The sequence below is a fragment of the Gemmobacter sp. genome (genome assembly GCF_046292685.1).
GTDB lineage: Bacteria > Pseudomonadota > Alphaproteobacteria > Rhodobacterales > Rhodobacteraceae > Wagnerdoeblera.
Genome location: NZ_JBKBQM010000026.1, coordinates 1 through 42,645, shown reverse-complemented (window position 1 = coordinate 42,645; position 42,645 = coordinate 1). Strand labels below are relative to the sequence as shown.

Genomic DNA, 42,645 nt, shown 5'->3' with positions numbered 1-42,645 from the left:
TCGACCCGGGCGATTTCGGAGCTGCGGCTGTCGTTCCGGTTGCGGCCTTCGGGGTTTCTGGGCCTGACGGGCGCGCGGCGCGTGCATCTGGACATCATCGACTACCCCGGCGAATGGCTGCTGGACCTGAGCCTGATGGACCTGTCGTATCAGACCTGGGCCGAAGGGGTGCTGGCCCGGGTGGCGGCGCGGCCCGAGGCGGCAGGCTATCTGGCCGGGTTGCAGGGGCTGGCGGATGCCGGGTGGGACGAGCCGCTGGCGCGACGGCTGGCGGATGGCTGGCGCGACCTGCTGGGCGCGCTGCGCCGGGCGGGGCTTTCGGACGTGACGCCGGGGCGGTTCCTGATGCCGGGCGAGCTGGAGGGGTCGCCCGCGTTGACCTTTGCGCCGGTGCCGCGCCCCGAAAGCCCGGCGCGCGGCGGCCTGTGGCGCGAGATGGAGCGGCGGTTCGACGCCTACAAGGCCCGGGTGGTGCGCCCGTTCTTTCGCGACCATTTCGCGCGCATCGACCGGCAGGTGGTGCTGGTGGATGCGCTGGAGGCGATTCATGCCGGGCCTGCGGCGCTGGAGGACATGCGCCGGGCGATGGCAGGTGTGCTGGCCGCGTTCCGGCCCGGACGCGGCGGGATGCTGGCCGAGCTGTTGCGCGGCAAGCGGGTGGAGCGCATCCTGTTTGCCGCGACGCGTGCCGACCACCTGCACCACACCCAGCATCCTCGCCTGACCGCCATTCTGGCCGCCATGCTGCGCGAGGCGCGCGACCGGGCGGATTATGCCGGGGCGGGCACCGCGGCGATGGCGATCGCGGCGTTGCGCGCCACCACCGAGGTGGAACTGGCGCGCGGCGGGCAGACGATTGCGGCGGTGCAGGGGGTGCTGCTGGGCACGGGTCGGCCGGCGGCGATGTATGCGGGCGACCTGCCGGCCGACCCTGCGCGGTTGCTGGACCCGGCCCGCCAGGGCGCCGAGACCTGGCTGGGCGGCGATTATGCGGTGATGCGCTTTGCCCCTGCGCCGCTGGACCTGGCGCCGGGCCAGGGGTTGCCGCATATCCGGCTGGACCGGGCGGCAGAGTTCCTGCTGGGCGACCGGCTGTAACGGTCAGTGAAAATCGCGGCTCGGGAACAGCACCCGGGCCTGATCGCGCGGGTGGCGGGCGCTGCGCGGGGCCGCGCGGGCGGCCACCGGGCGGCGCGCCTCGTCGCCGCGGCCGGCGGTCGGGTCGATGGTGGTGGCCTGCGGGTGTGCAAGACCGGCCAGCGACGGCGACAGATCCTCGACCCGTTCGGCGATGACGTGGATCACGGCGCCTTCCTGCTGCACGCGCCCGGTCACGCGCACCAGCCGCCCGCCGATCACCGCGCGGCGGAAGGCGGCATAGAGATTGGGCCAGACGATGACGTTGGCGGTGCCGGTTTCATCCTCCAGCGTCATGAAGATCACGCCCGAGGCGGTGCCGGGCCGCTGGCGGGTGATGACCAGCCCGCAGACCTGCACCCGGCCGCGGGCGCCGCCCAGGCCGGCATGGGCCGTCAGGCCCGGGATCGCGGGGCGCAGCAGCTCCATCGGGTGGGCGCGCAGCGACAGGCGCAAGGCGAGGTAATCCTCGATCATCTCCTCGCCCAGGGTCATGCGCGGCAGGTTGGCCACCGGCTCGGCCATGCCTTCGCCATCGGCGCCGAACAGCGGCAAGGGCCGCGGCCCCTGCAAGCCGCGCACTTGCCAGAGCGCATCGCGCCGGCCAAGCCCGAGGCAGGTGAAGCCGTCGGCCTCGGCCAGCCGTTCCAGCGCGGGCGGCGCCACCCCGGCCCGGCGCCAGACGCTTTCGATGTCGGGGTAGCCGTTGGCGCGGGCGGCGACGATCCATTCGGCATCCTCGGCGCGCAGGCCCTTGACCTGCCGGAACCCCAGCCGCAGCGCCAGCCGCCCGTCGCCGCGCCGTTCCAGTGTGCAGTCCCAGGCGGAATGCGTCACCGAGACGGGGCGCACCTCGACCCCGTGTTCGCGCAGGTCGCGCACGATCTGGGCCGGGGCGTAGAAGCCCATCGGCTGGCTGTTCAGCAGCGCGCAGGCGAAGGCCGCCGGGTGGTGGCATTTCAGCCAGGCCGAGGCATAGACCAGCAGCGCAAAGCTGGCAGCATGGCTTTCGGGAAAGCCGTATTCGCCGAAGCCCTCGATCTGGGCAAAGCAGCGCTCGGCGAAATCGGCGTCGTAGCCGCGGGCGCGCATGCCTTCCATGAAACGGTCGCGGAAGGTGCCGATGGTGCCCATGCGCTTGAAGGTGGCAAGGCTGCGCCGCAGGCGGTCGGCCTCCTCGGGGGTGAAGCCCGCGCCCACGATGGCGATCTGCATCGCCTGTTCCTGGAACAGCGGCACGCCCAGGGTCCGTTCCAGCACCGGGCGCAGGTCGCTGGAGGGCAGGTGCACCGGCTCCTTGCCCTGGCGGCGGTTGATGTAGGGGTGCACCATGCCGCCCTGGATCGGGCCGGGGCGCACGATGGCCACTTCGATCACCAGATCGTAGAACTTGCGCGGGCGCATGCGCGGCAGAAAGTTCAGCTGCGCCCGGCTTTCGACCTGGAACACCCCGATGGCATCGGCGCGGCACAGCATGTCGTAGGTGGCGGGGTCTTCCCTGGGCAGGTTTTCAAGGCTCAGGCGCGGGCCGCCATGCTGCGCGACCAGCTCGAACGACTTGCGGATGCAGGTCAGCATCCCGAGGCTGAGGATATCGACCTTGAGGATGCCCAGCGTGTCGATATCGTCCTTGTCCCATTCGATCACCGTGCGCCCTTCCATCGCGGCATTCTCGATCGGGCACAGCTCGTCCAGCCGGCCGCGGGTGATGACGAAACCGCCGACATGCTGCGACAGGTGGCGCGGAAAGCCGATGATCTCGGCGATCAGCTGCAAGGTCAGCGCCAACCGGGTATCGCGGGCATCCAACCCGATTTCGCCCAGCCGCGCCGGGTCGGGCGGGCTGGCCGACCAGCCCCAGCTTTGCCCGGCCAGTGCGGCCACGATATCGTCGGACAGGCCCATGACCTTGCCCACCTCGCGGATCGCGGCACGGGCGCGAAAATGGATCACGGTGGCGACCAGCCCGGCGCGGTGGCGGCCGTAACGGTCGTAGATCCACTGGATTACCTCCTCGCGGCGCTCGTGCTCGAAATCCACGTCGATGTCGGGCGGCTCGCCGCGCGCCTCGGACATGAACCGCTCGAACACCATCGAAATCACGTCGGGCGCCACTTCGGTGATGCCCAGCGCATAGCAGATCACCGAATTGGCCGCCGAGCCGCGCCCCTGACACAGGATGCCGCGGCTGCGGGCGAAATCGACGATGTCGTGGACGGTCAGGAAATAGGCGGCAAAGCCGAGCGTGCGGATAATGCGCAGCTCCTTGGCGACCTTGTCGGCCACGTCGGCCGGCACGCCGCCCGGAAAGCGGCGGTGCAGCCCCTGCCCGGTCAGCCGTTCCAGCCGGGCCTGGGGGGCCTCGTCGCCCGACACCTCGTCGGGGTATTCGTAGCTCAGGTCGTCCAGCGAAAAGCCGCAGCGCCCGGCGATGTCCAGCGTGCGGCGCAGCGCGGCCGGATGGTCGCGGAACAGGCGGGCCATCTCGGCCGGGGTCTTCAGGCGGCGCTCGGCATTGGGCAAGGCATGGCGACCGATGCGGTCGATGGTCAGGCCAAGGCGCAGGCAGGTCAGCACATCGGCCAGGCGGCGGCGGCGCCCGTGGTGCATCAGCACATCGCCCACCGCCACCATCGGCAAGCCCGCCTGCTGGCCCAGCGCCAGGATGGCATCGAAGCGGCGCCGGTCGCGCCCGTCATAGCGCGGGGCGGCGCCGATGAAACAGGCGCCCGGATAGCGCCGTGCCATGGCGCCCAGTTCCGACAGGTCCGCCCGGGGCAGGCGTCGGCTGCCTCCGGCGGGGATATTTGCATCAAGGTGAAGCAGGGGGTCGGGGACAAGGGCGATCAGCACCATCCCCTCGCAGGCCTCCTGCAGATCGGCGCGGGTCAGGTGGCACTGGCCCTTTTCCGCCCGCCCCTTGCCCAGAGAGAGCAGCCGCGACAACCGGGCATAGGCCGCGCGGTCGGCGGGCAGCGCCAGCCATTCGATCGCGCTGTCGGTCAGGGCCAGCCGCGCGCCCACGATCAGCCGCGGCAAGGGGCCGGGGGGCACCGCCAGCGGGGTGTGGCGGCCGAAATCCTGCCGGCTCGACGGGTCGGGGCGCGCCTGCGAGCGGATCGCCAGCGCGCCGTCGGCCCGGGCGCGGGCCAGTTCCTTCAGCGCCGCATGGGCACGCACCACCCCGGCCAGCGAGTTGCGGTCGGTGATCGCAATGGCCGCCAGCCCCAGATCGGCCGCGCGCGTCACCAGTTCCTCGGGGTGCGAGGCGCCCGTCAGAAAGGTGAAGTTCGAGGTGACGCACAGTTCGGCATAGGCGGGGGCTTCGGCCATGACGATCACCTTGGCGTGAACAGGCCGCAGAGCGGAAACTCGGGCGCCGTCGGGCCGTAGCTGCGGGCATGCCGGAACCGTTCCGGCGCCCACCAAGGAGATGCAAGATGCGCAAGACCCTGGCCGCGCTCATGGCCCTGACCGCCCTGTCGCTGACCGCCGCCCCCCGGCCTGCCCTGGCCGAAAACCCGATGGTCGGCGGCGCCCCGATGTTCGCCGACCGCACCATCGTCGAAAACGCGGTGAACTCTGCCGACCACACCACGCTGGTGGCGGCGGTGCAGGCCGCGGGCCTGGTCGAGGCGCTGCAAGGCCCCGGGCCCTTTACCGTCTTCGCCCCGGTGAATGCCGCCTTTGCCGCGCTGCCTGCGGGCACGGTGGAAACGCTGCTCAAGCCCGAAAACAAGCCCGCCCTGACCAAGGTGCTGACCGCGCATGTGGTGGCCGGCAAGCTGTCGGGGGCCGATCTGATGGCGCAGGCCCGCCGCGCCCGGGACGGTTACGTTCACCTTTCCACGCTGTCGGGCGATGCGCTGTCGGTCACCCTGCGCGGCAAGCGGCTTTATGTGGTGGACGAATCCGGCAACGCCGCCGAGGTGACCATCGCCGATGTGAACCAGTCGAACGGGGTCATCCATGTGGTGAACCGCGTGCTGCTGCCGAAGTGACGCAGGCCCGGGGGCAGGCGCAGGGCCTGCCCCTTTCACCTTGACCCAAATATCCCCGCCGGAGGCATCCGACGGGGCAACCGGCGCCCCGGGGGCGGACCTGGTGCTCATGCCGCTTCGCCTTGCACCGCCCAGGCGCCGTTCGCCGGGGTGTGAAAGGCCCAGAGCCGCGGGCCCTCGGCGGTTTCCACCTGCCAGTAGTCGCGCGGGCCGGCTGCCCAGGCCGGGTCGTCGAACCACCATTCGGGGGCGATGCGTTCGGGCCCCTGCGCGGCCTGCCCCGTCAGCCAGACCCCGCGCCAGCGGAAGCGGCACCCGGGCAAGGGCGGCCCGGCCAGCGGTTCGGGCGCGAACAGCGTGACGGGGCGGCCGGGCTGGGCATGCCAGGGCGCCGGCGGCGGCGGGGCAAAGGCGGCCGACACCACGCTGACAGCGCGTTCGGGAATGTGGCTTTCGGCCGGGTCCAGCCGTTCCAGCGCCTCGAAGCCCAAGCGGTTGGCCAGCCGCGTCACCAGGTCGGCCAGCCGGTCGGCGGCCGCCTCCTGCCCGGCGGAGGCAATCTGGCGCGGCGGCAGCGGGTCGGTGTCCAGCGCCACCAGCCGCATCGCGTCGATCCCGAAACCGGCATCCAGCCCGTCGAGCCGCGGCGCATAAAGCGCGGCGATTGCGGCCGCATCGCGCAAGGGGCGCGCCAGGCGCAGATCCACCGTCAGGGTGCTGCGGTCGACCCGCGCCAGTTCCAGCCGCAAGGCCCGGGCGCCGCGATGCGCCGCCTCCAGCCGCTGGAACAACCGCGCCAGCAGACGATCCAGCCCCGCCTGCACATCGGCCAGCAGCCCGATGGGTTCGGGCAGCGTCAGGCGCACCGCGGGCGCCACCGCAGGCGCTTCGGGCGCCAGCGGCTCGGGTGCAGCCCCCAGCGCCTGATCCAGCCGCAAGGTCGTCTCGGCGCCGAAGCGGCGCGCCAGCGTGGCGCGCGGCATCCCGACCAGGTCGCGGATGCGCCGCAACCCCAGCCGCGCCAGCGCCGCCGCCGTATCGGGCGCCAGCCGCAGCGCCGCCGGCGGCAGGTCGCCGATGGCCGCCAGCGTGCCCCCCGGTGCCGCCCGCCCGCCGCCGGCATGATGCGCCAGCGCCCAGGCGGCGCCCCGGGTATCGGCCAGCCCGGGCACCACGCCAAGCCCGGCGCGCTCCAGCCGGCCGGCGACCTCGGCCACCAGCGCGGCCTCGCCGCCGAACAGATGCGCAACCCCGGCGATGTCCAGCATCAGCCCGTCGGCCCCGTCGCGCGCCACCAGAGGCGAAAACCGCCCCGCCCAGCGGTGGAGCGCGCCCAGCAGCGCGGCATCGCGTTCGGGGGCGGCCGGCTGGCTGCGCAAGGCCGGGCACAGCGCCCGCGCATCGGCCAGCGTCATGCCCCGCGCCAGGCCCTGCGCCTCGGCCGCGGGGTTCAGGCAGGCCAGCCGGTCGGCATTGCCGGTGCGCGCCACAATGGCAAAGGGCCCCGGCTCGGCCCCGTGCCCGCGCAAGGCACGGTCCGAGGCAAGGCGCGGAAACCACAGGCAAAGCAGGCGGCGCTGACGCATGACACCCTTTTGGCGACTCGGCTTTTGTTCGCTTTATGTTCTAGCCACCTGTCGGCAAAAGTCCAGCGCGCCGCGGCGCGTCAGCCTCCGGCCTGACGCAAGGCGGCAGCCCGGGCGCGCAAATCCGCCGCCCGCGCCGCCAGTTCCGCCTCCGCCGGCTTGGCACGGCTCGGGGCGTCCGCCCCGGCCAGCAATTCGGGCAAGGGCGCCAGCTGCGGCCAGGGCGCCGCCTGGGCGGCCGCACTTTCCCGCGCCGCCACCTCGGGCACGCTGGCGCAGGCCGCCAGCACCGGCAGGCAGGCGGCAAGGCAAAGGGCGGCAGGCAGGCGCATCGGGCGGGCTCCGGTTCGGGTCGCGCGCAGCATAGGCCGGGGCCGCCATGCTGGGCAAGCCGCTCCGCCGCCAACCGGGCGCCCGGGGTTGAAATGAACGACCGTTCAGATAACATGTCGGCATGGCACGCAAGACCGGCTCGCATTCCGACATCACCGGCCCGCGCATCCGGGCCGCCGCCTTGCGGCTGTTTGCCCGCCACGGCTATGCCGCCGTGTCGATGCGCCAGATCGCGGCCGAGGTCGGGGTGCAGGCGGGGGCGCTTTACCTCTACACCCCCGACAAGCAGACCCTGCTGGCCGACCTGATGGCCGAACACCTGGAACAGGTGCTGGCGGCGCTGGCGGCCGAACCCCTGGCCGGCACCCCGGCCGACCGTCTGGCCGGCTTCGCCCGCTTTCACGTGGGCTTTCACCTCGAACGGCCCGAAGCGGTGTTCGTGGCCTACATGGAACTGCGCAACCTCGACCCGGACAATTTCGCCCGCATCGAAACCTTACGCCGCGCCTACGAGGCGCAGCTCGAAGCCATCCTGCGCGATGGCGTGGCCGCCGGCCTGTTCCGCATCCCCGATACCAAGCTGGCCACCCTGGCGCTGATCGCCATGCTCACCGGGGTGACGACCTGGTATCGCGAAGGCGGGCGGCTTTCGCGTGCCGATGTGGCCGAGATCTACGCCGACATGGCGCGCAAGGCGGTCGGCGCCTGAGCTTCACCTTGAAGCAAATATCCCCGGGCGGGGTCCGGGGCGGGCAGGCGGCCCGCCCCGGCGCGTCGGGGGCGCCCCCCGGGCGGCGGGCGGCCCCTCGATGGGGGCCCCGCCGCCGCCCCCTGCCGCCCCTTGCCCGACCGATCAGCCGATCAGCGGCGACGAGCCGCCATAGGTTTCCAGGTAATGCCGCCGCAGCCGGTCCAGCGCGATGCGCAGCACGATCTTGCCCGACCGCGCCGACCAGCCCAGCCGCTTTTCCGCCGCCTCCAGCCCCTCGAGGTGGCAGCAGCAGCGCAGCACCATGTCGCCCAGACCGGGGCCAAGGTCGCGCAAGGCCGCGGCCACCCGGTCGCGCGCGTCGCGCGGGCCCTCGGCCGGCCCGCGCCCGCCGGCAAAGTCGCCGCGCGCCCCCCCGGTCAGGAACCTGTCCCAGTTCTGCGCCACCCGCGGGCCCATCTGCGCCAGCTCGAAATCCTCGCGCAGCCGCTCGCCGGCGGCCACCTGCTCGGGGGTCAGGAACGGCTGGCCGTCCTTGTCGCGGCGCCGGCCCAGCAGCACCACCGGGCTTTCGGCCATGTTGCAGCGCACGCGACGCGGGCCGTCCTCCTCGGCCACGGCGCGTTCGCCCCAGACGCGGTGCTGCCCGGCGAAAACCTGCGGCGCCTCGGCCAGCCCCTGCGCCTGGGCGGCATCCTCCTCCAGCATCCGCTTCAGCGCGGCGCGGCCCACGGCCGTCACCTCGTAGGTGGAAATGCGCCCCGGCCGGCGGCAGGCGATCCAGTCCTTCAGCACGAAGGCCTGCGCCACTGCGCGATCGACCACCGCGGTGCGCGCCGACCGCCCGTCGGGAAATTCGCGCAGCACCGCGGCCTTTTCCATGTCGGGGGCAATCGCCAGCACCGCGCCCGGTTCGGCCAGACGGCGCAGGATGCGGCGGCCTTCGCGGGCCAGGGTGGCGGCATCGGTCAGCAAGGCTTGGGAACGCAACGGGGCGGTCATCGGCGGGGCTTCCTCTGGTTGGGCAAGGGTGCGGGCCTCGGCGGCCCGCACAAGGGTTTCCAGCGCCTCGTCCAGCAAGGGATCGTCGCGCCGGTTCTCGATACGCCGCACCTGGCGCAGCACCGTCGAGGCGCTCAGGCCCTCGCGCCGCGCGATTTCGCGCAGGCTCAGCCCGTCGCGGGCATGATCGAGATAGTGTCGCACCACGTCCGGCAGCCAGCCCGGCACCCGCACATCCGACGTCACGTTCCCCATCATCTTCCGTTCCAGTCCTCGACAGCCCCAAGCGGGCAACGGCAGCAACCTGACCCCCAGCCTGCGGCAACCCTGAGTTGAATTGGTTACGCACAGGTTAAGATCGGCTGATAACGCGATATTTGTTTCCAAAACCTAAACAATACCGAACACAGCGCGCGCCCGAACGGCAAAAAACGCAACGCCAGGTTGTTCGCGCTTATGGTTCTCCGACATCGGAAGGAGACTGCCATGACCGAACCGCTCAGCCTTTTCGCCTCGCTGCGCCGCCCGCGCCTGATGATCCGCGCGGCCCGTGCCGGGCTTGCCGAGTATCGGCGCGACCGCGATCTCAAGCGCCTGCTGGGGGCGACCCCGGCTCCGGAACGGGCGCTGCCCGCCTTGCTCGATGCCGAGGCGCGCGCCGAACAGACACGGCAAACGGGCGATGCCGCCTACAGCATCGCCCGCCATGTCGAATTGCTGATTGCCCTGATGGCCGAGGCGCGGCTGGCCGCGCGCACCCCGGCCTGAAGCGGCTTACAGGAAGGCGTCGGGCATCGACGCCTTCTTGCGCGCGACATAGTCGGTCAGACTGTCGCGGATGCCTTCGTCCAGCGCGGGTTGCTGGTAATCGCCCAGCATCTTCTGCACCCGGATCGTGGCCAACGCCTGCGTATCGCGGGCGCCTTCCTCGTCCCAGGTCTCGAAGGGCTTGTAATCCAGCAGGTCGCTGCGCCAGAAGGCATCCTTGAAATTGGCGCGCGTGTGGTCGCAGCCAAGGTAATGCCCGCCGGGGCCCACCTCGCGGATGGCGCTCATGGCCTGGCCGTTTTCCGAAACGTCCACCCCCCGCGCCAAGCCGTGCAGGATGCCCAGCTGGTCGGCATCCATCACGAACTTTTCGTAGGACGCGACCAGCCCGCCTTCCAGCCAGCCGCAGGCGTGCAGCATGAAGTTCACGCCGGACAGCAGGCCCATGTTCAGGCTGTTGGCCGATTCGTAAGCCGCCTGCGCATCGGGCAGCTTCGATCCGCAGAACGCACCCGCACTGCGGTAGGGTAGCCCCAGCCGCCGTGCCAGTTGCCCTGCGCCATAGGTAATCAGGCTGGCTTCCGGCGTGCCGAAGGTGGGCGCGCCGCTGTTCATGTCGATCGAGGTGACGAAGGCGCCGAAGATTACCGGCGCGCCGGGGCGCACCAGCTGGGAATAGGCCACGCCGGCCAGCACCTCGGCCAGCACCTGGGTCAGCGTGCCCGCCACCGTCACCGGCGCCATCGCGCCACCCACGATGAAGGGCGAGATGATCGCCGCCTGATTCGCCGCCGCATAAACCTCCAGCGCGCCCATCATGATGCCGTCGAAGGTGAGCGGGCTGTTGATGTTGATGAGGCTGGTCATCACCGTGTGCGAATCGACGAAATCCGCGCCGAACAGCAGCTTGCACATCTCGACCGAATCGGCGGCGCGTTCGGGGGCGGTGACCGACCCCATGAAGGGCTTGTCGCTGAGCGTCATGTGGGCCAGCAGCATGTCCAGATGGCGCTTGTTCACCGGAATGTCGGTGGGTTCGCACACCGTGCCGCCGGAATGGTGCAACCACCTGGACATGTAGCCCAGTTTCACGAAATTGTTGAAATCGGCCATGGTGGCATAGCGCCGCCCGCCGGCCGCATCGCGCACGAAGGGCGGGCCATAGACCGGGGCCAGCACCAGGTTGCGCCCGCCGATATCCACGTTGCGTTCCGGGTTGCGGGCATGCTGGGTAAAGCTGCGCGGCGCCGTGGCGCACAGCTTGCGCGCCAGCCCGCGGGGAATATGCACCCGTTCGCCGCGCACATCGGCGCCGGCGGCACGCCAGCGGTCCAGCGCGGCCGGATTTTCCACGAAGTTGACGCCGATCTCCTCCAGCACGGTTTCGGCGTTGTGCTCGATGATCTCCAGCGCCTCGGCGTTCAGCACCTCGAAATCCGGGATGTTGCGGGTGATGAAGCGCGCGGTCTCCAGGCTGACCGCCGTGCGCTCTGCCCGGCGTGCCGCCCCGCCGCCGCCCCGCGCTGCCCGCCGTCCGCCCATCTCGCTCATCACGCGCCCTCCGCTGGTTTCCCCTTTGCTTTTACTCCGGTCGCGCCCGCGCCGTGCCGCGTTTGCGTCGCTTCGCGCCCGAATCCGACATGCGCAAGGTCGCGGATCAACCGCGGCGCGGGAACAGTTCCTGCACGATCCCCGCGCCCAGCAGGTAGACCGAGGTGACCACCAGCCCCCAGTGCGCCCAGCTTTGCGGGTGGAAATCCACCCAGGCGGCCCAGGCGGCAAAGCCGGTCCAGGCCAGCGCCATCGGCAGCGTCACCGCGCGCCAGCGTTCGGTGCGCACCGGATGGACGAACTTGAACCGGGTGAACATCGTCAGCGCCAGCACCACCACCAGCCCCAGCGTGATCCAGAAATCCGGCTTCAGCGCAAAGATGACCAGGGCCACCATGTTCCAGCAGGCCGGAAAGCCGGCAAAGGAATTGTCCTTGGTCTTCATCCGGGTATCGGCGAAATACAGCGCCGAGGCGAAGGTGATGACGATGATCGCCACCCACCCCGTCCATCCGGGCAGCAGGCCGCTGGCGAACAACGCATAAGCCGGTATGAACACATAGGTCAGGTAGTCGATGATGAGGTCCAGCAAGACCCCGTCGATCAAGGGCGCCCGGGTCTTGACGCCATAGCGCCGCGCCAGCGGGCCATCGACGCCATCGACCACAAAGGCCACCACCAGCCACAGGAACATCATGTCCCAGTCGCCCTGCACAGCCGCCAGCATGGCCAGCATCGACCAGACCGCGCCGGTGGCAGTCAGCAGATGCACGGAATAGGCTTTGAATGTGTCGTTCATCCGCATTCTCTTGCCGGAAACGGCCGGACGTTGCAATCAGGCGCGCGGGTGGGCGCGGGCATAAACCTCGATCAGCCGCGCGGCATCCACCGCGGTATACCCTTGCGTGGTGGACAGCGAGGCGTGGCCCAGCAACTCCTGGATCGCGCGCAGGTCGCCGCCGGCGTTCAGCAGATGCGTCGCAAACGAATGGCGCAGCGCGTGCGGCGTGGCCGTGGCCGGCAGGCCGAGACGCGCGCGGGCACGCTCCATCGCCATCTGCACCAGCCGCGGCGACAGCGCCCCGCCGCGCGCGCCCAGAAACAGCGGGCCGTCGGGGGCAATCTCCTGCGGGCACAGCGCCACATACCGCGCCACCGCGGCCTGCGCCGCCGGCAGCACCGGCACCAGCCGTTCCTTGCCGCCCTTGCCGACGATCCGCAGCGAGTCGCGCAACGGATGGTCGGCGCCGCGCAGGCCCAGCGCCTCGGAAATGCGCAGGCCGCAGCCGTAAAGCAGCGTGACGACCGCGGTATCGCGCGCCGCGATCCAGTCGGCGCCCGCGTCTGCCCCGACCTCGGGCAACACCGCACGGGCGGCATCGGGCGCCAGCGGGCGCGGCAGCTTGCGCCGATAGCGGGGCGCGCGCGCGGCCAGCAGTTGCGTGGCATCGGCACCGCTGCGGTCGGAGAGCCAGCGGGTAAAGGACTTGATGGCAGAGACGCGCCGCGCCAGCGACCGGGCGCCGACCCCGCGCCCCTGTTCCTGCGCCAGGAACGCGCGCAGGTCGGCCTTGGGCAAACCGGCCAGCGCGGCCAACCCTTCGCCCCCGCCACGGTGTTCGGCCAGAAACGCCAGCCAGCGCCCGACATCGCCGGCATAGGCCGCCAGCGTGGCCGGCGACGCGCCATCCAGCGCCTTGCGCTGCGCCAGCCAGTCGGCCAGGGCCGCGCGCGCCGCCGGCGCGATGCCCGGATGGTCGGTCACGCCAACCAGCGGCGCATCACGCGCTCGAACACGGCGGCGAAATGCGCCAGCAGGTCGGTGCCTTGCGCGGGGCGGAACTGGTGCGGGTCTTCGGCGCCCAGCACCAGCAAGCCCGGCAACCGCCCCGGCCCCAGGTCCAGCCGCAACCCGGCCTCGGAGCGCACATGCGCCGCCATCGCGCCATGCACCCGGTCGGACACCGGCAGGGTCTGGCGCAGCACCACGGGCCGCACCGGCCCCTTGCGCCCGGCGGTCAGCCAGGCCTCGACGAAACCCGGTTCGACCACGCAGATCACATCGCCCAGCCGCTGCAAGGCGGCCGTGCCGCCCTGCTGGCTTTCCAGCACCAGCCGCAGCGTATCGACCCGCAGCGTCGGCGCGATGCGCGTGGTCAGCCCGGAAAGGAACGCCTCGAAGGTCAGCGGCTCCAGCAGTTGCAGCACGGCGCGGTGCACGATGTTGGTGCCGGCCAGGTTTTCATAGGCCGCCGCGATCACGCCGCGGTGGGTATCCTCCAGCCGGCCCAGCTGCCCTTCCAGCCGCCTCAGCGCCACGCCGCGCAGATCGACGATGTTTTCGCCCATCGCCCGGTCGTTGGCGGCAATCAGGGCGCGCATCACCTCGGCATCGTCCAGCACCGCATCGGGGTCCGAAAGGATAAGGTCGCGCACGTCCTCGGTCAGGCCGATGCGGCCTGCCTGCCCTGCCCTTGCCGTCATGCCGGTCTCCGGTCTGTTCACTGCCCTGGGGCGTATCCTACACGACTTCGTGCGCAAGGCGGAGAGGTTTTTTTCCGGCCCGCGCCGGGGGCTTAGAGGATCTTCTGCCCGGTGCGTGCCCAGTCGGCGTTGAACTGGTCCAGCCCCTTGTCGGTCAGCACGTGGCTGGCCATCGCCTTGATGACGGCGGGCGGGGCGGTGGCCACGTCGGCGCCGACAAGGGCGGCTTCCTTCATGTGGTTGGCCGACCGGATCGAGGCCGCAAGGATCTGCGTCTTGAAATCGTAGTTGTCGTAGATGGTGCGGATATCGGCGATCAGCTCCATCCCGTCGAGGTTGATGTCGTCCAGCCGGCCGATGAACGGGCTGATGAAGGTGGCCCCGGCCTTGGCCGCCAGCAGCGCCTGGTTGGCCGAGAAGCAGAGCGTCACGTTGACCATGAAGCCTTCGCCGGTCAGCACCTTGCAGGCTTTCAGGCCGTCCCAGGTCAGCGGCACCTTGACGGCGATGTTGGGGGCAATGGCGGCCAGCTTGCGCCCTTCGGCGATCATGCCGGCGGCGTCGGGGGCCACCACTTCGGCAGAGACGGGGCCCGAAACCAGCGCGCAGATTTCGCGCGTGACCTCCAGGATGTCGCGGCCCGACCTGAGGATCAGCGAGGGGTTGGTGGTCACGCCATCGACCATGCCCAGGTCGTTCAGCTCGGCAATGGCGGCAACATCGGCGGTATCGACAAAGAATTTCATGGCGCGTCCTCGGGGTCGGTTCGGCGGCCTTCTAGCATGGCGGGGCCGGGGTGCAAAGCCCGGCCCCTTTTGCTGCGTCAGTGCGCGGGGCGAATGAAGGTGCCGTTGCGCAATTCCCTGACCGCCTGACGGATTTCTTCGGCGGTGTTCATCACGATCGGGCCGTGCCAGGCGACCGGCTCCTTGATCGGGGCGCCCGCCACCAGCAGAAAGCGGATGCCTTCGGGCCCGGCCTTGACCGTCACCTCGTCGCCATTGCCGAACTGCACCAGCGTGCGGTTGCCCGACATGTCGCGGATGTTCACCTCTTGCCCGCGGATTTCCTTTTCCAGCAGCACGCCGCGCGGGTTGGCGGCATCGGCGAACTTGCCCGCGCCTTCGAACACATAGGCAAAGGCGTTGCGGCGCGTATCCACCGGAAAGACCTTGCGCTTGCCCGGCGGCACGTAGATGTCGAGGTAAAGCGGTTCCGCCGCAATCCCATCGACCGGGCCGGTCTTGCCCCAGAAATCGCCGATGATGACCTTGACCACGGTGCCGTCGTCATCGAGGATTTCGGGAATGTCGCGGCCCTTCACATCCTGATAGCGCGGTGCGGTCATCTTGAGGTGGCTGGGCAGGTTAGCCCAGAGCTGAAACCCGTGCATCTGGCCGCGCGCGTTCCCCTGAGGCATTTCCTGGTGCAGGATGCCGGAACCGGCGGTCATCCACTGCACGTCGCCCGCGCCCAGACGGCCGCGGTTGCCCAAACTGTCGCCATGTTCGACCGTGCCGGCCAGCACATAGGTGATGGTCTCGATCCCGCGGTGCGGGTGCCAGGGAAAACCGGCCTGATAGTCGCCGGGCCGTTCGCCGCGGAAATCGTCGAACAGCAGAAAGGGGTCGTGGCGCTTGGGGTCGTGAAACCCGAAGGCGCGGTGCAGCTTCACGCCGGCGCCTTCCATGGTGGGCATGGCGCGGGCTTCGTGAGCAACGGGGCGGATCGACATGGGAACCTCCGGGGTGTCTGGTGTTGCAGCCAATCTAGGGCGCGCCCACCTGTGGAAAAAGGCGCAAGGCAGACGGGTGCGCTGTGCCTTTGCGCACAAGCTTTGCCTTTCGGGGCCAGGGTCGCTATGTCCGGCGCAGACCCAGGGGGGGACGACCATGACCGAAGACGACGACAACGACCGGGGCCGCGACCAGGACGACAACCGCGTCTTGGCCCGGCTTTACCCTTCGGCCCCGCGCCGGATCGTGGGCACCGGCATTCTTGCGGCGCTGGGGGGCCTCTTGGTCTGGGTTGCGTTCCGCCATCCGCCGGCCGAGGCGATCTGGCAGGCCTTTCTGCTGCTGACCGGCGGGCTTGCGCTGTGGCTGGCGGTGCGGCTGTGGCAATCCACCGCGCAGGGGTTGGAGCTGACCGCGGCCGAACTGCGCGAAACCGGCAGCGGGCGGGTGCTGGCGCGCTTCGACGAGATCGAGGCCGTGGACCGCGGGCCGTTCGCCGTAAAACCCACCGCCGGCTTTGCCTTGCGCCTGCGCCGCCCCGGCCCGCGCGCCTGGATGCCGGGCCTGTGGTGGCGGGTCGGCCGCCGCGTAGGCGTGGGCGGCGTGACCCACCGGCACGAAGCGCGCTTCATGGCCGAACTGCTGGACGAACGGCTGAAGCGGCGCGCCGCCGGGATCAGCTGATCGGCAAGGGCGACAGGAACCTCGGCCGCACCACGGTGAATTCGTACATCGTGCGCCGCTGCAACCCGACCCAGAACGCCGGGCTGAACCGGCGCCAGGTTTCCACCACGATCACCGTGTCCGCATTGGCCAGAATCGGCAGCCGGTCGCGCTGGGTGGCCAAGGTGGCGGTGGTGTAGGCCGGCGCGCGCGTGGCATTGGTGGTGCGCGACCACAGCACGTTGTAGGTGTTGGTCCCCGCGTTGAACTGCACCGAGGTCACGCGCATCCAGGTCTGTTCGGGCGTGTTCACCATGTAGCGGAACACCTGGTGCATCCCGTTGATGAACGCCGTGTTCACCGCGTTGTTCTCGCGCGAAATCATGTCAGCCACGACATAGGTCGCCTTGACCGAGGTGTTCTGGGCGCGGAATGCATCCCAGTAGACGAACATCGCCATGAACACCCACAGCAGCAGCGGCATCACCAGGATCGCCTCGACCGAGATGATGCCCCCCTCCTCCTGCCGGAAGCGGCGCAGACGATGTGCGATGGCGTTGCGCATGGCGGCCCCTAACGCGGTTCGTTGACAAAGGCCGATGCAACGGCCAGCTGATACCCGCCCGAGGCATCGCGCTGCAGGCGCAGCCCGAGCCGGGTGGTCGGAAAGAACGGGTCGAACACGGCGCAGGCGCGAATCGTCACCAGCTCGTTCGTGCCGCCCTGGTTGAACTGCAAGGCCGGCTGCACGTTGGTGGCGCGGTTGACGCAGGTGGCCGAATTGGTGAACCCGGTCCAGGTGGTGCGGTCGATCACCCGCATTTCCAGCATCATGTCGGTCAGGCAATCGGGCATCAGGGTGGCCTGCTGGCACACCTTTTCGCGCACCTGCGCCATGGTGGGGGCATTGCCCATCGCCCCCACCCGCAGGTCGCGCACGGCGATATCCAGCGCCCGCTCCATCATCACGATACGCAAGGTGGCATAGCCGGCCTCGAACGACGACATCAGGATGGTCAGGAACACCGGCAGAACAATGACGAAATCCACGGTGATCGATCCGTCCTGGTCGCCCAGGAACCGGCGCGGCCATGCCAGAAGCCGCCGCAACAGGTTCATTGCGTCAACCTCAAGGCGCTGATCTGCACGCGGATGCTGCGGAAGGCGTTGGCGATATCCAGCCCGGCCACGTCGTAGAAGCGGTTGGGCGAGGCACAGTTGCGGATCACGTTCGCCCCGCCGACCGGCGCCTCGAAGGCGATGCCGAAGATCACGACGTTCTGCTGCTTGACCAGCGTGCACAGCGTGTTCAGCCGATTGTCCATCGTCGAGACCTCGTGCGGGCCCGAGCCGATCAGGGTGCCTTCGCGGACGCGTAGCGTGTTCAGGTGGCTGGCCAGCGTGCCGCCCAGGGCGCGCACATACATCTGCTGTGCCACCCACTGCACCCGCAGCTGCTGCCAGACGGTCTGCCAATCCAGCGGGGTGGCAGTGGCGGTGGGCACGCAGCTCCAGGTGGTGCAGGTGGTCGAGCCGGCCCAGGGCACCGCGCGCCATTCGCTGCGGTGCGGCACCCAGTATTTGCTGGTGCCCGATCGGCCCGCATGGAAGATCGAATAGTAGCCGTCGCTGTGGCGGTAGATGATCGAGGGGCCCGAACGGTAGCCGTCGGCGATCTTTTCGTTCGGCCAGTGTTCCCCGTCGGTCATCAGCACGATGACCTTCAGGTTTTCCGGATCGTCGTAGTCGCGCGGACGGTTGCGGAAATAGCTCGGCACGATCCCGGCATCCACCAGGCTGTTCACCAGCGAGCGGGCCGAGGGGTCGAGCAGCGCCGACCCCCAGCGCAGCCCGGCGTCGATCGACGTCGCACCCACCGCCTCCATCGCGTTGATCTGGTTGACCAGCGTGGTGCGGTTGTTGCTGAACACGCGCACGCGGTTGTTGGCATTGGGCATGCACCAGATGTTGCTGGTGCCTGGCGCCATGTTGGTGGTGCTCCAGCCCGAACTGGTGTTCGAGGTGTTGAAGGTGTCCGCCGCGGCATGCTGCGGCATTGGCGCGGTGCGCGACAGCGGCAGCGTGGTATAGGCCGAAGCCGGCAGGTCGATGCAATGCGAGAAGTTGTGCCGGTCGGTCAGGTTGAAGCGCGACAGCAGGTCGGGCCCGACGTTGACCTGCCCGTTGTAAGGCACGACCGAGATCGAGACGCGGTTTTCCGTGTCTTCCTGCAACAGCGCGTTGACGAATTCCGTTGCGGCCGATTTCAGCAGCGTCATCTTTGTGCCCGCCATCGAGCCCGAGATGTCCAGCACCAGCGAGATTTCCACGTTGGTGCGCCGTTCCACCGCGGTTCCGGCCGCAACCGACCGCAACTGGTCGATGCCCATCATGTGCATGAAATAGGGCCGTGTCACCGTGCGGGTGTCGGCCCGCACGCTGCGGTAGTTCAGGCCCTGGTCCAGCGTCACGCCCATCAGCGCATCGCTCAGCTGCGCCTTCTGGAACCAGTCCTCGACCACCTGCACCGGCGGGCGTTCCTGCCGCATCGAGGCGGCGGCCAGGGCCGCCGTGTCGGCCGTGGCCTGGATGCGCGAGCGTTCGGCCTCGTAGCGCATGAGGTCCACCGCCATGCCGCCCAGGAACAGCATGATCGTCAGGATCACCAGCGCAAAGAACACCATGCTGCCGTCTTCGGAACGCCGGAAAGCCGCCCCGCGCCGCAACAGTCGCCGAACCCGGGACAGTTGCGACCGGCGCCATTGCCGCTTGCCTGCGCCATTCTGGTTTCTGTCGAACATGCTTCACCCTCTGCACCGAAGCCGCAGCCGAGGTCCGGCCGCACGCCACCCGTTCCCTTGTATGGCAGAAACCTGTGGCGCAATTTTGGCGAAGCTGCTGTAATTTAAACGGTTTTTGGCTAAACTGCGAAACATCGGCCCGACTTTCGCCCCGATTGTCGCCAGGCCCGCCAAAATTCGGCCGGTAACGCGCCGTTCACGCGGGCGCTTCAGAATGACGGTGATTCGGGTCAGATCGCCGGCGAAACCCGGTGGATTGCGGTGGCGCGGCCGGGTATGCCCGGATGGCCAGTCCAGCGGCAGAACGCCGCACGGGCCCCGCCCGGATCAGGGACGGCGCCGGCACAGCGCCGGCCCAGATGGGAGGATGCACGATGCTCGCCACGAACGAACCCAGTTTCCGCGAATCCGTCGATCTGATGTTCGACCGCGCGGTTGCGCTGATGGACCTGTCGCCGGGGCTCGCGCAGAAGATCAAGGTCTGCAACTCGACCTACACGGTGCGCTTCGGCGTGCGCCTGCGCGGCAAGATCGAAACCTTCGTCGGCTACCGTTCGGTGCATTCCGAACACATGGAGCCGGTCAAGGGCGGCATCCGCTATGCGCTGGGCGTCAACCAGGACGAGGTCGAGGCACTGGCCGCGCTGATGACCTACAAATGCGCGCTGGTCGAAACGCCCTTCGGCGGGTCCAAGGGCGGCCTGTGCATCGACCCCCGCGCCTGGGACGAGCACGAGCTGGAACAGATCACCCGCCGCTTCGCCTATGAGCTCATCAAGCGCGACCTGATCCACCCGGCGCAGAACGTGCCCGCCCCCGACATGGGCACGGGCGAGCGCGAAATGGCCTGGATCGCCGACCAGTATGCCCGGATGAACACCACCGACATCAACGCCAAGGCCTGCGTCACCGGCAAGCCGCCGCACGCCGGCGGCATCCAGGGCCGGGTGGAGGCGACGGGCCGCGGGGTGCAATATGCGCTGCGCGAGTTCTTCCGCCACCCCGAGGATGTGGCGAAGACCGGGCTTTCGGGCGGGCTCGAAGGCAAGCGGATCATCGTGCAGGGCCTGGGCAACGTGGGCTATCACGCCGCGAAATTCCTGTCCGAGGAGGATGGCGCAAGGATCGTTGCGGTGATCGAACGCGACGGCGCCATCCTCGACGATGCCGGGATCGACATCGAGGGCCTGCGCCAGCACATGAACGCCCATCAGGGTCGGCTGGCGGGCTACCCCCACGGCCGCCACGTGGCCGAAGGCGCCGCCGTGCTGGAGGCGCCTTGCGACATCCTGATCCCCGCCGCGCTGGAAGGCGTGATCCACAAGGGCAACGCCGCGCGCATCCAGGCGCCCCTGATCCTAGAGGCCGCGAACGGGCCCATCACCTTCGGCGCCGACGAGATCCTGCGCGGCAAGGGCTGCGTCATCATTCCCGACATGTATGCCAACGCCGGCGGCGTGACGGTCAGCTACTTCGAATGGGTCAAGAACCTGTCCCACATCCGCTTCGGCCGGATGCAGCGCCGGGCCGAGGAGGCGCGCTCGCGCCTGCTTGTCGAGGAGCTGGAAAGGCTCAGCGCCGACAAGGGCCTGGGTTGGACCCTGGCCGAGGATTTCAAGGACCGTTTCCTGACCGGGTCGGACGAGCTCGCCCTGGTGCGCTCGGGCCTCGACGACACCATGCGCACCGCCTACCAGTCGATGCGCGAAATCTGGCACAGCCGCCCCGAGGCGGGCGACCTGCGCACCGCCGCCTACCTCGTCTCGATCGACCGGGTGGCCAAGACCTATCGGTCCAAGGGGCTCTGAAGGCGCATCCTGCCTTGCGTGCACCGGGTGGGGGCGTCCGCCGCCCCCACCCGGTGCCGATGCGCCACCTGCATGGCCGGCCGCCGCCGCGCGAGGCTGCGGCATTCGGCCGCTGTTCTCGCAGATCAATGCGGTTTTTCGCATGTGATGGACCCTTCGTTCTGGGGCTGCACCCGGTGCAGGGGGCACCGGGCGCCCCGTGGCGGAGGATCGCATGACACTCACGTTCCAGTCGTCCGGCCTGGATTTCCGGGTCAACACCACAACGACCGACGATCAGGGGTCGGTCGCCCTTGCAGCCTTGCCGGATGGCGGTTTCATCGCCACCTGGATGTCGAACGATCAGGGCAACAGCGCGACAAGCCAATGGGCCTGGCGCGTGCTCTGGCAGCGCTACGATGCCGCCGGCACCCCTGTCGGGGCCGAAACCGAAATCCAGCCCGTCGCCGGCTCGGCGCATGAAAGCTACCCGGCCGTGACCGTGCTGGCCGACGGCGGCTGGGTCATCACTTGGGAAACACGCGAGGCCTTCGGGTCATTCGGCCAGAACTACAACGTTTTCGGCCAGATATTCGACAGCACCGGCAACCTGTCGGGCGACCCGTTCCGGCTGAACACCTACACCGCGCAGGACCAGCGGTTTTCGCAAGTCACGGCGCTGACAGGCGGCGGCTTCGTGGCGATCTGGAACTCCTGGGGTCAGGACGGCGACCGGTGGGGCACCTTCGGCCAGATCTTCGACGCCGCCGGCAACAAGGTGGGCGCAGAGTTTCGCGCCAGCCAGAGCACACGAGGCCACCAGGCTTGGCCGCAGGTGGCAGCCCTGAAGGACGGCGGCTTCGTCGTCACCTACCACGTCAACGACCTGAGCAATCCCGATTGGGACTCCGATATCTTCGCCCGGGTGTTCTCGGCCAGCGGAACCGCCGTCACCGACGAATTCCGCGTCAACACCTATCACCGCTACAACGACGACACCTTCGGGTATTCCAAGGTCGCGGGCCTGCCCGGCGGCGGGTTCGCCGTTGCCTGGACCGGAACCGACCAGCCGCCGAACGGCAATGGCGACGGGCGCGAAAAAGTCATGCTGCGCCTTTACGATGCGAACGGCACGGCACAGACCAACCCGATCCGCGTGGCAGACATTCCTGCGGTCGGCACGGCCTCGGCCAGCTACTGGGATGCCGACTGGCTGTCGGTGCGCGCCCTGCCCGACGGCAGCATCGTGCTGGCCTGGATCGAGCCCGGGCAGGACGGCAGCGGCACCGCGATCCGCGCCCGGCACTTTGACGCGACCGGCAAGGCCGTCGGCGCGGCCTTCACGGTGAACGGCGCCACGGCGGGCCACCAACTGTATCCCGACCTCGCCGTGCTGGCCAACGGCGACGTCGTGGTGGCCTGGCAATCGGGGGGCGTGCAAGATGGCAGCCGCTTCGGCGTCTATGCGCAGGTGCTCGACCACCGCATCGTGGGCACCCCGGGCGACGATGTGCTGATCGACCTGTGGGGCGCCGACCGGATCGACGGCTGGGCCGGCCATGACGTGATCGAAGGCCGCACGGGCAACGACCTGATCTATGGCGGGCTGGGCAACGACACCATCTTTGCCCAGGAAGGCAACGACACCGTCCGGGGCGGCGCCGGCGACGACCGGGTCTATGGCTGGTATGGCGACGACCTGATCGACGGCGGGGACGGCAACGACCTGCTGGTCGGCGAATACGGGCACAACACCCTGCTGGGCGGTGCGGGCGACGACACCATCTTCGGCTCGGTCGAAGGCAACGACGTGATCCGCGGCGGCGAAGGCAACGACGAACTGCACGGCGAGGATATCGGCGCAAGCAGCGGCGGCAACGACGACATTGGCGGCCAAGGCGGCAACGATACCGTCCATGCCGGGGCCGGCAACGACACCGTGGATGGCGGCAAGGGCGCCGACCTGATCTATGGCGGCGACGGCGCCGACCAGCTGTGGGGCAGCGAAGGCCGCGACACGCTGGGCGGCGGGGCCGGCGACGACGTGCTGACCGGCGGCGCGGGGGCCGACGGCTTTTTCTTCCGCGCCGGCGGCGGCAACGAGGTCATCGTCGATTTCGAGAACGACGTCGATACGCTCCGGCTCGACCCGGCGCTCTGGGGCAATGCCGCGCTGACCCGTGCCCAGGTTGTCGCTACCTATGCCCATGTCGAAGGCGCCGATGTGGTGCTGGATTTCGGCGCCAACGGCCTGCTGCGCCTGACGGGCCTGGGCGCCCCCGCCCTGCTGGTCAACGACACCGGCTTCATCGCCGGCTGAACGCAACGCGCCCCGGCACCGCGGCCCGGTGCCGGGGCGACCCGCTTTCCATTCCTGCGCCGCCTGCTATATCGGGGCAGACAGCAAGGGGGGCGCAGCATGGCCGACGACGGGTTGAACAGCTTCATGACGGGGCCGGACGAGGCCGGGCGCTTCGGCATCTTCGGCGGGCGCTTCGTCTCCGAAACGCTGATGCCGCTGATCCTGGAGCTGGAGGAGCGCTACGAACACGCCAAGACCGACCCGACCTTCTGGGCGGAAATGCACGATCTGTGGACGCATTACGTGGGCCGCCCCTCGCCGCTCTACTTTGCCGAACGGCTGACCGCGCATCTGGGCGGCGCCAAGGTCTACATGAAGCGCGACGAGCTGAACCACACCGGCGCGCACAAGATCAACAACGTGCTGGGCCAGATCATCCTGGCGCGCCGCATGGGCAAGACGCGGATCATCGCGGAAACCGGCGCGGGGCAGCACGGGGTGGCCACCGCCACCGTCTGCGCCAAGTTCGGGCTGAAATGCGTGGTCTACATGGGCGCGCACGACGTGGAACGCCAGGCGCCCAACGTGTTCCGCATGCGCCTGCTCGGGGCCGAGGTGATTCCCGTCACTTCGGGGCGCGGCACGCTGAAGGATGCGATGAACGACGCGCTGCGCGACTGGGTCACCAACGTGCGCGACACCTTCTACTGCATCGGCACGGTGGCCGGGCCGCACCCCTACCCGGCGATGGTGCGCGACTTCCAGTCGATCATCGGCAAGGAGGCCCGCGCCCAGATGCTGGAACGCGAAGGCCGCCTGCCCGACACCATCATCGCCGCCATCGGCGGCGGGTCGAACGCGATGGGGCTGTTCTACCCCTTCCTCGACGATCCGTCGGTCAACATCATCGGGGTCGAGGCGGGCGGCAAGGGCGTGGACGACCGCATGGAACATTGCGCCTCGCTCACCGGCGGGCGCCCGGGCGTGCTGCACGGCAACCGCACCTACCTGTTGCAGGATTCCGACGGCCAGATCCTCGAAGGCTACTCGATCTCGGCCGGGCTCGACTATCCGGGCATCGGCCCCGAACATGCCTGGCTGCACGATGTGGGCCGGGCGCGCTACGTCGCCATCACCGACAAGGAGGCGCTGGAGGCGTTCCAGCTGTGCTGCGCGCTCGAAGGCATCATCCCCGCGCTTGAACCCAGCCATGCGCTGGCCCATGTGATGAAGATCGCCCCGACGCTGCCGAAGGACCACCTGATCTGCATGAACATGTGCGGCCGCGGCGACAAGGACATCTTCACCGTCGCCAGGCACCTCGGTTTCGACATGAAGATCTGACGCGCGCGCCGCAACTGCAAGGCCAGGCCGAGGCAAGAAAAAGGCGACCATCGCGGCGATGGTCGCCTTTTTCATCGCGCCGGCCGCGGCGCGGCAGGGGGTTTCCCAAGGGGGGCCCGCCCCCCTTGGGGCGGGGGGTTTGGGGGGCAGCCGCCCCCCCAAGCCCCGCCCGGGGTCGCGCTAGCGTTCCTTGCCGGGCTTGCCCGCCTTGCCGTCCATATGCTTGCGCAGGCGCGACGGCGTGTGGAACTTGCGATCCTTGTAGGGGTTTTCATCCCCCTGCCCGCGCAGGAAGATGCGGATCGGGGTGCCCGGCATGTCGAAATCGGCACGCAACCCGTTGACCAGATAGCGCTTGTAGCTTTCGGGCAATTCGTCGGGGCGCGAACACTTGATGACGAAGCCCGGCGGCCGCGTCTTGGCCTGCGTGATGTAGCGCAGCTTGATGCGGTGCCCGCCGGGCGCGGGCGGCGGGTGCGCCTCGGTCATGGCCCCCAGCCACTGGTTCAGCTTCGCGGTCGAGATGCGGCGGTTCCACACCGCATGCGCCTTGAGGATCGCGGCATGCAGGCGGTCCATCCCGCGGCCCGTCTTGGCCGACACCGTCACCAGGGGCGCGCCGCGCAGCTGCGGCAAAAGGCGCTCGAACATCTCCTTCAGCTCGGCCAGCTTGTCCTGCTTGTCGTCTTCCAGATCCCACTTGTTCACCGCCACCACCACCGCGCGGCCTTCGGTTTCGGCATAGTCGGCGATGCGCAGATCCTGGGTCTCGAAGGGAATTGCGGCATCCAGCAGCACCACCACCACCTCGGCAAAGCGCACGGCGCGCAGGCCATCGGCCACCGACAGCTTTTCCAGCTTTTCGGTGACCTTCGCCTTCTTGCGCATCCCGGCGGTATCCCAGATGCGCAAAGGCGTGCCGAACCATTCGGTGCGCACCGAGATCGCGTCGCGGGTGATGCCGGCCTCGGGGCCGGTCAGCATGCGGTCCTGGCCGAGGATGCGGTTGACCAGCGTGGACTTGCCGGCGTTCGGCCGCCCGATCACCGCCACCTGCAAGGGTTTGGCCGCCGAAATCTGCGGTGCCTCGCCTTCGTCCTCGCTGTCTTCGGGCACGTCCACGTCCACCTCGGGCGCGTCCTGTGCCGCGGCTTCGGCAAAGCCTTCGGCCAGCGGGCGCAACAGGTGGTAAAGGTCGTCCAGCCCTTCGCCATGCTCGGCCGACAGGCGCACCGGCTCGCCCAGGCCCAGCTCCCAGGCCTCCAGCGCGCCGGCATCGCCGGCGCTGCCTTCGGCCTTGTTCACCCCCAGCACGACCCGGGCCCCCTTGCGGCGCAGGATCTCGGCAAAGACACGGTCGGTCGGGGTCACGCCGGCGCGGCCGTCGATCAGGAACAGGCAGATGTCGGCCATGTCCACCGCGCGTTCCGTCAGCCGCCGCATGCGGCCTTGCAGGCTGTCGTCGGTCACGTCTTCCAGGCCGGCGGTGTCGATCACGGTGAACCGCAGGTCGAACAGCCGCGCATCGCCTTCGCGCAGGTCGCGCGTCACGCCGGGCTGGTCATCCACCAGCGCCAGCCGCTTGCCCACCAGGCGGTTGAACAGCGTGGACTTGCCCACATTGGGCCGCCCGACGATGGCAAGGGTAAAGGTCATGGCCTGATGCTCCGGCAAAAGCGGCCCGGCGGGCGCGCGACGAAGCCCCGGGCCATATACCCATTCCCGATCAGCGGAAAGCCTGAACCTGACCGCCGGTGGTCACGACATACAGCGTGCCCCCCGCAACCGCCGGGGCCGCCGCCGCACCGCCGCCCGGACCCATCTCGATCACGCCCAGCACCGCGCCGCTGTCGGGGGCGACAAAGCGCACCAACCCGTCGGACGAGGCCACGACCAGCCGCCCCCCCGCCAGCACCGGCCCGTAATGCGCCACCACGCCCAGCTGGCGGCGCGGGCGGTCGTTGGTGAAATGCCCCAGCGGCGTGGCCCAGACGGTTTCGCCCGTCGCGGCATCCAGCCGCACCAGGCGCCCGTCGTCGGTGACGGTGAACACGGCATTGCCCACCGGCCAGACCGGGCCCATCGCGCCTTCGCGCGCCTCCCACAGCATTTCGCCGGTGTCCAGCCGGAAGGCCGCCGTGCGCCCGGCAGCCGAGCCGACATAGACCCGCCCGCCCGAGACCACCGGGTCGCCCGTCAGGTCGGCGACGAAGGCCGCGGCACGGCCTGCCCGCTGGCCCGCCACCGCGCCCATCCAGGCCATGTCGCCCTTGGCGCGGTCCAGCGCGGCCACCTGCCCCGAGGCAAAGGGCATCACCACCACCTTGTCGGCCACGGCAGGCGCGCTGCCGCCCAGCAGCCCGGCCGACTGGCGCACGCCCGATTGCACCCAGCGGATCTTGCCATCGGCAGCGTTCACCGCCCAGGCCGCCGCATCGCGGCCCGCGACATAGACGGTGCCGCCCACCACCGCCGGCGCGCCCGACACCGGCCCGTCGAACCGCTGGCGCCACAGCACCGCGCCGGTCGCCGGGTTCAGGGCGATCAGCTCGCCAAAGCCGGTGGTGACGAACAGCTTGCCGTCGCCCACCGCCAGCCCGCCGCCCGAGGCGGCTTCGGGGCTTTCGCCCGCCGGCGTCACGTCAAAGCTCCACAGCGCGCCGCCCGTCGCCGCCGACAGCGCCGTCAGCCGGTTGCGGGCATCCATCGCAAACACGCTGCCGCCGGCCACCACCGGCGCCACCGAAAGCCGTGCGCGCCGGCTGCTGCCGGTGCCGATGGGCGCCGACCACAGCCGCTGCGGTGCCGCGCCCAGCGCCAGGTGCGGCATGGCGCGCGACGGGCTGCCGGCACGGTGCGTCCAGTCGGCATTGGCCACTGCGGGGCCCAGCGCCACCGGCAGGCTGCGGTTCTGCGGCACGGCCGGGTCGGGCACCCGGGCGCCTTCGGCGGCCGGCAGGGTCTGTTCCAGCGGGGTGCGGGTATCGAACCGCTGGCCGGGCAGGATCAGCTTGCGCTCGCAGCCTGCCACCACGCTTGCCAGCGCCAGCGCGCCCACCAGACCCACGAACTTCGACACGATCCGACTTCCCCTGCCTTGTCCGCCCGACGCGCTGCGCGCCGGCCGGCCGTTCAGTTCAGTTCCGGGCCTCGCCGCCCAGAACCACAATCATCTGGCCTGCCCGTGCGCGCAAGGCCGAAGGTGCGGCCGGGTCATCGGCCAAGGCGCGAAAGCCCGCCTGCGCCGCGTCGCGGTTGCCCGCGGCCAGGTCGTCCAGCGCCAGCTGTTCGCGCGCCAGCGGCGCATAGGGGCGCCCGGGGGCGGCCAGCGCCTCCAGCCCCTGACGGCGGGCGGCGGCATCGGGTTCGCCGCCCGGGGCCGACAGGCGGCGCAGCGCCGCAAGGTCGCGCCAGTGCACGGGCAGCGACGCCTCCTCGGACAGCGCCTTCAGCCGCGCCAGCGCCGCCGCGCGGGTGGCGGCATCGGGCGATGCGCTGGCCTCGGCCGCGGCGATCAGGGCCACCACCGCCGCACCCGCGCCCTGGGCCGGCACCGCCGCCAGCGCCGCCGCCCGGGCCGCGGCATCGGGCGCCTCGATCGCGGCCAGCACGGCATCGCCGAAAGCCTCGGCCCTGGCGCGCGCCTCGGCCTTTTGCCATTCGTTCCAGGCTGCCCCGCCGACCAGCGCCAGCACCCCGACCACCCCGATCCAGCCATAGCGGCGGAACACCCGGAACAGACGGTCGCGGCGGACTTCCTCGGTCACTTCGTCGATGAAACTGTCGGGGTTCGACACCGGGGGCCTCTTGCTTTGCGTGCCTCGTCTTACACGCAAGGGCGCGCGCTTGCCAAGCCCTGCCGCCCCCCGCGCCCCCTGCCCCCCCTTTCACCCGCGAATTGCCGCAGGGGTTGCATCGCCCGGTCGCATTGCCGCACTAGATGGCGCAAGGCAGGTGCCGCCCGCAAGGCGGCCGGAAAGCGGGGACGGATGCGGATACTCTCGATCATCACGGCGGCGCTGGTGGCGGCGGGGCTCTATCTTCTGGTGATGGAGCGCGACCGCCTGATCCCCCCCCGCGCGCCCGAAGCCCCCGCCACGGCCGCCCAGACGCCCACGCCGCCGCCCGCCCCCGCCGGCCGGCCGGTCGGCGTGCTGGTGCAGGTGGTGCAGGCGCAGCCGCTGGACAATGCCGTGGTGCTGCGCGGCCGCACCGAAGCCGCGCGCAGCGTGGAGTTGCGCGCCGAAACCACCGCCCGCGTGGTGTCCGAGCCCTTGCGCCGCGGCGCCTTCGTCAACGCGGGCGAGGTGCTGTGCCGGCTGGACCCCGGCCCCCGCGCCGCCGCCCTGGCCGAGGCCGAGGCCCGCCTGGCCGAAGCCGAACTGGGCGCGCGCAACGCCGATGCCCTGACCGAAGGCGGCTTTGCCGCCGAAACCCGGCGGCTTTCCGCACAATCGGCGCTCAAGGCCGCCACCGCCGCCGTCCAGACCGCCCGGCGCGAGCTGGAGCGGCTGGAGATCCGCGCGCCGTTCTCCGGCCTGCTGGAGGACGACGCCGCCGAGTTGGGCACGCTTCTGCAACCCGGCGGGCTTTGCGCGCGGGTGATCCAGCCCGACCCGATCCGCCTGGTGGCCTATGTCGCCGAAGCCGATGTCGGCCGCATCGAGGTCGGCGCCCCAGGCGCCGGGCGGCTGGCCGACGGGCGCGCGCTGACCGGCCGCGTGACCTTTCTGGCCCGCAGCGCCGATCCGATGACGCGCACCTTCCGGGTCGAGCTCACCGTGCCCAACCCCGACCTGACGATCCGCGACGGCCAGACCGCCGACCTCATGATCGCAACCGACAGCGTGCAGGCGCATCTGATCCCCGCCTCGGTGCTCACACTCGACGACGCGGGCCGCGTGGGCGTGCGGCTGGCCGACGACGACGACCGCGCCCGCTTCGTGCCGGTGCGGGTGCTGCGCGACACCGCGCAAGGGCTGTGGGTGGCGGGCCTGCCCGCGACGGCGCGGCTGATCGTGCGCGGCCAGGAATATGTGACCGAAGGCGTCGCCCTGGCCGTCACCGTCGCGGGGGCCGCGCCATGACCGGCCTGATCGACTGGATGGCGGCACGCGCCCGCATGTCGCTGGCCTTCATCGTGCTGGCGGTGGTGGCGGGCGCCTATGCCTATGTCAACCTGCCCAAGGAAGGCGAGCCCGACATCGAAATCCCCGCGCTGTTCGTCAGCGTGCCGTTCCCCGGCATCTCGGCCGCCGATTCCGAAACCATGATCGTCAAGGTTCTCGAAACCGAAATGGCCGATCTGGACGGGCTCAAGCGCATGTCGGGCACCGCCGCCGAAGGCTATGGCGGGCTGGTGATGGAATTCGAATTCGGCTGGGACAAGTCCGCCGTGCTGGCCGAGGTGCGCGACCGCATGACCAAGGCCGAGGCGCGCTTTCCCGCCGGAGCCGACAAGTATTCCATCAACGAGATCAACTTCAGCGAATTTCCCATCGTGGTGGTGGCGCTGTCGGGGGCCGTGCCCGAACGCACGCTGCTGAAGGCCGCGCGCGACCTGCAGGACCGCCTGCAGGCGCTGGAGCCGGTGCTGGAGGCCAAGCTGGCCGGCCACCGCGACGAGATGCTGGAAGTGGTGATCGACCCGTTGCGGCTGGAATCCTACAACGTCACCGCGGGCGAGCTGATTTCGGTGATCTCGGCCAATAACCAGCTGATTGCGGCCGGCGAGGTCGAAGGCGCCTCGGGCGCGTTCTCGGTCAAGGTGCCGTCGTCCTTCACCACGGCGCGCGACGTGTTCGCGCTGCCGGTCAAGGTGAACGGCGACCGCGTGGTTACCCTGGGGGATCTTGCCGACATCCGCCTGACCTTTCAGGACCGCACCGGCACCGCGCGCTTCAACGGCGAACCCACGGTTGCCTTGCAGGTGGTCAAGCGCAAGGGCTTCAACCTGATCGACACCGCGCAGGCGGTGCGCGCCGCGGTGGCGGCCGAACGCGCCACCTGGGATCCGGCGCTGGCGCAGGCGCTGACAGCCACGGTGACGCTGGACCGTTCGCGCCAGGTCGAAAGCATGGTGGCCCAGCTCGAAGGCTCGGTGCTCACGGCGATTGCGCTGGTGATGATCGTGGTGCTCGGCGCACTCGGCACCCGGTCGGCGCTGCTGGTGGGGTTTGCGGTGCCGGCCTCGTTCCTGCTGACCTTCGCGCTGTTCGCGGCGATGGGGGTGACGGTTTCCAACATCGTGATGTTCGGGCTGATCCTGGCCGTGGGGATGCTGGTCGATGGCGCCATCGTGGTGGTGGAATACGCCGACCGCCGCATCGCCGAAGGCCAGGGGCCGATGCGCGCCTATGTCGAGGCGGCCAAGCGCATGTTCTGGCCCATCGCCAGCTCCACCGCCACCACGTTGTGCGCCTTTCTGCCCATGCTGTTCTGGCCCGGCGTGCCGGGGCAGTTCATGGGGATGCTGCCGGTCACGCTGATTTTCGTGCTGATGGCCAGCTTCATCGTGGCGGTGCTGTTCCTGCCGGTGCTGGGCGGGGTGGCCGGGCGCGGCAGCCGGGCGCTGACGCGCGCGGCCGATGCCTTGCGCCCGCTGCCCTGGCCGGTGCGCGCCGCCCTGGTGCCGCTGGCGCTGGCGATGCTGTTCGCCGGGGCGCTGGGGGCGCTGAACCCCGGCCAGCTCGGCCTTGCCCCCGGCATGGCGCTGCACGGGGTGGCGCTGTTCGTGGCCGGCGCCATGGCCGGGTCGGTCACGCTGAACGCCGCGCGCCTGCCCGGCCGGCGCCCTGTGCAGGCCGGCCACCGGCGCACCGCCATCGGCCATGTCGCGCGCTTTCTCGTGGGCAACCCGGTGATGCCGCTGGTCACCATCGCCGCCGTGGTCGTCTTCATGGTCGCGGTCACCGGCGCCTACATGACCTATGGCAAGGGCACCGAGTTCTTCGTGGAAACCGACCCGGAGCAGGGCATCGTGCACGTGCGCGCCCGCGGCAACCTGAGCCTCGCCGAAAAGGACGCCATCCTGCGCGAGGCCGAGGCGATCATCCTGCCCACCCCCGGCCTTGCTGCCACCTTTTCCTTTGCCGGTGCCGGCGGGCTGAACGCCAATACCGGCGGCGCCCAGGCCCCGCGCGATTCCATCGGGCAGGCGCAGATCGAGCTTTCGCACTGGTCCGAACGCATGGGCCAGCCGGGGCTGTCGGGGCGCGAGATTCTGGCCGGCCTGCGCGACCGGCTGTCCGCGCTGCCCGGGGTGCAGGTCGAAATCCTGACCCAGTCGGGCGGCCCCGCCTCGGGCAAGCCCATCCACCTGCGGCTGAAGGGCGACGATCTGGCCGTGCTGGCGCAGGCGGTGGAAACCGTGCGCGCCCGCATGGCCGCGATGGAGGGCATCTTCGGCATCGAGGATACCCGCCCCCTGCCCGGCATCGACTGGCGCATCGTGGTGGATGTCGAAAAGGCCGGGCGCTTCGGCGCCGATGTGGCCACGGTGGGCGGCATGGTGCAACTGGTGACCCGCGGCATCCTGCTCGACACGATGCGGGTGGACACCAGCGACACCGAAATCGATATCCGCGTCCGCCTGCCCGAGGCCGATCGGCTGCTGTCCACGCTCGATACGCTGAAACTGCGCACCCGCGACGGGCTGGTGCCCTTGTCGAACTTCGTCACGCGCGAGCCGGTGGCCAAGCTGGGCCGGATCGACCGGGTGGACCAGGCGCGCTATTACGACGTGCGCGCCGATGTGGCCCCCGGCCTGACGGCCGCGGACGGCCGCCCGATCAACGCCAACGAACGCATCGAGCGGCTGACCGAATGGCTGGAAACCGACCGCCCCCTGCCGCCCGGCGTGGCCTGGGAATGGGCCGGCGACCAGGCCGAACAGGCCGAATCGGGCGCCTTTCTGGCCCGGGCCTTTGCGGCGGCGCTGGGGCTGATGTTCATCATCCTGCTGGCGCAATTCAACAGCGTCTACAACGCCACGCTGGTGCTGACCGCGGTGGTGCTGTCGACCGCCGGGGTGATGATCGGCATGCTGGTGATGGACCAGACCTTCAGCATCATCATGACCGGCACCGGCATCGTGTCGCTGGCGGGCATCGTGGTGAACAACAACATCATCCTGATCGACACCTACCAGGACTACGCCCGCCAGATGCCTCGGATCGAGGCGATCGTGCGCACCGTCGAAACCCGGATGCGCCCGGTTTTGCTGACCACCATCACCACGATGGCCGGCCTGATGCCGATGATGCTGGGGCTCAGCGTCGATTTCATGGCCGGCGGCTATGCCATCGACACGCCGGCGGCCTTGTGGTGGAAACAGCTCGCCACCGCGGTGGTGTTCGGGCTGGGGGTGGCCACGGTGCTGACGCTGCTGTTCACGCCGGCGATGCTGGCGCTGCGGGTCTGGCTGGAAACCGGCGCCTACCGCGGCCTTCTGCAGCTGCGCGCCTGGGTTGCGGGGCGCCAGAGCCAGGCGGCGCGCGACATCGCGCTGGCTCGCACCGTCGCGCGCCAGCCGCGCCCGGAACTGGTCTGGCTGCCCGACCCGGCCGAGCCCGCGCCGCCCGGCAAGCCCGGCTGACCGCCGGGCCCGCCCGTGTCAGAAGAACGCGATCGCCGCCACCAGCGCGGCGGTCTGCGCCGGGGTCTCGATCTCGATCCCTTCCAGCAGCACGCTGGTCCGGCCGTCGAAATCCAGTCGGAATCCCTCGGCCGTCTGGCGGCCGTAATCGGCCAGCACGGCCGATCCGGTGACCGCCCCGGCGATCAGCGCCACCGAAAGCTGCAGCACATCGCCTTCGCCGACGCGGAAATCCACGATGCGGTCGTGCCCCGTGCCCGGCGCAAAGTCAAACGCATCGCCCCCCGCGCCGCCGTTCAGCACGTCGTTGCCTTGCGCGCCCCACAGCCGGTCGGCCCCGCCGCCGCCGCGGATCATGTCGTCGCCCGCCCCGGCGTTCCAGCTTTCGGCGCGCGACGAACCGTCGAGGATGTCGGCCTCGCCGATGAACACGGGGTTGGATGTGCCGTCGGTCAGGCTGAACGGCACGCCTTCGCGCACCGTCCCGGTCAGCGACCGCACCGACCCATCCCCGAACACCACTTGCGCGAACCCGTTGGCAGCACCTTGCGTGGGCAGGATCGGCAGATCGTCGCCCATCCCGAAGACATAGCTGCGCCCGTTCGCCATGCCATCCACCCGCAGCCCGCCGGTCACCAGCCGCACCGACCCGTCGCCAAAGGCGACCTCGGCCGCAAACAGCGTGTTGCTGGTGCCATCGGTGATGCGCTGGTCATCGACCCGGATGTTCAGCGGCTGCGGCACCCAGGTGCCGGGCGCGCCGTTCGGCCCCGGGTCATAGCGCAGCCGCGTGTCGGCGTCGCGCATCACGAAATCGCAATGCGCGACGCCCCAGGCGGTGACCTCGCCTTGCGCGTTGCGTTCGAACCAGTAGCCGGAATAGCGATAGGTTGTCATCGGCGCATCCTTGATGCGCGGCCCCCTTGCGGGCCTGCCGTCAGGATGCACCGATCCGTGGCCAGGTCAAACCTTTTCTGCCGGCTCATCGGCCAGGTCGCCATCGGCCGACTGGCGCGCCCACATGGCGGCATAGCGCCCGCCGCGGGCCAGCAGATCCTCGTGGCGGCCGCGTTCGACCACCTCGCCCTTTTCCAGCACCACGATCTCGTCCGCATCCGCGATGGTGGACAACCGGTGCGCGATGGTGATGACGGTGCGCCCCTGCCCCATTTCGCGCAAGCTGTCCTGGATGTCGCGTTCGGTCTGGGTGTCGAGCGCGCTGGTCGCCTCGTCCAGCAGCAGGATGGGCGGGTTCTTCAGGATGGTGCGCGCAATGCCCACGCGCTGCTTTTCGCCGCCCGAAAGCTTCAGCCCGCGTTCGCCCACCTTGGTGTCGTAGCCTTCCGGCAGGCTCATCACGAAATCGTGGATGCGCGCGGCACGGGCGGCGGCCTCGATCTCGTCCTGCGTCGCGTCGGCACGGCCGTAGGCGATGTTGTAGCGGATGGTATCGTTGAACAGAACGGTGTCCTGCGGCACCACCCCGATTGCGGCATGCAGCGATTCCTGCGTGATGTCGCGCACATCCTGCCCGTCGATGCGCAAGGCCCCGCCGGTGACATCGTAGAACCGGAACAACAGCCGCCCGATGGTGGACTTGCCCGAGCCCGAAGGCCCCACCAGCGCCAGTGTGCGCCCGGCCGGCACCCGGATCGACACGCCTTTCAGGATCGGGCGTTCGGGGTCGTAGGCAAAGCGCACATCGTCCAGCACCACCTCGCCGCCCGTGACCTTCAGGGGCTGCGCGCCCGGTTTGTCGGTGATTTCCGCCGGCTGGCCCAGCAGGCCGAACATCTCGCCCATGTCCACCAGCGCCTGGCGGATTTCGCGGTAAACCGTGCCGAGGAAGTTCAGCGGCATGGTGATCTGGATCATGTAGGCGTTGACCATCACGAAATCGCCCACCGTCAGCGTGCCCGCCTGCACCCCGCGCGCGGCCATCACCATCACCGCCACGAGGCCCGAGGTGATCAGCAGCGACTGCCCGAAGTTGAGAACGCTCAAGGATTGCCCGGTCTGAATCGCGGCTTTTTCGTAGCCTTCCATCGCCCGGTCGTAACGCGCGGCCTCGCGCCCTTCGGCGGCGAAATACTTGACCGTCTCGAAGTTCAGCAGGCTGTCGATGGCCTTCTGGTTGGCATCGGTATCCAGGTCGTTCATCCGCCGGCGAATCGCCACGCGCCATTCGGTGACGCGAAAGGTGAACATGACGTAAAGCGCGATCACCCCCAGCACGGTGACCGCATACTGCCAGCCGAACACCGACGCAAAGATGATCGACACCAGCGTCAGTTCCAGAATCAGCGGGCCGATGGACAAGAGCATGAAGCGCAGCAGGAAATCCACGCCTTTCACGCCGCGTTCGATGATGCGGCTGAGGCCCCCGGTCTTGCGGGTGATGTGATAGCGCAAGGACAGACGGTGGATGTGGATAAAGGTTTCCAGCGCCAGTTGCCGCAAGGCGCGCTGGCCGACGCGCACGAACACCAAGTCGCGCAGTTCCTGAAAGCCCACCGTCATCAGCCGCGCCATGCCATAGGCGATGGTCAGCCCCACCGCGCCCACCGCCAGCAGCGTGCTGCCATCGGGCGACGGGCCGGTCAGCGCATCGACCGCCGCCTTGTAGATGGGCGGCGTCGCCACCGAGACGAGCTTGGCCAGGATCAGCAGGACCAGCGCCAGGACCACGCGCCGCTTCACCCAGGCCTGCCCGTCGGGCCACAGGTAAGGCGCCACCCGCCGCAGCGTCTCGCGGGCCGGCGCGCGCGGCACGTCCGAAGGCGGCGGGTTGCGCGAGGGCGCTACGGGAATGGCGGGTTTGCGCATGATCTGACCTTCCGGGGCGCCGGGCCGGCGCCGTTGGGAACCTGGCGCCTAGCTAGACCTTGCGCCCGGCAGGGTAAACCCCTGCCGGGCGTCAGTCGGCGCGCGGCAGGGTAAAGACCTGGCCGGGATAGATCAGGTCGGGGTTGCGGATCTGGTCGCGGTTGGCCTCGAACACCTTCACATAGGCGATGCCGTGGCCATAGGTCGCCCTGGCGATGCCCCAAAGGGTATAGCCGGGCTGCACTGTCACCAGCTGCACCGGCGGCGGGGCGGCGGGCGCGGGGGCTTCGGCCGGCGCGGGGGCCGGGGCGGCCGCCGGGGCCGCAGCCGCGGGGGCTGCGGGGGCTGCGGTTTCGGCCGGCGGTGCGGCCGGGGCCTGGGCCGCGCGCAAGGCGGCGGCCAGCGCCTCGGGCGGTTCGCGCAGGAACGGGGTTTCGGACCGGGCGCGCACCTTGCCGGTGGGGTCCAGCTGGTCGGCGCGCAAGGTGTAAAGCCCCGGCGCCACCGGCGGCAGCGTGCCGCGCCACTGGCCGGTGTCGTCCACCAGCGTTTCGAGCTGCGGCGCGTTGTTCAGGTAAAGCCGCACGAAATCGCCCGCACCGCCCTTGCCGGCCACCTGCACCGCGCCGCCTTCGGTATAGGAAATCGAATCGATCGCCAGCGGCACATCCGCGCCCGGCGCGCGCAGCACCGTGACCCCCTTGTCGGACAGCAGCAGGTTGGCCGGCGCCTGCGGTGCGGGGGCTTCGGCAACCGCTTCGGCCTGCGCCGGTGCCGCACCGGGCGCGAGGGCCTCGGCGGCGGTCGTGGTGGTTTGCGCGGGCGCAGGGGCCTCGGCGGGCATGGGGGCTTGCGCTGGCGTGATGCCTTCGGCGGTCGCCGTGGCTTCGGGTGCCGTCGGCGTGCTGTCGCCGGCCGCAACCGCCGGGGCGGGTTGCGCCGGTTGCTGCGCCGTCGCGGCGGCCGCGTCGGTTGCGGCCGGCGGCGCGGCGGTGCCGGGCGCTGCCGGTGCCTCGGGCGCGGGCGGCGCCGCCGCGGCGGGCGCTGCGGCACCATCGGAAGCCGGCGCTGCACCGGCGCCTTCGGTTGCGGCTTGCGCGGCCGGGGCACCGGCGGCCCCGGTTTCGGCCGGCGCCGGCGCCTCGGCCAGCCGGATCACCGGCGCAATGACGATGCTGTCGGCCGAGGCCACCGCCTCGCCCGTCGCGGTTGTCAGGCGCAGGGTCAGCAGGCGCGGCTGCGGCGCCGGGTCCAGCGTGAAGACGCTGGCAAAGCGGCCGGCACCGTCCACCCGGCCCTGTGCCACCTCGACCCCGTCGACCAGCACCGCCACCGTGCCGCCGCCCGGGGCCTGCCCGGCCACCACCGCCACACCGTCCTCGCCAAGGCGGAAGGTGTCGAACCGGGGCGGGTCGGGCAAGACCGCGGCCTGCGGTGCCGGGGCTTCGGCCTGCGGTGCGGCGGCTTCGGCCTGCGGCGCGGCGGCTTCGGGCGCGGCGGCGGCCGCTTCTGTGCCTTCGCGCGCTTCGTCCCCGGCTTCGTCCCCGGCTTCGTCGCCGACCTCGGCCGGGGCGGCCGCGGCCGTCTCTGCCGGCGTTCCGGGGGCGCCGGTCTCGGGGGCCGGGGTGCCGGCCTGCGGGGCCGCGGGCGCAGCCGGCGGCGCGACCGGGGCGGCGATCGGCGCCGGGGCCGGGGGCGCTTCGGGCGCTTGCGGCGCGCGGGTCCACAACTGCCAGCCCACCACCGCCGCCATCACCGCAATCGCCCCGGCCACGACGCCTTGCACCGTGCCCGACCCCAGCATCTTTCCCGCCATGAGCATCCCCTTGCCGCCCGCACCCCGCGGCGCTTGAGCGACCATAGGAACCCTTGTAACAGAGGTCAAAGCCTGTTGTGCAGGAGTCCCGCCATGACCTCGCCCGCGCCGCGTTCCGTCTGCGTGTTCTGCGGCTCGCGCCCCGGCGCCCGCCCCGCCTATGCCGAGGCCGCCCGCGACACCGGCCGCGTCATCGCGCAAGGCGGGTGGCGGCTGGTCTACGGCGCAGGCGACGTGGGGCTGATGGGCCTGGTGGCCGAAGCCGCCCAGGCCGAAGGCGCCCCGGCAATGGGCGTGATCCCGCAGCACCTGATGACGCGCGAGAAGGGCCGCGCCCGGCTGACCACGATGGTGGTGACCGAGGACATGCACGAACGCAAGAAAGTGATGTTCATGAACTCGGACGCCATCGTCGTGCTGCCGGGGGGGGCGGGGTCGCTGGACGAATTCTTCGAAATCCTCACCTGGCGGCAGATCGGCCTGCATGAAAAGCCGATTTTCCTGATGAATACCGAAGGTTACTGGGATCCTCTGCTGCGGCTTCTGGACCATGTGATCGCCGAAGGCTTCGCCGAGCCGCAACTGGCCAGCTATGCCGCCGTGGTCCCCGATGCAGCCACGCTTGCCCGCCGGCTGGCCGCGGCCCTGGGCTAGGCGCCGGGGCCTGCGGGCGCTGCGGCGACCGCGGCGGCATTAACCCTTCCTTCACCATGCGCCGCGCAAGCTGAGGCCCTGATCGGGGGGCGCGCATGCGGGTGGTGCTGCTGGTTCTGCTGCTGGTCTGGCCGCTGGCGGTGGCGGCCGGCCCCTGGCCGCGCGCGGCGGGGGAACGGTTCGTGTCGCTGTCGGCGGCGGGGCAGACCGGGTCGGCCTGGTTCGAACAGGGCCTCGGGCGCGGCCGCTGGCTGGTGGCCGAGGCGCAGGCCAGCCGTGCCGGCGACTGGGCGCTGGCGCTGCGCCTGCACCGCGCGCTGCCGGAACAGGGCAGCTGGCGGCTGGCCTGGTCGCTGGGCCTGTCGGTGGCGATGCCGCCGTCGGACCTGACCATCGACCTGCCGCCGGTCTGGTGGCCCGGCCGCACCGAGGTGACGGTCACGCTGCGCCCGGTGGTGGCGGCGCAAGCCGGCCTCAGCCTTGGGCGGGGGGTGGGCGGGCGCTGGCCGGGGTGGCTGGCGTTCGACCTTGTGGCCGAGGCCGGGCCGCAGCGCAAGCGGCTGAAGGCCGATGCCACGCTGGGCCTTGCGCCATCGGATCGCTGGACGCTCATGTTGCAGGCCCATGCCCGCCTCGGCACCGGCCCGCCCGCGCTGGCGCTGGCGCCTTCGGTGGTCTGGCAGGCGCGGCGCGGGCTGCGGCTGCAGGCCGGGCTGCACCACGACCTGCGCGCGCGCAAGGCGCGCCTGCAGCTGGCCACCTGGGCCGAGTTCTGATGCCCCCGGCGCACGCGCTGTCCCCGTGCCACGCCCGCGCCGCCGCCGGCTCAGCCGGCCAGCACCAGATCCCACAGCCGCGCCCGGATCGTGCCGCCGGTATCGTCGCTGTCGGCGCTGAGCGCGAGGCCCACAAGCACCTGCGCCGGCGTGCCGAAGGCGCGGGCGTGGTCGCCCGCCAGGTCCACCGCTTCGGCAAAGGCCCCGGTCACCCCGCCCGGCCGCAAGATCACCGTGCGCCCGCGCTCGCCCAGGTAAGGGCTGGGCAGCACCTGCCCGCGCGGGCCCGCCCCACCCCAGACATACATCAGCGTCCGCGCCCCCCGCGCCGCCAGCAGCCGGCGCGGGCTGGCCCCCAGGCCCAGGCGGCTCGCCTCGTCCTCGGGCAGAAAGACGAAATAGACCGAAAGGTTGCGGTCGTCGCCGCCCTTGCGGGCCAGGTCGGTGGCCGGCACGCCCGCATCCACCTGCCAGCGCCAGGCAGCGCGGCGCGCGCCCCGGGACTCGGGCGGGACGGCACGCACAAGCAGCGACACCGCCGCGTCCGATTCCACCTCCACCGCCGCCCCGGTCTGGCGCCAGCGGTTCGCCGCGCGGCGCGGAAAGGCCTGCGCCGTCCAGCCGCCGTCAAACGCCAGCGCCGCCGACCGCCCCGGCCGCAGCACCAGCGCCGCCGCAGCCCCCGCGATCAGCGCCCGCCGTGTGGTCATGCCCGCGTTCCTCCGCACCGGCGATCCCGTCCAGAATGGCGCAGGCAGGCCCGCCATCGCCGGGGCAGGCCGCGATCATCCGCGCCAGATGGTCCCGCATGTCATGTAGTGCGGCAATCCGGCCGTCAATGCCGGCCAGGTGGCCTTCGGCGATTCGCTTGACATCGGCGCTGGCGCGGGCCGGATCCTCGCGCAGGGCCAGCAGGTCGCGGCAATCCTCCAGCGAAAAGCCCAAGGCCCGGGCATGGGCCAGAAAGGCCAGCCGCTCGACATCGCGCGGGCGGAACCGGCGGTATCCGTTGGCCGCGCGCAAGGGCGCGACGAGGCCCACCTCCTCGTAATAGCGGATGGTCTTTTCGGGCAGGCCCGAGGCCAGGGCCGCATCCTTGATGTTCATGCCGGGGCTCCTTCGGCCAGAGGTTGCAACGGGCGGCCAGCCCCGCGCAACCGCAGCGCATTGCCCAGCACGAAGACCGAGGACAAGGCCATCGCCCCCGCCGCCAGCATCGGCGACAGCGTGATGCCCCAGGGCGCCAGCACCCCCGCCGCCACCGGGATCAGCGCGGTGTTGTAGGCAAAGGCCCAGAACAGGTTCTGCCGGATGTTGCGCATGGTGGCCCGCGCCAGCGCCACCGCCGTGGCCGCCGCCCGCGGATCGCCGGTGGACAGCACCACATCCGCCGCCTCGATCGCCACATCGGTGCCTTGCGCCACCGCAAGGCCCACCTCGGCCGCCGCCAGCGCCGGCGCATCGTTGATGCCGTCGCCGACAAAGGCCACCGCGCCGAGGCCCTGCAAGGCCGCGACCTTGCCTTCGGGCGGCACGCCGGCCACCACATGGGCGATGCCGATGTCGCGCGCCACCGCCTGCGCCGTGGCCGGGCTGTCGCCCGAAATCATCGTCACCGACAGGCCCATGCCCTGCAAGGTCGCCACCGCCGGGGCGGCGCCGGGCTTGACCGGGTCGGCCACCGCCAGCAGCGCCGCCGGGGCGCCGTCGACCGCCATGTGCAGCACCGTGCGCCCGCGCGCGGCCAGCGCCTCGGCCGCGGCTTCGTCGGCGGCGATGCCGTGGGCGGCCATGGCGCGGGCATTGCCCAGCACCACCCGCGCGCCTTCGACCGTGCCCGAAACCCCCTGCCCCGGTACCGCCTGCACGCCTGCCGCCACCGGCACCGCCAGCCCGCGCGCCGCAGCCGCGCTGCGGATGGCATGGGCCACCGGATGTTCCGACTGCGCCTCGACGCTGGCGGCCAGTGCCAGCAGGCGCGGTTCCGCCCAGCCCTCGGCCGGCACCACATCGGTCAGCGCGGGGTGCCCGGCGGTCAGCGTGCCGGTCTTGTCGAAGGCCACCCCTTGCACCGAGGCCAGGCGCTGCAACGCCTCGCCCTTGCGAAACAGCACCCCCAGCTCCGCCGCGCGCCCGGTGCCCACCAGGATCGAGGTCGGCGTGGCCAGCCCCATCGCGCAAGGGCAGGCCACGATCAGCACCGACACACCGGCAACCAGTGCCTGCGCCAGCGTGCCGCCCAGCGCCAGCCAGACCGCCACCGCCAGCAGCGCCACCGCCATCACCACCGGCACGAACACGGCCGTCACCCGGTCGACCAGCGCCTGAACCGGCAGCTTCGCGCCTTGCGCCTCGCCCACCATGCGCACGATCTGCGCCAGCCGGGTATCGGCGCCCGCGCGCGTCACCCGCACCCGCAAGGCGCCGTTGCCGTTGACCGTGCCGCCCGTCACCGGGTCGCCCGGCGCCTTGGCCACCGGCACGGGTTCGCCGGTAATCATCGATTCGTCGATCCAGCTGGTGCCCGACAGCACCTCGCCATCCGCCGCCGCGCGCGCGCCGGGGCGCAGCACCAGCACATCGCCGGGCTGCAAGGCGGCGGCGCTGCGCTCGACCGGGCCCTCGGCGGTTTCCACCAGCGCCACATCGGGTTGCAAGGCCACCAACCGGCGGATCGCCGCCCCCGTGCGCCCGCGCGCCCGCGATTCCAGCCAACGGCCCAGCAGGATCAGGGTCACGATCACCGCCGCCGCCTCGAAATAGACCGCGCGCGACGGCTCGGGCACCGCCTGCGGCACCAGCCACACCAGCATCGACCAGGCCCAGGCCGCCAGCGTGCCCAGCGCCACCAGCGAATTCATGTCGGGCGCTGCGCGCAGCAGCGCCGGAACGCCGCGCGTCAGGAACACCCGCCCCGGCCCCGCCAGCACCGCCGTGGTCAGCACCGCCTGCACCGTCCAGCTCGGCCCCTGCCCGATGGTGTGCAGCAACCAGTGGTGGAACGACGGCACCAGATGCCCGCCCATTTCCAGCCCGAAGACCGGCAGCGTCAGCGCCCCCGCCCACAGCACCCGCGCCTTCAGCGCCGCCTCCTCGGCGGCCTGCCGGTCGGCGCGGGCGTCGCGGGCGGGTTCGGCGGGGTAACCCGCGCGGCCCAGCGCGGCCACCATCGCCGGCACCGCGTCGGGCGCCGCGATATGGCGCACGGTGGCGGTCATGTCGGCCAGGTTGGCGGTGGCGCCTTCCACCCCGGGCAGCGCGGTCAGCACCCGCTCCACCCGGCTCACACAGCTTGCGCAGGTCATGCCGTCCAGCGCCAGGCGCGTCACCTCGTGGCGCAGGCCGTAACCGGCCTTCTGCAAGGCCGCGTCCACCGCCGCCAGGTCGGGCGGGCCGTCGAAGCCGATGCGCGCGGTGTTCTGCGCGAGGTTCACCGTGGCCGATTGCACCCCCGGCACGCGCGCCAGCACCTTTTCGACGCGCCCGACGCAGGCCGCGCAGTGCAATCCGTCGATTTCCAGCGTGGTCGTGGTCATGGAAAGACTCCTTTCCGCACGGAAATGATCCTTCCAGTCGCTGGAAGGTCAAGCACCCGCGGCCAGAAATCCCAGCGCCGCCGCCTCGGCCAGCTGCTGCCCGGCGCCCAGGATGTCGCCGGTCTGCCCGCCGATGCGCGCCCGCGCCCACAGGCCCAGCGCCAGCCACACCGCCGCCAGCGCCGCACCCACCGCCGCCGCGCCCGCCGGCCCCGCCGCCGCCAGCCCCAGCGGCGC

Annotated in this window: 35 protein-coding genes; 12 read left to right on the top strand and 23 right to left on the bottom strand. The window is 70.7% G+C overall.

Going from position 1 to position 42,645, the window contains the following annotated elements; genetic code table 11:
* On the top strand, positions 1–1,098 hold a 1,098-nt coding region (locus tag ACK4S2_RS09050), incomplete at its 5' end, for a YcjX family protein (RefSeq protein WP_409623241.1).
* Positions 1,099–1,101: 3 nt separating this feature from the next.
* Here ACK4S2_RS09050 and ACK4S2_RS09045 read toward each other — a convergent pair.
* Positions 1,102–4,470 carry an error-prone DNA polymerase gene (locus ACK4S2_RS09045; RefSeq protein ID WP_409623238.1) on the bottom strand — a complete coding sequence of 1,123 codons (3,369 nt, stop codon included), beginning with the start codon at positions 4,468–4,470 and terminating at the stop codon, positions 1,102–1,104.
* A gap of 107 nt (positions 4,471–4,577) precedes the next feature.
* Between ACK4S2_RS09045 and ACK4S2_RS09040 the strand changes: the two genes are divergently transcribed.
* Positions 4,578–5,138, top strand: coding sequence for a fasciclin domain-containing protein (locus ACK4S2_RS09040; protein WP_409623235.1), 561 nt, complete (start codon positions 4,578–4,580; stop codon positions 5,136–5,138).
* 107 nt (positions 5,139–5,245) lie between these two features.
* Here the strand turns inward: ACK4S2_RS09040 and ACK4S2_RS09035 are convergent, their stop codons facing one another.
* Both ACK4S2_RS09035 and ACK4S2_RS09030 read right to left on the bottom strand, forming a co-directional pair.
* Positions 5,246–6,724 (bottom strand): Y-family DNA polymerase, encoded by a 1,479-nt coding sequence (locus ACK4S2_RS09035; protein ID WP_409623232.1) that lies wholly within the window; start codon positions 6,722–6,724, stop codon positions 5,246–5,248.
* 80 nt (positions 6,725–6,804) lie between these two features.
* On the bottom strand, positions 6,805–7,056 hold the full coding sequence (locus ACK4S2_RS09030) for a hypothetical protein (RefSeq protein ID WP_409623229.1): 252 nt from the start codon (positions 7,054–7,056) through the stop codon (positions 6,805–6,807).
* Positions 7,057–7,178: 122 nt separating this feature from the next.
* Here ACK4S2_RS09030 and ACK4S2_RS09025 point away from each other — a divergent pair, with 122 nt between their 5' ends.
* On the top strand, positions 7,179–7,766 hold the full coding sequence (locus ACK4S2_RS09025; protein WP_409623226.1) for a TetR/AcrR family transcriptional regulator: 588 nt from the start codon (positions 7,179–7,181) through the stop codon (positions 7,764–7,766).
* A 144-nt stretch (positions 7,767–7,910) separates the two neighbouring features.
* Here ACK4S2_RS09025 and ACK4S2_RS09020 read toward each other — a convergent pair whose 3' ends face one another.
* Positions 7,911–9,026 (bottom strand): DUF6456 domain-containing protein, encoded by a 1,116-nt coding sequence (locus ACK4S2_RS09020; protein WP_409623223.1) that lies wholly within the window; start codon positions 9,024–9,026, stop codon positions 7,911–7,913.
* Between the two features lie 228 nt (positions 9,027–9,254).
* Here ACK4S2_RS09020 and ACK4S2_RS09015 point away from each other — a divergent pair, with 228 nt between their 5' ends.
* Positions 9,255–9,536, top strand: coding sequence for a DUF6477 family protein (locus tag ACK4S2_RS09015; protein ID WP_409623219.1), 282 nt, complete (start codon positions 9,255–9,257; stop codon positions 9,534–9,536).
* 6 nt (positions 9,537–9,542) lie between these two features.
* Here the strand turns inward: ACK4S2_RS09015 and ACK4S2_RS09010 are convergent, their stop codons facing one another.
* From ACK4S2_RS09010 to ACK4S2_RS08985, 6 genes are all read right to left on the bottom strand, one after another.
* Positions 9,543–11,087 carry a trimethylamine methyltransferase family protein gene (locus ACK4S2_RS09010; protein WP_409623216.1) on the bottom strand — a complete coding sequence of 515 codons (1,545 nt, stop codon included), beginning with the start codon at positions 11,085–11,087 and terminating at the stop codon, positions 9,543–9,545.
* A 106-nt stretch (positions 11,088–11,193) separates the two neighbouring features.
* Positions 11,194–11,886, bottom strand: coding sequence for a CDP-alcohol phosphatidyltransferase family protein (locus tag ACK4S2_RS09005; protein ID WP_409623213.1), 693 nt, complete (start codon positions 11,884–11,886; stop codon positions 11,194–11,196).
* A 36-nt stretch (positions 11,887–11,922) separates the two neighbouring features.
* Entirely contained in the window at positions 11,923–12,852 is a 930-nt protein-coding gene (locus tag ACK4S2_RS09000) for a tyrosine recombinase XerC (RefSeq protein ID WP_409623209.1), read from the bottom strand.
* Positions 12,849–13,571 (bottom strand): DUF484 family protein, encoded by a 723-nt coding sequence (locus tag ACK4S2_RS08995; protein ID WP_409623206.1) that lies wholly within the window; start codon positions 13,569–13,571, stop codon positions 12,849–12,851. The genes ACK4S2_RS09000 and ACK4S2_RS08995 overlap by 4 nt, the downstream gene beginning before the upstream one ends.
* Before the next feature lie 92 nt (positions 13,572–13,663).
* Positions 13,664–14,317, bottom strand: coding sequence for a fructose-6-phosphate aldolase (gene fsa, locus ACK4S2_RS08990; RefSeq protein ID WP_409623203.1), 654 nt, complete (start codon positions 14,315–14,317; stop codon positions 13,664–13,666).
* A gap of 77 nt (positions 14,318–14,394) precedes the next feature.
* Positions 14,395–15,306 carry a pirin family protein gene (locus tag ACK4S2_RS08985; RefSeq protein ID WP_409623200.1) on the bottom strand — a complete coding sequence of 304 codons (912 nt, stop codon included), beginning with the start codon at positions 15,304–15,306 and terminating at the stop codon, positions 14,395–14,397.
* Positions 15,307–15,463: 157 nt separating this feature from the next.
* Here ACK4S2_RS08985 and ACK4S2_RS08980 point away from each other — a divergent pair, with 157 nt between their 5' ends.
* The gene (locus ACK4S2_RS08980) at positions 15,464–15,991 is read left to right on the top strand and encodes a hypothetical protein (RefSeq protein WP_409623197.1); all 528 of its coding nucleotides are present in this window, start codon (positions 15,464–15,466) and stop codon (positions 15,989–15,991) included.
* On the opposite strand, the gene ACK4S2_RS08975 is transcribed toward ACK4S2_RS08980, so the two are convergent.
* Genes ACK4S2_RS08975 through ACK4S2_RS08965 form a run of 3 tightly spaced genes read right to left on the bottom strand, consistent with a single transcriptional unit; the run spans position 15,984 to position 18,771 of the window.
* A complete protein-coding gene (locus ACK4S2_RS08975) occupies positions 15,984–16,535 on the bottom strand; it encodes a TadE/TadG family type IV pilus assembly protein (RefSeq protein WP_409623194.1) in 552 nt (183 codons plus the stop codon). The two genes, ACK4S2_RS08980 and ACK4S2_RS08975, sit on opposite strands and share 8 nt — an antisense overlap.
* An 8-nt stretch (positions 16,536–16,543) precedes the next feature.
* Positions 16,544–17,089 carry a TadE/TadG family type IV pilus assembly protein gene (locus ACK4S2_RS08970; protein WP_409623191.1) on the bottom strand — a complete coding sequence of 182 codons (546 nt, stop codon included), beginning with the start codon at positions 17,087–17,089 and terminating at the stop codon, positions 16,544–16,546.
* On the bottom strand, positions 17,086–18,771 hold the full coding sequence (locus tag ACK4S2_RS08965) for a pilus assembly protein TadG-related protein (RefSeq protein WP_409623188.1): 1,686 nt from the start codon (positions 18,769–18,771) through the stop codon (positions 17,086–17,088). Before ACK4S2_RS08965 ends, ACK4S2_RS08970 begins: the two co-directional genes overlap by 4 nt.
* 374 nt (positions 18,772–19,145) lie before the next feature.
* On the opposite strand from ACK4S2_RS08965, the gene ACK4S2_RS08960 reads away from it, so the two are divergent.
* The 3 genes from ACK4S2_RS08960 (at position 19,146) to trpB (ending at position 24,204) form a co-directional block, all read left to right on the top strand.
* Positions 19,146–20,579, top strand: a complete 1,434-nt coding sequence (locus ACK4S2_RS08960; protein WP_409623185.1) for a Glu/Leu/Phe/Val family dehydrogenase — start codon at positions 19,146–19,148, stop codon at positions 20,577–20,579.
* Between the two features lie 214 nt (positions 20,580–20,793).
* Positions 20,794–22,878: a calcium-binding protein gene (locus ACK4S2_RS08955; RefSeq protein ID WP_409623182.1), complete on the top strand. Its 2,085-nt coding sequence runs from the start codon at positions 20,794–20,796 to the stop codon at positions 22,876–22,878.
* A gap of 99 nt (positions 22,879–22,977) precedes the next feature.
* Positions 22,978–24,204 (top strand): tryptophan synthase subunit beta, encoded by a 1,227-nt coding sequence (trpB, locus tag ACK4S2_RS08950; protein WP_409623179.1) that lies wholly within the window; start codon positions 22,978–22,980, stop codon positions 24,202–24,204.
* A gap of 180 nt (positions 24,205–24,384) precedes the next feature.
* On the opposite strand, the gene der is transcribed toward trpB, so the two are convergent.
* From der to ACK4S2_RS08935, 3 genes are all read right to left on the bottom strand, one after another.
* Positions 24,385–25,860 carry a ribosome biogenesis GTPase Der gene (gene der, locus ACK4S2_RS08945; protein ID WP_409623176.1) on the bottom strand — a complete coding sequence of 492 codons (1,476 nt, stop codon included), beginning with the start codon at positions 25,858–25,860 and terminating at the stop codon, positions 24,385–24,387.
* 70 nt (positions 25,861–25,930) lie between these two features.
* Entirely contained in the window at positions 25,931–27,283 is a 1,353-nt protein-coding gene (locus ACK4S2_RS08940) for a PQQ-binding-like beta-propeller repeat protein (RefSeq protein WP_409623173.1), read from the bottom strand.
* Between the two features lie 58 nt (positions 27,284–27,341).
* Positions 27,342–28,001 (bottom strand): hypothetical protein, encoded by a 660-nt coding sequence (locus ACK4S2_RS08935; RefSeq protein ID WP_409623170.1) that lies wholly within the window; start codon positions 27,999–28,001, stop codon positions 27,342–27,344.
* A 192-nt stretch (positions 28,002–28,193) separates the two neighbouring features.
* On the opposite strand from ACK4S2_RS08935, the gene ACK4S2_RS08930 reads away from it, so the two are divergent.
* On the top strand, positions 28,194–29,291 hold the full coding sequence (locus ACK4S2_RS08930) for an efflux RND transporter periplasmic adaptor subunit (protein ID WP_409623167.1): 1,098 nt from the start codon (positions 28,194–28,196) through the stop codon (positions 29,289–29,291).
* Complete coding sequence (locus ACK4S2_RS08925) at positions 29,288–32,800, top strand: efflux RND transporter permease subunit (protein WP_409623164.1); 3,513 nt, start codon at positions 29,288–29,290, stop codon at positions 32,798–32,800. The genes ACK4S2_RS08930 and ACK4S2_RS08925 overlap by 4 nt, the downstream gene beginning before the upstream one ends.
* A gap of 18 nt (positions 32,801–32,818) precedes the next feature.
* Here ACK4S2_RS08925 and ACK4S2_RS08920 read toward each other — a convergent pair whose 3' ends face one another.
* From ACK4S2_RS08920 to ACK4S2_RS08910, 3 genes are all read right to left on the bottom strand, one after another.
* A complete protein-coding gene (locus ACK4S2_RS08920) occupies positions 32,819–33,697 on the bottom strand; it encodes a calcium-binding protein (RefSeq protein ID WP_409623161.1) in 879 nt (292 codons plus the stop codon).
* A 66-nt stretch (positions 33,698–33,763) separates the two neighbouring features.
* Positions 33,764–35,626: an ABCB family ABC transporter ATP-binding protein/permease gene (locus ACK4S2_RS08915; RefSeq protein ID WP_409623157.1), complete on the bottom strand. Its 1,863-nt coding sequence runs from the start codon at positions 35,624–35,626 to the stop codon at positions 33,764–33,766.
* A 91-nt stretch (positions 35,627–35,717) separates the two neighbouring features.
* A complete protein-coding gene (locus tag ACK4S2_RS08910) occupies positions 35,718–37,442 on the bottom strand; it encodes a LysM peptidoglycan-binding domain-containing protein (RefSeq protein WP_409623154.1) in 1,725 nt (574 codons plus the stop codon).
* Between the two features lie 93 nt (positions 37,443–37,535).
* Here ACK4S2_RS08910 and ACK4S2_RS08905 point away from each other — a divergent pair, with 93 nt between their 5' ends.
* Together ACK4S2_RS08905 and ACK4S2_RS08900 are read left to right on the top strand one after the other, a co-directional pair.
* Complete coding sequence (locus ACK4S2_RS08905) at positions 37,536–38,096, top strand: TIGR00730 family Rossman fold protein (RefSeq protein WP_409623151.1); 561 nt, start codon at positions 37,536–37,538, stop codon at positions 38,094–38,096.
* Positions 38,097–38,191: 95 nt separating this feature from the next.
* The gene (locus ACK4S2_RS08900) at positions 38,192–38,872 is read left to right on the top strand and encodes a hypothetical protein (RefSeq protein ID WP_409623148.1); all 681 of its coding nucleotides are present in this window, start codon (positions 38,192–38,194) and stop codon (positions 38,870–38,872) included.
* 50 nt (positions 38,873–38,922) lie between these two features.
* On the opposite strand, the gene ACK4S2_RS08895 is transcribed toward ACK4S2_RS08900, so the two are convergent.
* The 4 genes from ACK4S2_RS08895 to ACK4S2_RS08880 form a co-directional block, all read right to left on the bottom strand.
* Positions 38,923–39,582 carry a DUF3047 domain-containing protein gene (locus tag ACK4S2_RS08895; protein WP_409623145.1) on the bottom strand — a complete coding sequence of 220 codons (660 nt, stop codon included), beginning with the start codon at positions 39,580–39,582 and terminating at the stop codon, positions 38,923–38,925.
* Complete coding sequence (locus tag ACK4S2_RS08890) at positions 39,500–39,979, bottom strand: MerR family DNA-binding protein (RefSeq protein WP_409623143.1); 480 nt, start codon at positions 39,977–39,979, stop codon at positions 39,500–39,502. The genes ACK4S2_RS08895 and ACK4S2_RS08890 overlap by 83 nt, the downstream gene beginning before the upstream one ends.
* Positions 39,976–42,408 carry a heavy metal translocating P-type ATPase gene (locus tag ACK4S2_RS08885; protein ID WP_409623140.1) on the bottom strand — a complete coding sequence of 811 codons (2,433 nt, stop codon included), beginning with the start codon at positions 42,406–42,408 and terminating at the stop codon, positions 39,976–39,978. Before ACK4S2_RS08885 ends, ACK4S2_RS08890 begins: the two co-directional genes overlap by 4 nt.
* Positions 42,409–42,456: 48 nt before the next feature.
* The coding region (locus ACK4S2_RS08880) for an adenosylcobinamide-GDP ribazoletransferase (protein ID WP_409623138.1) at positions 42,457–42,645 on the bottom strand (189 nt) is incomplete at its 5' end.

Excerpts from the sequence above, each read along its gene's own strand:
- ACK4S2_RS09045 (WP_409623238.1), bottom strand. The coding sequence starts at position 4,470 with ATGGCCGAAGCCCCCGCCTATGCCGAACTGTGCGTCACCTCGAACTTC.
- ACK4S2_RS09040 (WP_409623235.1), top strand. The coding sequence starts at position 4,578 with ATGCGCAAGACCCTGGCCGCGCTCATGGCCCTGACCGCCCTGTCGCTG.
- ACK4S2_RS09035 (WP_409623232.1), bottom strand. The coding sequence starts at position 6,724 with ATGCGTCAGCGCCGCCTGCTTTGCCTGTGGTTTCCGCGCCTTGCCTCG.
- ACK4S2_RS09030 (WP_409623229.1), bottom strand. The coding sequence starts at position 7,056 with ATGCGCCTGCCTGCCGCCCTTTGCCTTGCCGCCTGCCTGCCGGTGCTG.
- ACK4S2_RS09025 (WP_409623226.1), top strand. The coding sequence starts at position 7,179 with ATGGCACGCAAGACCGGCTCGCATTCCGACATCACCGGCCCGCGCATC.
- ACK4S2_RS09020 (WP_409623223.1), bottom strand. The coding sequence starts at position 9,026 with ATGATGGGGAACGTGACGTCGGATGTGCGGGTGCCGGGCTGGCTGCCG.
- ACK4S2_RS09015 (WP_409623219.1), top strand. The coding sequence starts at position 9,255 with ATGACCGAACCGCTCAGCCTTTTCGCCTCGCTGCGCCGCCCGCGCCTG.
- ACK4S2_RS09010 (WP_409623216.1), bottom strand. The coding sequence starts at position 11,087 with ATGAGCGAGATGGGCGGACGGCGGGCAGCGCGGGGCGGCGGCGGGGCG.
- ACK4S2_RS09005 (WP_409623213.1), bottom strand. The coding sequence starts at position 11,886 with ATGAACGACACATTCAAAGCCTATTCCGTGCATCTGCTGACTGCCACC.
- ACK4S2_RS08995 (WP_409623206.1), bottom strand. The coding sequence starts at position 13,571 with ATGACGGCAAGGGCAGGGCAGGCAGGCCGCATCGGCCTGACCGAGGAC.
- fsa (WP_409623203.1), bottom strand. The coding sequence starts at position 14,317 with ATGAAATTCTTTGTCGATACCGCCGATGTTGCCGCCATTGCCGAGCTG.
- ACK4S2_RS08985 (WP_409623200.1), bottom strand. The coding sequence starts at position 15,306 with ATGTCGATCCGCCCCGTTGCTCACGAAGCCCGCGCCATGCCCACCATG.
- ACK4S2_RS08980 (WP_409623197.1), top strand. The coding sequence starts at position 15,464 with ATGACCGAAGACGACGACAACGACCGGGGCCGCGACCAGGACGACAAC.
- ACK4S2_RS08975 (WP_409623194.1), bottom strand. The coding sequence starts at position 16,535 with ATGCGCAACGCCATCGCACATCGTCTGCGCCGCTTCCGGCAGGAGGAG.
- ACK4S2_RS08970 (WP_409623191.1), bottom strand. The coding sequence starts at position 17,089 with ATGAACCTGTTGCGGCGGCTTCTGGCATGGCCGCGCCGGTTCCTGGGC.
- ACK4S2_RS08965 (WP_409623188.1), bottom strand. The coding sequence starts at position 18,771 with ATGTTCGACAGAAACCAGAATGGCGCAGGCAAGCGGCAATGGCGCCGG.
- ACK4S2_RS08960 (WP_409623185.1), top strand. The coding sequence starts at position 19,146 with ATGCTCGCCACGAACGAACCCAGTTTCCGCGAATCCGTCGATCTGATG.
- ACK4S2_RS08955 (WP_409623182.1), top strand. The coding sequence starts at position 20,794 with ATGACACTCACGTTCCAGTCGTCCGGCCTGGATTTCCGGGTCAACACC.
- trpB (WP_409623179.1), top strand. The coding sequence starts at position 22,978 with ATGGCCGACGACGGGTTGAACAGCTTCATGACGGGGCCGGACGAGGCC.
- der (WP_409623176.1), bottom strand. The coding sequence starts at position 25,860 with ATGACCTTTACCCTTGCCATCGTCGGGCGGCCCAATGTGGGCAAGTCC.
- ACK4S2_RS08930 (WP_409623167.1), top strand. The coding sequence starts at position 28,194 with ATGCGGATACTCTCGATCATCACGGCGGCGCTGGTGGCGGCGGGGCTC.
- ACK4S2_RS08925 (WP_409623164.1), top strand. The coding sequence starts at position 29,288 with ATGACCGGCCTGATCGACTGGATGGCGGCACGCGCCCGCATGTCGCTG.
- ACK4S2_RS08920 (WP_409623161.1), bottom strand. The coding sequence starts at position 33,697 with ATGACAACCTATCGCTATTCCGGCTACTGGTTCGAACGCAACGCGCAA.
- ACK4S2_RS08915 (WP_409623157.1), bottom strand. The coding sequence starts at position 35,626 with ATGCGCAAACCCGCCATTCCCGTAGCGCCCTCGCGCAACCCGCCGCCT.
- ACK4S2_RS08910 (WP_409623154.1), bottom strand. The coding sequence starts at position 37,442 with ATGGCGGGAAAGATGCTGGGGTCGGGCACGGTGCAAGGCGTCGTGGCC.
- ACK4S2_RS08905 (WP_409623151.1), top strand. The coding sequence starts at position 37,536 with ATGACCTCGCCCGCGCCGCGTTCCGTCTGCGTGTTCTGCGGCTCGCGC.
- ACK4S2_RS08900 (WP_409623148.1), top strand. The coding sequence starts at position 38,192 with ATGCGGGTGGTGCTGCTGGTTCTGCTGCTGGTCTGGCCGCTGGCGGTG.
- ACK4S2_RS08895 (WP_409623145.1), bottom strand. The coding sequence starts at position 39,582 with ATGACCACACGGCGGGCGCTGATCGCGGGGGCTGCGGCGGCGCTGGTG.
- ACK4S2_RS08890 (WP_409623143.1), bottom strand. The coding sequence starts at position 39,979 with ATGAACATCAAGGATGCGGCCCTGGCCTCGGGCCTGCCCGAAAAGACC.
- ACK4S2_RS08885 (WP_409623140.1), bottom strand. The coding sequence starts at position 42,408 with ATGACCACGACCACGCTGGAAATCGACGGATTGCACTGCGCGGCCTGC.